Here is a 55,639-nt window from a genome sequence, read left to right on the forward strand (position 1 = left end):
GCGCTGCGTGATCTGGTCAAGCTCCCGCACGGCCTGCGCCACCTCGCCCAGGGTCATGCTCTGCTCGTCGCTGGCCGTGGCGATGGCGGCCAGGCCGTCGGCCACCTCGCGCACGCCCTGGACCACCGTGCGCAGGCGTTCCTTGACGCCATCCGTGCGCGCCACGCCCGTGTCCACCTGGCGGCCGGCGTGCTCGATCAGGGTGCGGATCTCGCCCGCCGACGTGGCGCAGCGCTGCGCCAGCGTGCGCACCTCGTTGGCCACGACAGCGAAGCCCCGCCCGCTCTCGCCCGCCCGTGCCGCCTCCACGGCGGCATTGAGGGCGAGGATGTTCGTCTGGAAGGCGATGCCGTCGATCACGCCAACAATCTCGCCCATGCGCCGCGAGCCCGCCGCGATGTCGCCGATGGCCCCCACGGCGGCCTCCATGGCCGCGGCGCCCGCATCCGCCTCGGCGCGCACGCGGCGCGTGAGCGCGTCCACCGCCTTGGCACGCTGCGCCGTGGCCTGCACCGATTCGCTGAGCGCGCCGATGCTGGCGCTGCCCTGCTCCAGGCTGGCGGCCTGGGCCTCGGTGCGCTGCGCCAGGTCCTGCATGCTCGCCGTCAGGGAGTTGCCGGCCTGGGCCACGTGCACGGCCTGGTTGCGCACCGTGCCCACCAGGCCCGAGAAGTTCTCGTTCATGGACTCCAGGTACTGCCCCGCCTGCGCCAGTTCACCCCGGCCGGGCACCACCACGGCCTGGGACAGGTCGCCCCGTGCGTTGTTGCGGGCGATGCGGGCCAGCGCCCCGGCCTGCAGCAGCAGTTCGCGGGCGAATCCGGCGAACAGGTACAGCAGCGCGCACCACAGTGCGCCGCCCAGCCCCAGCCACGGCTGCGCGCCGCCCCAGGCGGCCGCGATGGCCAGGGGGCCCGGCGCCAGCATCAGGCCCGCCAGCAGGGCCAGCCGGACGCGCAGGCCCAGGGGACGCAGCAGCCAGGCTGCGGGGAAGAAAGCTAGATCGAGGATTCGCATGGGCCGCCTGCACCAGGTTGATGGCGGGCTGGCTCCCGCGCGCACTGCATCACGCAGCCACGGCGGCAGCCATGCCAGACCTGTCACGAGGGCGCGGACCGTGGAGCGTGTTCCAGGACCCGCGAACAGGCCCTGGGGCGCAAGCCTAATGGACGGCTCCGCGAATGGGAACCACGGCCCGAGGATGTTTTTTCAAGCGGGCGCGGAAGAATCGTCAGCGCGGGGTTTTCCCCAACCCGCAGCAGCCCGTGCTACGGTAAGGCTACCCGCCCGTGACCGGCGGGAAGAACGCCACCTCCGCCCCGTCGGCCAGGGCGGCGGATTCGTCGCTGAGCACCTGGTTCAACGCCATGCGCACGGCCCGGCCATGCGCCAGGCTGGTGGCATACGCCCCCCCGCGCGCGATGAGCTCGTCGCGCAACGCGCCCAGCGTTGCGGCAGCGGTGTCCACGGCCTCGCTGCCCTGCCCCACGGCCTCGCGGATGGAGGCGAAATAGCGCACGGTGATCTTCATGTTCACATGAGCTCCGAGAAGGCGATGAAGCGCACGGTGTCGCCGTGCGCAATGGTCTGGCCGGCCGGGTGGTCCACCAGGCCGTCGCCCCAGACGGCGGAGGTGAGCACGCCCGAGCCCTGGTGCGGGTACAGGTCCAGCCCGCCCGCCGCGTTGCGGCGCACGCGCAGGAATTCACGGCGTTTTTCGGGCTTGGGCCAGTTGAAATGGGCGCTGGCAGCTACGGTTTCAGGAGCAACATCCTGCACCCCTTGCAGGCGCAGCAGGAAGGGCCGCACCAGCACCAGGAAGGTGATGAGGCTGGACACCGGGTTGCCCGGCAGGCCGATGAAGTGCGCGCCACCCACCTTGCCGCAGGCAAACGGCTTGCCGGGCTTGATGCCGATCTGCCACAGGTCGAGGTGGCCCAGCTGCTGAACGGCAGGCTTGACGTGGTCTTCCTCGCCCACGGACACGCCGCCGCTGGTCAGCACCACGTCGTGGTCAGTGCTGGCGCCGCGCAGGGCCTCGGTGGTGGCTTCGCGCTGGTCGGGCAGGTTGCCGCAATCGGTGACCTCGCAGCCCAGGCGCCGCAGCAGGGCACGCAGGAAGAAGCGATTGCTGTTGTAGATGGCGCCGGGCGGCAACTGTTCAGGTGCCACTTCGCCGGGCATGACCAGCTCGTCGCCCGTGGAAAACAGCGCCACGCGCGGGCGGCGCGCCACGGGGAGGCGCGCCAGGCCGATGCTGGCGGCCAGGCCGAGCGCGGCGGGGGCCAGGCGCGTGCCGGCGCGCAGCACCACGGCGCCCCGGGCGATGTCCTCGCCCGCACGGCGGATGTTCTGGCCGCTGCGCGGCAGGGTCTGCACGCGCACCGTGCCATCGTCCTGCGCCAGGCAGTCCTCCTGCATGACCACGGCGTCGGCGCCGGGCGGCACGGGCGCGCCGGTGAAGATGCGCGCGGCCGTGCCGGCCTGCAGGGGCGCGCCCGTGCCTCCGGCGGCGATGCGCTGCGAGACCGGCAGCAGCGCGCCGGGGGCGGCCACGTCGGCGTAGCGCAGGGCGTAGCCGTCCATGGCGCTGTTGTCGAAGGCGGGCACCTGCAGGGCCGAGACGAGGTCCTGCGCGAGCACGCGGCCGTCAGCCTCGAAGGTGGCCACGTCTTCGCGCGCCAGCGGGGCGGCCTGGGCCAGCAGCGCGGCCAGTGCGTCGTCGAGCGCCATCAGCGGCGGGCGGCTCATGGCGCGGCTCCGTGCAGATCCCAGTCGTATTCGAAGCGCTCGCCTTGCGCAAGCAGCCACTGCGCCACCTGGGCGGGCTGGTTCAGGTCAAGCACGGGCAGGCCCGTGGGCACGGGCAGGCCGTCCGGCGTGTCGGTGGCCACGGCGGCGACGAAATCGTCCTCGGGGTAACGCACCGGGCGATCGGGCTGGCCCGGCGCAGGCGCGCGCCAGACCTCGATCTTGAGCAGGTCGCTTTCCTTGAAGCCTTCCACCAGCACCCAGTCCACGCCGCCGTACAGCTCGGCCAGCATCTGGTGCACGGTGAGCTGCGCGGGCTGCTCGAACTCGCGCACCAGGGCCAGGCGCCGGTCGGAGGCGATCACCACCTCGAAGGCGCCGGCCTCGCGGTGGCGGTGCGAGTCCTTGCCGGGGTGGTCGATGTCGAAGCGGTGGTGGGCGTGCTTGACCACCGACACCCGCAAGCCCTGCTGGCGCAGCAGGGGGATGACCTGCTCGATCAGCGTCGTCTTGCCGGAGTTGGAATACCCGGCAAAGCATGCAACCTTCATCCGTCGGTCCTTCAATTGCTATTATTTCAATAGCTTATAGCGCTTATTGGGCGGACTTTAGAGCCGTTTTTTATGCGCAATGCCGTTCGATATAGGCCTGGACCTGCCGCACGTCGGCGGGCATGACCTGCACGCGCTTGGGCAGGTCTTCGATCCCGGCGAACTTGGCCGGGCGCTCGGGCGCGTGGCCCAGGGCCTCTTGAATGGTCTCGGCGAACTTGATGGGCAGGGCCGTCTCCAGCACGATCATGGGCACGCCGGCATCGCCCCGGTGCTCGCGCGCCACCTTCACGCCGTCGGCGGTGTGGGTGTCGATGGTGACGCCGTGGCGCTGGTAGTTGTCCTTGATGGTGGCCAGGCGGTCGGCGTGCGTGCTCTTGCCGCTCTCGAAGCCGTACTTGGCGGCCGCATCGGCGAAGCGCGGGTCCTGGCTCAGGTCGAACCGGCCTTGCGTGGACAGCGCGTCACCGAACAGCGCCTTGGTCTTGGCGGCGTCGCGGCCCAGCAGGTCGAACACGAAGCGCTCGAAGTTGCTGGCCTTGCTGATGTCCATGGAGGGGCTGGAGGTCTCGTGCGTGTCGGCGCTGCCGCGCACGCGGTACACGCCGGTACGGAAGAATTCGTCGAGCACGTCGTTCTCGTTGGTGGCCACCACCAGCTTGTCGATCGGCAGGCCCATCATGCGCGCCACATGGCCCGCGCAGATGTTGCCGAAGTTGCCGCTGGGCACGGTGAAGCTGACCTTCTGGTCGTTCGTTTCCGTGGCCTGCACGTAGCCGGCGAAGTAGTACACCACCTGCGCCAGCAGGCGCGCCCAGTTGATGGAGTTGACGGTGCCGATCTTGTACTTGCGCTTGAACTCCAAGTCGTTGGACACGGCCTTGACGATGTCCTGGCAGTCGTCGAACACGCCCTCGATGGCGATGTTGTGGATGTTCTCGTCCTGCAGCGAGAACATCTGCGCCTGCTGGAACGCGCTCATGCGGCCGTGCGGGCTGGTCATGAAGACGCGCACGCCCTCTTTGCCACGCATGGCGTATTCGGCCGCGCTGCCGGTGTCGCCGCTGGTGGCGCCCAGGATGTTGAGCTGCTCGCCCCGGCGCTTCAGTTCGTATTCGAACAGGTTGCCCAGCAACTGCATGGCCATGTCCTTGAAGGCCAGCGTGGGGCCGTTGGACAGGGCTTCGAGCCACAGGCCGTCTTCCAGGTGGCGCAGCGGCACGATCTCGCCGGTGCCGAACACCTCGGCCGTGTACGTCTTTTCGCACAGCGCCTTCAGGTCGGCGGCGGGAATGTCGTCGATGTAGAGCGACAGGATCTGGAATGCCAGCTCGGCGTAGCCCTGCTCGTGGTAGGCCTTGCGCAACTGGGTCAGCTGGGCATCGTCAATCCGCGGGTAGTGCTCGGGCAGGTACAGCCCGCCGTCGGGCGCCAGGCCTTCGAGCAGGATGTCGCAGAAATGCTTGCGGTCCGGGTGACCGCGCGTGGAGAGGTACAGCATGGCGTTCGTCCTGCTCGGGCGTTTAGTTCAGCTCTTCCTTGCGGATGCGGGTAATGGGCGCCAGCACCGTGGGCAAGGCCTGCATCTGCGCGATAGCGTCGTTCATGGTGCCTTCGCGGGTGTCGTGCGTGAGGATGATGAGGTCGGTCTGGGTGGAACCCTCGCCGCCCACCTCGTCGGCCTCGCGCTGCAGCACCGCGTCGATGCTGATGCCGGCGCCGGCCAGGATGCCGGTCACCTTGGCCAGCACGCCGGCCTGGTCGGCCACGCGCAGGCGCAGGTAGTAGCTGGTGACCACTTCGCTCATGGGCAGCACGGGCAGCGCATCCATGGCGTCGGTCAGGGTGTGCGGCTGGAAGGCCAGGTGGGGCACGCGGTGCTCGGGGTCGGCCGTGTGCAGGCGGGCGATGTCCACCAGGTCGGCGATCACGGCGCTGGCCGTGGGCTCGGAGCCCGCGCCCTTGCCGTAGTACAGCGTGGTGCCCACGGCGTCGCCTTGCACCACCACGGCGTTCATGGCGCCCTCGACGTTGGCGATCAGGCGCTTGGAGGGCACCAGGCTGGGGTGCACGCGCAGCTCCACGCCCTTGTCGGCGCGCTTGGTGATGCCCAGCAGCTTAATGCGGTAGCCCAGCTGCTCGGCGTACTTGATGTCCTGTGCGCTGAGCTGGGTGATGCCCTCGACATACGCCTTATCGAACTGCACCGGGATGCCGAAGGCGATGGCCGACATGATGGTGGCCTTGTGCGCGGCGTCCACGCCTTCAATGTCGAAGGTGGGGTCGGCCTCGGCGTAGCCCAGGCGCTGGGCCTCCTTGAGCACCACGTCGAAGTCCAAGCCCTTGCTGCGCATCTCGGACAGGATGAAGTTGGTGGTGCCGTTGATGATGCCGGCGATCCACTGGATGCGGTTGGCGGTGAGGCCTTCGCGCAGCGCCTTGATGATCGGGATGCCCCCGGCCACGGCGGCCTCAAAGGCCACCATCACGCCCTTGGCGGACGCGGCGGCGAAGATCTCGGTGCCATGCACGGCCAGCAGCGCCTTGTTGGCCGTGACCACGTGCTTGCCCGCCGCGATGGCTTCGAGCACCAGGGCCTTGGCGATGCCGTAGCCGCCAATGAGTTCGATCACGATGTCGATGTCGGGGTTGGCGATGACGGCCCGGGCGTCGCTGACCACCTGCACGCCGTCACCCACCACGGCCTTGGCGCGCTCCACGTCCAGGTCGGCCACCATGGCGATCTCAATGCCACGGCCCGCGCGGCGGCGGATCTCTTCCTGGTTGCGTTGCAGCACGTTGAACACGCCGCTGCCGACGGTGCCGATGCCCAGAAGGCCTACTTGGATGGGTTTCATCAGAAAACTCTCAGTAAAAAATGCCTTAAACGCCCGTCCATCAAGCGCCTGCAGCTACAAAAACAATAGTCTCAAACTTTCGCGTGGCGCTGCCGGTACTGGGCCAGGAAGGCCGCCAGCCGGCCGATGGCCTCGCGCAGGTCGTCCTCGTGCGGCAGGAAGACGATGCGGAAATGCTGGTTGTCGGGGTAGTTGAAGCCCGATCCCTGCACCAGCATCACGCGCGTGGCGCGCAGCACCTCCATGAAGAACTGGCGGTCGTCCTCGATGGGGTACATCTCTGGATCGAGGCGCGGGAACATGTACAGCGCGGCCTGGGGCTTGACGCAGGTGACGCCGGGGATCTTCGTGATCAGCTCGTAGGCCAGGTCGCGCTGGCGGCGCAGGCGGCCGCCTTCCTTGATGAGGTCGTTGATGCTCTGGTAGCCGCCCAGCGCCGTCTGGATGGCCCACTGCCCCGGCACGTTGGAGCCGAGCTTGAGGTTGGCCAGCATGTTCAGCCCCTCGATGTAGTCGCGCGCGGCCCGCTTGTCGCCCGAGACCACCATCCAGCCCGCGCGGAAGCCGCAGGAGCGGTAGGCCTTGGAGAGCGAGTTGAAGGTCAGCGTGAGCACGTCGGTGGACAGGCTGGCCATGGCCGTGTGCCTTGCGCCCTCGTACAGCACCTTGTCATACACCTCGTCCACCAGCAGCACCAGGTCGTGCTCGCGCGCCAGTTGCACGATGCCGCGCAGCAGCGCGTCGGAATACAGCGCGCCCGTGGGGTTGTTGGGGTTGATGACCACGATGCCGCGCGTGCGCGGCGTGATCTTGGAGCGCATGTCCTCCAGGCTGGGCATCCAGCCGTTGGACTCGTCGCACACGTAGTGCACCGGCACGCCGCCCGAGAGGCTGGTGGCCGCCGTCCACAGCGGGTAATCGGGCGCTGGCAGCAGCAGTTCGTCGCCGTCGTTGAGCAGCGCGTTCGTCGCCATGACGATCAGTTCGCTGGCGCCGTTGCCCAGGTAGATGTCGTCGAGCGTCACGCCCGCGATGCCCTGCTGCTGCGTGTAGTGCATGACGGCCTTGCGCGCCGCGAAGATGCCCTTGCTGTCGGAGTAGCCGGCCGATTCGGGCAGATTGCGCGCCATGTCCTGCACCACTTCTTCCGGTGGATCGAAGCCGAACGGCGCCATGTTGCCGATGTTGAGCTTGATGATCTTCTGGCCCTCGTCCTCCATTTGCCGAGCGGCATCCACGATGGGGCCGCGAACATCGTAGAGAACGTTGTTGAGCTTGGTGGACTTGAGGATGGTTTTCATGCGCGGTCGTGGTGCAGTGGCAAAGGCCCGCCGCCGGCAGGGCCTGCGGCGAAACCTATAATTTGACCACAGTTCCCCACCCTCCACCGGTCGCCCTGGCGCCTCTGCCCCCTCCCCCCATCCACCATGAAATTCCAGCCCGACCGCTTCGACGCCCAGAGCATCACCGGATACGGCCCGGGCTGGATCGGCGTGGGCCCGGAGAAGGTCCATACCAGCCTGCTGCTGGGCTCGCGTGGCCTGTGCATGCCCTGGGACTGCTCGCGCTTCGAGGACTTGGCGCCCGGGCATTTCGCCCAGCTGGCACAGCACGATGCCGAGCTGGTGCTCCTGGGCAGCGGCAACCGCCTGCGCTTCGTCCCGCCGGCCTGGCTGCAGCCCTTGATGGCGCGGCGCATCGGCATCGAGACCATGGACACCGCAGCCGCCTGCCGCACCTACAACATCCTCGCTGGCGAGGGGCGCAATGTCATCGCGGCGCTGATCCTCGAATCCCCGCCTTCCTGACCCGGCGGGGGTGTTTCAGGGTAAAATCGCGTGTTGCGGCCGGTGGCGCCCAAGAAGAAGAACATTCACGTACCACCGGCTTTTCAACGACCTCACCCTGAGAGATAGAAGACATATGGCGATCGTTGTCAACAAGCCCCTCCCCGAATTCGAAGCCAATGCGACCAGCGGGGTCAAGGTTTCCAACACCTCCCACAACGGCCAGGTCCTGATCCTGTACTTCTATCCCAAAGACAACACCCCCGGCTGCACCACCGAGGCGATGCAGTTCCGCGACAAGTACAAGGATTTCGTCAAGGCGGGCGCCGCCGTGTTTGGCGTCTCGCGCGACAACATGAAGTCGCACGACGAATTCAAGGAGAAGCTTGAACTCCCGTTCGAGCTGATCGCCGACACCGAGGAAAAGATGTGCCACATGTTCGGCGTGGTCAAGAACAAGATCATGTACGGCAAGAAGGTCAAGGGCATCGAGCGCAGCACCTTCCTCATCGGCCCCGACGGCGTGCTGGTCCAGGAATGGCGCGGCCTCAAGGTGCCCGGCCATGTGGACGAAGTGCTCAAGGCCGTCAAATCGCTCAAGACGACGCTGAAGAAAGCCGCCTGATCCGGGTGCGTGCGCGGCCGGCGGTGCATGTCACCTTCGGCATGCATAATGGCCCAATGCCGGTGCAACTCGCAACGCTCCCCATCCTCCGTAAAGCCGCCTTGGCCTCCAGGCGGCTTTTTGCTTTCTGAACACTCCGAACGAGGCCCTCCGCACCATGCCCCTGCCCCCCGCACCCACCCGGCGCGCCGCCCAGCTCCCTCCTGAAGCCTTCCTGCTCCAAGCGACCCCTGCCGCGGACGCCGAAGCCGCCCCCCGCCGCGCCAGCGCGCGCAAGGCCGCCGCCCCCGTGGCCACGCCCGCCGCCGAGACTGCTCCGGCCCGTGCACGCACCGCCAAGCCCCTCAACGGCGACACCGCGCCCGCCACCCGCAACCGCCGCGCCGCCAAGCCGGCGGCTCCCGCCGCCGAGCTGCCACCCGTGGCCGCGCGCACGCCCGACATGCCGCAGGCCACCGCGCCAGCCCCTGCCGCCGCACCCGCGCCGCGCGCCCGCAAGGCCCGGAGCACCGGCCCGGCCAAGCTGTTCGTGCTCGACACCAATGTGCTGCTGCACGACCCGAGTTGCCTGTTCCGTTTCGAGGAACACGACATCTACCTGCCGATGATCGTGCTGGAGGAACTCGATGCCCACAAGAAGGGCATGACCGAGGTGGCGCGCAACGGCCGCCAGGTCAGCCGCGCGCTCGACGCGCTGGCCGCCGCCCAGGGCGCCGACATGGGCAAGGGCCTCAAGCTCGACTCCACCGGCCAGCGCGGCGCCACCGGCAGCCTGTTCTTCCAGACCGCCGCCGTTGACTACCAGTTGCCCACCAGCCTGCCCCAGGGCAAGGCCGACAACCAGATCCTCGGCGTGGTCGAGGCGCTGCGCAAGCAGCATGCGCCGCGCGAGGTGGTGCTGGTGTCCAAGGACATCAACATGCGCGTCAAGGCGCGCGCCCTGGGCCTGCCCACCGAGGACTACCAGAACGACAAGGCCCTGGAGGACGGCGACCTGCTCTACTCCGGCGTGCTGCAGCTGCCGCCCGACTTCTGGAGCCGCAACGGCAAGTCGGTCGAGAGCTGGCAGAGCGGCGCCCACACCTTCTACCGCATCAGCGGCCCGATCGTGCCGCAGTTGATGATCAACCAATTCGTCTACTTCGAGGCCCCGGGCGAGCCCAGCCTGTACGCGCGCGTGAGCGAGATCCGCGACAAGACCGCCGTGCTCAAGACGCTGAAGGACTACGGCCACGCCAAGAACGCCGTCTGGGGCGTGACCACGCGCAACCGCGAGCAGAACTTCGCCGTGAACCTGCTGATGGACCCCGAGGTCGATTTCGTCACCCTCGCCGGCACGGCCGGCACCGGCAAGACCCTGATGGCGCTGGCCGCCGGCCTGACGCAGGTGCTGGACGACCGCCGCTACACCGAGATCATCATGACCCGCGCCACGGTGAGCGTGGGCGAGGACATCGGCTTCCTGCCCGGCACCGAGGAGGAGAAGATGGGCCCGTGGATGGGCGCGCTGGACGACAACCTCGAATTCCTCGCCAAGGGCGACGGCGGCAATGCCGGCGAATGGGGCCGCGCGGCCACCAACGAGCTGATCCGCAGCCGCATCAAGATCAAGAGCATGAACTTCATGCGCGGCCGCACGTTCATGAACAAGTACGTCATCATCGACGAGGCGCAGAACCTGACGCCCAAGCAGATGAAGACACTGATCACGCGCGCGGGCCCGGGCACCAAGATCATCTGCATGGGCAACCTGGCGCAGATCGACACGCCCTACCTCACCGAGGGCTCGTCGGGCCTGACCTTCGCCGTGGACCGCTTCAAGGGCTGGCCGCACAGCGGCCACATCACGCTGGCGCGCGGCGAACGCTCGCGCCTGGCGGATTTCGCCAGCGAAGTACTTTAACGCTACAAAAACAATAGCTTCCAGCGCTTGCTTTGCGGGCGCTGGAAGCTATTTTTATTAGAAATCGTCGCTGGAACCCATGGCCAGGTTCTCGAAGCGCGTCTGGTTCTTCTGGAAGAACAGCTTCACCGTGCCCGTGGGGCCGTTCCGCTGCTTGCCGATGATGACCTCGGCGACGTTGGGCTCCTTGGAGTCCTTGTTGTAGTAGTCGTCGCGGTAGATGAACATGATGATGTCGGCATCCTGCTCGATGGCGCCCGATTCGCGCAGGTCGGACATCATGGGGCGCTTGTCGGTGCGCTGCTCCACCGAGCGGTTGAGCTGCGAGAGCGCGATCACCGGGCACTGCAGTTCCTTGGCCAGCATCTTCAGGCCGCGCGAGATCTCGCCCAGCTCGGTGGCGCGGTTCTCGCCCTGCGAGCCGCTGGAGCCGCTCATGAGCTGCAGGTAGTCGACCACGATCAGGCCCAGCTTGCCGCACTGGCGCGCCAGGCGCCGCGCGTTGGCGCGCAGCTCGCTCGGCGTGAGGCCCGGGGTTTCGTCGATGTGCAGCGAGACATTGCGCAGGCGCTCGATGGCCTCGGTCAGGCGCGGCCACTCGTCGTCGGTGAGCTTGCCGGTGCGCAGGTTGCCCTGGTTCACGCGGCCGATCGAGCCCACGATACGCACCGCGAGCTGGGCGGCGCCCATTTCCATCGAGAAGATGGCCACGGGCAAGCCTTCATTGAGCGCCACGTGCTCGGCGATGTTCACCGCGAACGAGGTCTTGCCCATGGAGGGGCGCGCCGCCAGCACCACCATGTCGCCGGCCTGCAAGCCCGAGGTCATGCGGTCGAGGTCGGCGAAGCCCGTGGGCACGCCGGTCACGTCCATGGGGTTGTCGGCCATCTCCTGCACGCGGTCGAGCAGGTCGACCACCAGGGTTTCCATCGACTGGAAGCCCTGCTTCATGCGCGAGCCTTCCTCGCCGATGTTGAAGATCTTCTGCTCGGCCTCGTCGAGGATCTTGTCCACCGGCCGTCCCTGGGGGTTGAAGGCGTTGGTGGCGATCTCGTCGCTGGCCGTGACCAGCTTGCGCAGGATGGCGCGCTCGCGCACGATCTCGGCGTAGCGGCGGATGTTGCTGGCGCTGGGCACGTACTGCGCCAGCGAGTTGAGGTAGGCCAGCCCGCCCACCTCCTCGGACTTGCCCAGGCTCTGCAGTTGCTCGTAGACCGTGATCACGTCGGCCGGCTTGCTGGCGTTGACCAGCGTGGCGATGGCCGCGAAGATCAACTGGTGCTGGTGGCGGTAGAAATCGCTCTCGACCAGCAGGTCGCCCACGCGGTCCCAGGCGTGGTTGTCCAGCAGCAGGCCGCCCAGCACGCTCGACTCGGCCTCGATGGAATGCGGCGGCACGCGCAGCTGCGCGATCTGGCTGTCGTAGGGTGCGAACCCGTCGTCCACGGGCATCGGTGCATCAAACATGGGGTTCCTCGGGCAAGCTTTCGATCCTAGCAATGGGGGCGCGCGCCGTCACCGCACAACCCTGTGCGCAGCCTGTGGACAAACCTTTGGACAAGGCGTGCACGACCGGTGCATGGCCCCTGCAAGACGCCTCCACCGGAGGCCGTGACAGGGCGCGGAAAAACAAAAACCGCCCGAAGGCGGTTCCTGGTGCGCGGGGTGCAACGGTCAGGCGGTTTCGCCGTAGACCGACACGTTGACTTCCACCACCACGTCGGTGTGCAGGGCCACGCTCACGGTGCTGTCGCCGACCATCTTGATCGGGCCGTTGGGCAGGCGGATCTGCGACTTCAGAACCTTGTAGCCTTGCTTGTTCAGCTCTTCGGCGATGTCGTGGTTGGTGACGGAACCGAACAGGCGGCCGTCCACGCCGGACTTCTGCGTCAGCTTGACGGTGCTACCGCCGAGCTTCTCGCCTTCGGCCTGGGCAGCGGCCAGCTTCTCGGCGGCGGCCTTTTCCAGTTCGGCGCGCTTGGCTTCGAACTCAGCCTTGGCGGCTGCCGTGGCGCGGCGGGCGCGGCCGGACGGGATCAGGAAGTTGCGGGCGTAGCCGTCCTTGACCTTGACGATTTCGCCGAGGTTACCGAGGTTCACAACCTTGTCGAGCAGGATGATTTGCATGGGTCGTGCTCCTTAGATCTTGTGCTGGTCGCTGTAGGGCACCAGGGCCAGGAAGCGAGCGCGCTTGATGGCGGTGTTCAGCTGACGCTGGTAGATGGCGCGCGTGCCGGTCAGGCGCGCGGGGATGATCTTGCCGTTTTCGGCGATGAAATCGCGCAGGGTGTCCACGTCCTTGTAGTCGATTTCCTCGACGCCGGTGACGGTGAAGCGGCAGAAGCGCTTGCGCTTGAACAGCAGCGATTGGGTGTTGCGCTTGGGGCGCTTGTCTTTGTTGAATTTCTTGAATGCGGCCATTTCGGACCTCTCGAAAATTAATCTTGTTGAATATCCTGGACGTGGAGCACAGGGTGCTTGCCGTTGCGCGGCGTGGCCAGAAAACCGGTGAAGCGCCAGAGGCTGCCGATGGACTGGCGGGCCAGCCGCTCTGCCATGGCGCCGAAAGCCACCGCTTTCAGGACCGCGTTCACATCGCGCATCTGGCCGGCTTCCATCTGCCGCGAACCGTGCTCAAGGCGCAGTTCGATCGCTGGGACACCGGCCGGCGTGAACCGCAGGGCCGTGGCCTCGGCGATACAGGCCGTCAACGCAACGTGGTTCTCCACTCCCCTTGGTGTGCTCAGCGCTCGTTGGCAGCGGCGTATTCGGCCTGGCTGACCTTGCGGGCTTCTTCGCGCTCGACGGTCTTCATCATCGAAGAGGGACCGGTCTCGGCCTTCTTCTTCTGGACCGTCAGGTGGCGCAGAACGGCGTCGTTGAACTTGAAGGCGTGCTCCAGTTCAGCCATCACGGCCTGGTCGGCTTCGATGTTCACGCACAGGTAGTGGGCCTTGGCCAGCTTGTTGATCAGGTACGCCAGTTGACGGCGGCCCCAGTCTTCCACGCGGTGCACCTTGCCACCGCCAGCGGTGATCATGCCCTTGTAGCGCTCGAGCATGGCGGGAACCTGCTCGCTTTGATCCGGGTGGATCAACAAAATGATTTCGTAATGACGCATGCATACTCCTTTTGGGTTAAAGCCACCTGCTGCGCCTGTAGCAGTGTGACAAGGCAAAGCCGGAAATTATAGCCCCTCCAGCCGCTTCTGTACACTCGCCCCCATCGCAGCAAGCTGCCATGCAGGGTTCTGGGCGCCGGCCATTCAGGGTGATCGGGCCTTGAAAACGCTGGCAATGGCCCTACATCCGGCAGGCTTCCCGTTTCCACCACCGACACAGAACCATAGAAATGTCCGAAAACACGCCCTCCGCCCACGAGTACGGCCCCCCCCCCGCCCCCGAAGAAATGGAGGCCGCCATGGCCGCCCACGCCTCCGACGAGATGGAGCGCCTGCGGCAGGAGCTGGCGGAACTCAAGACCAAGAGCGCCGATCTGGCGGACCAGTTCCTGCGCGCCAAGGCCGAGGCGGAGAATGCCCGGCGCCGCGCCGAGGACGAGGTGGCCAAGGCGCGCAAGTTCGGCATCGAGAGCTTCGCCGAAAGCATGCTGCCCGTGGCGGACAGCCTGGACGCGGCCCTGGCCATCCAGAACGCCACGGCCCAGCAGTTGCGCGAAGGCTCCGACGCCACGCTGCGCCAGCTCCAGTCGGCCCTGGAGCGCAACAAGGTGCTGGCCATCAACCCAGCCACCGGCGAGAAGTTCGACCCCCACCAGCACCAGGCCATCAGCGTGGTGCCAGCGGCCCAGGAGGCCAACACCGTGGTCGCCGTCCTGCAAAAAGGCTATGCCATCGCCGACCGCGTCCTGCGCCCGGCCCTGGTGACCGTCACCGCACCCAAATAAAAAAACCGTTACCCGGCTTGAACCTGGCCGGGTTATCCACAAGTTACAGCTATCCAAATTCAACCAGCATCGCGGAGAACAACATGGGAAAAATCATCGGTATCGACCTGGGCACGACCAACAGCTGCGTGTCCATCATGGAAGGCAACACCACGCGCGTGATCGAGAACAGCGAGGGTGCCCGCACCACGCCCTCCATCGTGGCCTACCAGGAGGACGGTGAAATCCTCGTCGGCGCCTCGGCCAAGCGCCAGGCGGTGACCAACCCCAAGAACACGCTGTACGCCGTCAAGCGCCTGATCGGCCGCAAGTTCACCGAGAAGGAAGTGCAGAAGGACATCGACCTGATGCCCTACAAGATCGTGGCGGCCGACAACGGCGACGCCTGGATCGAAGTGCGCGGCAACAAGATCTCGGCCCAGCAGGTGTCGGCCGACATCCTGCGCAAGATGAAGAAGACCGCCGAGGACTACCTGGGCGAGCCCGTGACCGAGGCCGTGATCACCGTGCCCGCGTACTTCAACGACGCCCAGCGCCAGGCCACCAAGGACGCTGGCCGCATCGCCGGCCTGGACGTCAAGCGCATCATCAACGAACCCACCGCCGCGGCCCTGGCCTTCGGCCTGGACAAACAGGAAAAGGGCGACCGCAAGATCGCCGTGTATGACCTGGGCGGCGGCACGTTCGACGTGTCCATCATCGAGATCGCCGACGTGGACGGCGAAAAGCAGTTCGAAGTGCTGTCGACCAACGGCGACACCTTCCTGGGCGGCGAGGACTTCGACCAGCGCGTCATCGACTACATCATCAGCGAGTTCAAGAAGGAACAGGGCGTCGACCTGTCCAAGGACGTGCTGGCCCTGCAGCGCCTGAAGGAAGCCGCCGAAAAGGCCAAGATCGAGCTGTCGAACTCGGCCGCGACCGACATCAACCTGCCCTACGTCACGGCCGACGCCTCGGGTCCCAAGCACCTGAACATCAAGCTCACCCGCGCCAAGCTGGAAAGCCTCGTGGACGAGCTGATCGAGCGCACCATCGCTCCCTGCCGCATGGCCATCAAGGACGCCGGCGTGAGCGTGGGCGACATCCATGACGTGATCCTGGTCGGCGGCATGACCCGCATGCCCAAGGTACAGGAGAAGGTCAAGGAATTCTTCGGCAAGGAACCCCGCAAGGACGTGAACCCCGACGAGGCCGTGGCCGTCGGTGCCGCCATCCAGGGCCAGGTGCTCTCGGGCGACCGCAAGGACGTGCTGCTGCTGGACGTGACGCCGCTCTCCCTGGGCATCGAAACCCTGGGCGGCGTGATGACCAAGATGATCACGAAGAACACGACCATCCCGACCAAGTTCGCCCAGACCTTCTCCACCGCCGACGACAACCAGCCGGCCGTGACCATCAAGGTCTTCCAGGGCGAGCGCGAGATGGCCAGCGGCAACAAGCTGCTGGGCGAGTTCAACCTCGAAGGCATCCCGCCGGCCGCCCGTGGCGTGCCGCAGATCGAGGTGTCGTTCGACATCGACGCCAACGGCATCCTGCACGTGGGCGCCAAGGACAAGGGCACCGGCAAGGAAAACAAGATCACCATCAAGGCCAACTCGGGCCTGTCGGAGGCCGAGATCCAGCAGATGGTCAAGGACGCCGAGATCAACGCCGCCGACGACAAGAAGAAGCTTGAACTGGTGCAGGCCCGCAACCAGGGCGAGGCCGCCGTGCACAGCGTGAACAAGAGCTTGGCCGAGCATGGCGACAAGCTCGATGCCGGCGAGAAGGAAGCGATCACCACGGCCGTCAAGGCCCTGGAAGAAGCCCTCAAGGGCGAGGACAAGGCCGCCATCGACGAGAAGACCACGGCCCTGATGGCCGCCAGCCAGAAGCTGGGCGAGAAGATGTACGCCGACGCGCAGGCCGCCCAGGCGGCGGCAAGCGCCGATGCGGGCGCCGCCGACGCGGGCGCGGGCGCCTCCTCGGCCGGCAAGCCGGCGGACGATGACAACGTGGTGGACGCCGAAGTCAAGGAAGTCAAGAAGGGCTAAGCAGCGGTTGCCGACCCGAGCCGCCGCGCGGAGCCCCGTCCAGGGAGCCCGCGCGGCGTTCCGCTTCCAACCAGGCTCATCAATCCATGTCCAAAAGAGACTATTACGAAGTCCTCGGCGTTCCCAAGAACGCCTCCGAGGACGAAATCAAGAAGGCCTATCGCAAGCTGGCGATGAAGCACCACCCTGACCGCAACCAGGGTGATGCCGCCAAGGCGGCCGAGGACAAGTTCAAGGAGGCCAAGGAAGCCTACGAGATGCTGTCCGACGCGCAGAAGCGCGCCGCCTACGACCAGTACGGCCACGCTGGCGTGGACCCGAACATGCGCGGCCCCGGCGGGCCTGGCGCGGAAGGCTTCGGCGGCTTCGCCGAGGCCTTCGGCGACATCTTCGGCGACATGTTCGGCCAGGGCGGCGGCCGGGGTGGCCGGGGTGGCGCGGGCCGCGTCTACCGTGGCAGCGACCTGAGCTACGCCATGGACGTGACGCTCGAAGAAGCCGCGCGCGGCAAGGACGCCCAGATCCGCATTCCCTCGTGGGAATCCTGCGACACCTGCCACGGCAGCGGCGCCAAGCCCGGCACCAGCGCCCGGACCTGCGGCACCTGCAGCGGCACGGGCACGGTGCAGATGCGCCAGGGCTTCTTCAGCGTGCAGCAGACTTGCCCGCACTGCCGCGGCACGGGCAAGATCATTCCCGAGCCCTGCATGACCTGCCAGGGCCAGGGCAAGCTCAAGAAGCAGAAGACGCTGGAGGTCAAGATCCCGGCGGGCATCGACGACGGCATGCGCATCCGCAGCACCGGCAATGGCGAGCCCGGCACCAATGGCGGCCCCCCCGGCGACCTGTACATCGAGATCCGCCTGCGCAAGCACGACATCTTCGAGCGCGACGGCGACGACCTGCACTGCCAGGTGCCCGTGAGCTTCATCACGGCGGCGCTGGGCGGCGAGATCGAGGTGCCCACGCTTGCCGGCAAGGCGGCCATCGACATCCCCGAAGGCACCCAGGCCGGCAAGCAGTTCCGCCTGCGCGGCAAGGGCATAAAGGGGGTGCGTTCGAGCTATCCGGGCGACCTGTACTGCCACATCGTCGTGGAAACGCCCGTCAAGCTCACCGAGTACCAGCGCAAGCTCTTGCGCGAGCTGGAGGAGTCGCTCAAGAAAGGCGGTTCACGCCACTCTCCCAGCACCGAAAGCTGGACCGACCGGCTGAAGAACTTCTTCAGCTGATCTCCGCGCACTACCATGGAGGCTTCTTTCGAACAAGGAAGACCTCCATGGCAGTCAGCATCACTTTCCTGGGCGGCGCGGGCACCGTCACCGGCTCCAAGTACCTGGTCCGTCACAACGGGCACAGCATGCTCGTGGACTGCGGCCTGTTCCAGGGCTACAAGCAGCTGCGTCTGCGCAACTGGCAGCCATTGCCCGTCACGCCCCACCAGATCGATGCCGTGGTACTGACCCACGCGCACCTGGACCACAGCGGCTACCTGCCCCTGCTGGCACGCGACGGCTACACCAAGGCCATCCACTGCACCCCGGGCACGCGCGACCTGTGCGCCATCCTGCTGCCCGACAGCGGGCACCTGCAGGAGGAAGACGCCGCCTTCCTCAACCGCCACCAGCTCTCCCAGCACGCACCGGCCCTGCCGCTCTACACGCGGCTCGATGCACAGCACTGCCTCAAGCAGTTCCGCACGCACCACACCCACAAGCCGTTCGAGCCCATTCCCGGCTGGCGCGTCACCTTCAGCCAGGCAGGCCACATCCTGGGCGCCGCCAGCGTGCTGCTGGAAGTGGGCGGCCGGCGCATCCTGTTCTCGGGCGACCTGGGCCGCACGGACGACCTGCTCATGAACCCGCCCGAGGCGCCGCCCCAGGCCGACACCGTGCTCGTCGAGGCCACCTACGGCGACCGCCAGCACCCGCAGGAAGACATCGTGCAGGAACTCGGCCCGGCCCTGCAGCGCCTGGCCCGGCGTGGCGGCGTGGCCGTGGTGCCCGTGTTCGCCGTGGGCCGCGCGCAGACGGTGCTGCACGCCATCCAGCTGCTCAAGCAGCAGGGCAGTATCCCGGCCTCGCTGCCGGTGTTTCTCGACAGCCCCATGGCCGTGAGCACCACGGGGCTGTTCGAGCAGCACCCTGGCGAGCACCGCCTAGACGCCCGCCAGACCCATGCCCTGTCGCACGGCGCCACCATGGTGCAAACCCCCGAGGAGTCGAAGGCCCTGGCACGCCGCCACGGCCCCATGGTGATCCTCTCGGCCAGCGGCATGGCCACGGGCGGGCGCGTGCTGCACCACCTGGCGCTGCATGCGGGCGACCACCGCAACATGGTCATCATCACCGGCCACCAGGCGCCGGGCACACGCGGCGCGCGCATTGCCAGCGGCGAGAAGCACATCCGCATCCACGGCCAGGACGTCGAGATGCGCGCCGAGGTCGTGCAGCTCACGTCCGCCTCGGCCCACGCCGACGCCATCCAGACCCTGGCCTGGCTGCGCAGCATGGAGCACGCCCCCGAACAGGTGTTCGTGGTGCATGGCGAGATGGAGGCCGCCGACATCCTGCGCCAGCGCATCGAGCACGAACTGCGCTGGCGCGCCACGGTGCCCGAGCACGGCGGCACCCACCAGGCCTGAACCAGGGGCTGCCCGCCATCGCCGCGCGGGCCGGAAACGCGTTCAGGCAGGCAAGCCATCGCATAACGCGATGACAAAATCATTTTCCATGGGAGAAAATGCAAAGAATTCTCCATTCGAGAACCCTACCGCCCCATGAAAAGCTCAGAGCGCAGCTTCGCGCGCCGCATTGACCTCACCTCGCTGCAACTCTTCGTGGCGGTGTGCGAGCTCGGCAGCATCGGGCGCGCGGCGCAGCAGGAGTTCATCGCCGCCTCGGCCGTCAGCAAGCGGCTGTCGGATCTGGAAACCGCCGTCGACACCGCCCTGCTCTACCGCCACAGCCGGGGCGTGACACTCACCCCCGCAGGCGAAAGCCTGCTGCACCATGCCCGCACCGTGCTGTTCGGCCTGGAGCGCATGCAGGGCGAACTGAGCGAATACGCCGAGGGCGTGCGCGGCCATGTGCGCGTGCACGCCAACATCTCGGCCATCGTGCAGTTCCTGCCGGAAGACCTGGGCGCCTTCGCGCGCGCGCACAGCCAGGTCAAGATCGATCTGCAGGAGCACCTGAGCCCCGACGTGCTGCACGCGGTGCAGGAAGGCGCGGCCGATCTGGGCATCTGCAACACCGGCGGCAACGGCGCCCTTGCCCTGCAAAGCCGCCCCTACCGCAGCGATCGCCTGATGCTTATTGTGCCAACAGGGCACGCCCTGTCTACGCGATCAGCTATCAATTTTGAAGAAATTCTGGACTGGGACATCGTCGGCCTGCATGCCAACAGCAGCATCAGCCTGGCCATGCGCGCCGCCGCCGCCAGCGCGGGACGGCCATTGCGCCAGCGCATCCAGGTCACGGGCCTGGACGCCATGTGCCGCATGATCGACAACGGCCTGGGCGTGGGCCTGCTGCCCGACCGCGCCTTCGCGCTGATGCATGGCGTGGGCCGCCTGGCGGCCGTGCCGCTGCAGGACGCCTGGGCCCACCGCGAGCTGCGCCTGGTGGCGCGCGACTTCGAAGCCCTGCCCGTCACCGCCCGCCTGCTGGCGGAACACCTTGCAACGCCCGCACTGGCGGCGCCTCACTAAAATCTGTTTCACCCCACCCGAAAGAAGACCACCCCATGGGACGCACCCTGTACGACAAGATCTGGGACGAGCACGTCGTCCACACCGAGGAAGACGGCACCGCCATCCTCTACATCGACCGCCACCTCGTCCATGAAGTGACCAGTCCGCAGGCCTTCGAGGGCCTGCGCCAGGCCGGCCGCAAGGTCTGGCGCGTGAGCTCCATCGTCGCCACGGCCGACCACAACACGCCCACCACGGGCTGGGAGTTGGGCTACGACGGCATCGCCGACCCCATCAGCAAGGAACAGATCACCACGCTGGACGCCAACATCGCCGAAGTGGGCGCGGCGGCCTTCTTCCCGTTCATGCACAAGCGCCAGGGCATCGTGCACGTGATCGGCCCCGAGAACGGCGCCACCCTGCCGGGCATGACCGTGGTCTGCGGCGACAGCCACACCAGCACGCACGGCGCCTTCGGCGCGCTGGCGCACGGCATCGGCACCTCCGAGGTCGAGCATGTGATGGCCACGCAAACCCTGCTGGCCAAGAAGGCCAAGAACATGCTGGTGCAGGTGGACGGCCAGGTGGCCCGGGGCATCACCGCCAAGGACATCGTGCTGGCCATCATCGGCAAGATCGGCACGGCCGGCGGCACGGGCTACACCATCGAGTTCGCGGGCAGCGCCATCCGCGCCTTGTCCATGGAAGGCCGCATGACGGTGTGCAACATGGCCATCGAAGCCGGCGCGCGCGCCGGCCTGGTGGCCGTGGACGAAAAGACCATTGAATACGTCAAGGGCCGCCCGCTCTCGCCCACGGGCGTGGAATGGGACCAGGCCGTGGCCTACTGGAAGACGCTGCATTCCGACGCCGACGCGCAATTCGACACCGTCGTCAAACTCGACGCCGCCGAGATCGTGCCGCAGGTCACCTGGGGCACCTCGCCCGAGATGGTGCTGGGCGTGGACGCCCGCGTGCCCGACCCCGACAAGGAAAAGGACGCCAGCAAGCGCGGCGCCATCGAGCGCGCGCTCACCTACATGGGCCTGCAGCCCGGCAAGCCGATCAACGACATCACCATCGACAAGGTGTTCATCGGCTCGTGCACCAACAGCCGCATCGAGGACATGCGCGAGGCCGCCGCCGTGGTGAAGAACCTGGGCCGCAAGGTGGCCAGCAACGTGAAGCTGGCCCTGGTGGTGCCCGGATCGGGCCTGGTCAAGGAGCAGGCCGAGCGCGAAGGCCTGGACCAGATCTTCAAGGCCGCGGGCTTTGAATGGCGCGAGCCCGGCTGCAGCATGTGCCTGGCCATGAACGCCGACCGCCTGGAGCCCGGCGAGCGCTGCGCCTCCACCAGCAACCGCAACTTCGAAGGCCGCCAGGGCGCCGGCGGCCGCACCCACCTCGTCAGCCCCGCCATGGCCGCCGCCGCCGCGGTGCACGGCCATTTCGTCGACATCCGCCAATTTGCCTGAAGGAGCTTTGTCATGAAAAACACCGCCACCCTCATCGCTTTGACCCTCGCCTTCGTGCTGGCCGGCTGCAACACCGTCAAGGGCGTGGGTCAGGACATCGGCAAGGCCGGCTCGGCCATCGAGCGCGCCGCAAAGTAAAGCACCCCGACATGCAGAAATTCACCCTCCACCAAGGCCTCGTGGCTCCCATGGACCGCGAGAACGTCGACACCGACGCCATCATCCCCAAGCAGTTCCTCAAGTCGATCAAGAAAACCGGCTTCGGCGTGAACCTGTTCGACGAATGGCGCTACCTGGACCACGGCGAGCCCGGCCAGGACCCGGCCAGCCGCAAGCCCAACCCCGACTTCGTGCTGAACCAGCCGCGCTACGCGGGTGCCTCCATCCTGCTGGCGCGCAAGAACTTCGGCTGCGGATCGAGCCGCGAGCATGCGCCCTGGGCGCTGGACCAGTACGGCTTTCGCGCCGTCATCGCGCCGAGCTTCGCCGACATCTTTTTCAACAACTGCTTCAAGAACGGCCTGCTGCCCATCGTGCTGCCCGAGGCCACCGTCTCGCAGCTGTTCGACGAAGTGGCGGCCTTCCCCGGCTACCAGCTCACCATCGACCTGGAGCGCCAGGTGGTCGTGCGCCCGCAGGGCGAGGAGATCCCGTTCGACGTGATCGCCTTCCGCAAATACTGCCTGCTCAACGGCTTCGACGACATCGGCCTGACCCTGCGCCAGAAGGACAAGATCGCCGCCTTCGAGGCGCAACGCCTGGCCACCAAGCCCTGGCTGGCCCACACCATGGCCTGAGCCTGCTGGCCGCGGCTTATCGAAAAAGTGAGCTGCCAGCGCTTACCAGCTCTCATTATTAGGCAAATAAGTGCCTGAAAATGAGAGTGGGCAAGCGCCAGCAGCTATCAAAATTGAAAGAAAACATTCCCATGAAAATCGCAGTCCTGCCCGGTGATGGCATCGGCACCGAAATCGTCGCCGAGGCCGTCAAGGTGCTCAAGGCGCTGGATCTGAAGTTCGAGATGGAATCCGCCCTGGTCGGCGGCGCCGCCTACGAGGCCCATGGCCACCCGCTGCCCGAATCCACGCTCAACCTCGCCAAGGCGGCCGACGCCGTGCTGTTCGGCGCCGTGGGCGACTGGAAGTACGACAAGCTCGACCGGCCGCTGCGCCCCGAGCAGGCCATCCTCGGCCTGCGCAAGAACCTGGGCCTGTTCGCCAACTTCCGCCCGGCCATCTGCTACGAGCAGCTCGTGGGCGCGTCCAGCCTCAAGCCCGAACTGATCGCCGGCCTCGACATCCTCATCATCCGCGAGCTGACCGGCGACATCTACTTCGGCCAGCCGCGCGGCCGCCGCGTGGCCACCGATGGCCACTTCCCCGGCGCCGAGGAAGCGTATGACACCATGCGCTACTCCAAGCCCGAAATCGAGCGCATCGCCCATGTCGCCTTCCAGGCCGCGCGCAAGCGCAACAAGAAGGTCACCAGCGTGGACAAGGCCAACGTGCTGGAAACCTTCCAGTTCTGGAAGGACGTGGTCACCGAGGTGCACCAGCAGTACCCCGACGTGGAACTGCAGCACATGTACGTGGACAACGCCGCCATGCAGCTCGTCAAGGCCCCCAAGGCCTTCGACGTGGTGGTCACCGGCAACATGTTCGGCGACATCCTGTCCGACGAGGCCTCCATGCTCACCGGCTCCATCGGCATGCTGCCCTCGGCCAGCCTGAACAGCCAGAACCAGGGCCTGTACGAACCCAGCCACGGCAGCGCCCCCGACATCGCGGGCAAGGGCATCGCCAATCCGCTGGCCACCATCCTCTCGGCCGCGATGATGCTGCGCTTCAGCCTGAACCAGGAAGCCGCCGCCCAGCGCATCGAGGCGGCCGTGCAAAAGGTGCTGGCCCAGGGCCTGCGCACACCCGACATCTGGAGCGAAGGCACCACCAAGGTGGGCACGGCGCAGATGGGCGATGCGGTGGTGCAGGCGCTGGGCTGATCCCCCCGCAAGCACCCCGAAGGGCGGCCCCGTGCCGCCCTTTTGCATGCGCGGGACCGGCCCACCGCCGCCGTAAGCTGGCGACAAGCCTCCATCCGCTACAATGTTTAGCTATGTTTGCCGCCCGCCCGTTCACCCTGAACACCGCTACTGCCGCCCTGGCAGGCGTGGCCGCGCGCGCAATCACCACCAAAACCACGACCATTAAGGGCTAATCCAGCCTGGTTCGTCGTGCGCCCTCCCTGGCCAGACGAGCCAGGCGAGCAGTCCGGTCTGGCACTGTTTCTTAACTTGAAAGGCGTTTGAAATGAGCAAGTTGGTAGGTTTGGTCGGCTGGCGCGGCATGGTCGGCTCGGTCCTGATGGACCGCATGGTGCAGGAAAAGGACTTCGATCTGATCGAGCCCCTGTTCTTCTCCACCTCGAACGCGGGTGGCAAGGCCCCCGCCCAGGCCAAGAACGAAACCACGCTGCAGGACGCGTTCAACATCGAACAGCTCAAGCGCTGCGAAATCATCATCACCGCCCAGGGCGGTGACTACACCAATGAGGTCTACCCCAAGCTGCGCGCCGCCGGCTGGAACGGCCACTGGATTGACGCCGCATCCTCGCTGCGCATGGAAAAGAACGCCGTCATCGTGCTCGATCCGGTGAACATGCCGGTCATCAAGAACGCGCTGGCCAACGGCGGCAAGGACTGGATCGGTGGCAACTGCACCGTGTCCTGCATGCTGATGGGCGTGGGTGCGCTCTACAAGGCGGGTCTGGTCGAGTGGATGAGCACCCAGACCTACCAGGCCGCGTCGGGCGGTGGCGCACAGCACATGCGCGAACTGCTGACGCAGTACGGCACGCTCAACGCCGAGGTGAAGGCCCTGCTCGACGACCCCAAGAGCGCCATCCTGGAAATCGACCGGCTGGTCGCGGCCAAGCAGCGCAGCCTCACCGCCGCCGAGACCGCCAACTTCGGCGTGCCACTGGGCGGCAGCCTGATCCCCTGGATCGACAAGGACCTGGGCAACGGCATGTCCAAGGAAGAATGGAAGGGCATGGCCGAGACCAACAAGATCCTGGGCCAGGGCGAGGGCTTCGGCACGGCCGCCGTGCCGGTGGACGGCTTCTGCGTGCGCGTGGGCGCCATGCGCTGCCACAGCCAGGCCCTGACCTTCAAGCTGAAGAAGGACGTGCCCGTGGCCGACATCGAGGCCATGATCGCCGCCGACAACCAGTGGGTGAAGGTGGTGCCCAACACGCGCGAGGCCACCATCAAGGACCTGACCCCCGTGGCAGTGACCGGCACCATGACCATTCCCGTGGGCCGCATCCGCAAGCTGGCCATGGGCCCCGAGTACGTCGGCGCGTTCACCATCGGCGACCAGCTGCTGTGGGGCGCCGCCGAGCCGCTGCGCCGCATGCTGCGCATCCTGCTGGACGCCTGATAGAACCCGCGCGCGGCGCCCCCTCGGGCGCCGCGCGCTCCCTTCCTGGGGGAAAAGCCAGGAAAAACAAGTTGTTACGCTCGTTGTCGCCGGACAACACCGTCCGCAGCCGGACAGGCGGTTCGGGGCCCGCACCGGAGCTTCGCCTCTACGTTAGCTTGTCAGTGCAAAACATTGCTGCTATGGTGCTTTTACCCATTCTCTAACGCTGGAGCGCAGCGGGCATCCGACCATGACAAAAAGCAGTCCGCTCCACCGAGCTTCAAATCCTTCTCAGTTGATGGCAACCATGCATCGTTGGAAATTCTCTGCACTGGCGGCGGCAGCCGTGGTGGCTGTCGGCCTGCACGCGCCCGACGCCCTGGCACTCGCACTGGGCCCCATCACGGTGCAATCGGCCCTGGGCGAACCGCTGCGCGCTGAAATCGATCTGCCGCAGATCACCCCCGCCGAAGCCGAATCCCTACGCGCCACGCCCGCCGCCGCGGAAACCTTCCGCGCCCAAGGCATGGAATTCACGCCCATCGTCAACCGGCTCCAGTTCCAGCTCCATCGCCGTCCGGATGGCCGCACCGTGCTGCGCGTCACCAGCGACCGCCCCGTCAACGAACCCTTCGTCGATCTGGTGGTCGATGCCAACTGGAGCGCCGGCCGCATCACCCGCAGCTACACCATGCTGTTCGACCCGCCGGCCATGCGCAAGCCGGCACCGGCCACCGCCACGGTAGAGCCCCAGATCCCCGCAGCATCCCCCGCGCCCAAGGCGGCCGCCGCCGCTGCCACGCCACGCGCCCCCATGGTGCCGCGCACCGCTCCGGCCACGCCGGCCGCCACAGGCCCCGGCGAGACCGTGGTCGTCAAATCCGGTGAAACGGCCGGCCGCATCGCCAATGCGCACCGGCCGGCCGATGTCTCGCTCGACCAGATGCTCGTGGCCCTGCTGCGCGCCAACCCCGACGCCTTCATCCAAGGCAATGTCAACCGCATCAAGGCGGGCGCCGTGCTCCAGCTGCCCAGCGCCGCCGAAGCCAGCGCTACGCCGGCCGCCGAGGCACGCCAGATCCTGTCCACGCAAAGCCGCGACTTCAATGAGTTCCGCCGCAAGCTGGCGGGCGCGGCCCCGGCCGCCGAGGTGGCCGCATCGGGCCGCGCCGCATCGGGCCAAGTGCAGACCCGCGTGGAAGACCAGCGCGCCGCCAGCACGGCCCCTGACAAGCTCACGCTGTCCAAGGGTGCCGTCAAGGGCCAGAAAACGACCGAAGAGCAGCTGGCCAAGCGCAAGCAGACCCAGGATGCCTCGGCCCGCGTCGAGGAACTGTCCAAGAACATCAGCGAGCTGAACAAGATCGCCGCGGCCTCCGGCGCGGCCCCGGCGGCTGCGGCCAGCGCCCCCACTGCGCCTGGCGTGACCGTGCCCGTCGCGGCAGCACCCGCGCCGGCCCCCGAGGCATCGGCGGCCGCCCCGGCGCCCGCTCCCGAACCAGCAGCCTCCAAGGTGGAACCTGCCGCCGCGCCCGCCAGCGAAGCCGCTTCCGCCACGGCGGCGGCCGACGCCGCCTCGGCACCCGCCAAGCCCAAGAAGCCCATCGTGCTGCCGCCTCCCGCCCCCGTGGAAGAGCCCAGCCTCCTGTCCGGCCTGATGGAAGACCCCATGATTCCGCTGGCTGGCGGCGGCCTGCTGGCCCTGCTGCTGGGCTATGGCGCCTGGCGCGTGGTGCAGCGCCGCCGTGGTGGCGCCAGCCTGGACAGCTCCTTCCTGGAAAGCCGCCTGCAGCCCGACTCCTTCTTTGGCGCCAGCGGCGGCCAGCGCGTGGACACGGCGGGTTCCGACTCCACCACGGGCGGCTCCTCCATGGCCTACTCGCCCAGCCAGCTCGATGCCGGCGGCGACGTGGACCCCGTGGCCGAGGCCGACGTGTACCTGGCCTACGGCCGTGACCTGCAGGCCGAGGAAATCCTCAAGGAAGCCGTGCGCCACAACCCGGCCCGCGTCTCCGTCCACGCCAAGCTGGGCGAAATCTACGCCAAGCGCCAGGACCGCAAGGCCCTGGAGTCCGTGGCCAGTGAAATCCACAACCTGACCCAGGGCGAGGGCCCGGACTGGAACCGCATCGCCGAACTTGGCCGCGACCTGGACCCGGAAAACCCGCTGTACCAGCCCGGCGGCCGCCCCGCCGCCGCAGGCACCATGGCCACGGCGGCCGCTGCCGCCGCCATGGCCGCGGCAGACGCTCCACTCACCGAACCCACCCTGTCCATCGACAGCACGCTGCCGCCGGACCTCGATCTGGACCTGGATCTCGATCTGGACCTGCCCGACGATGCCCTCACGGAGGCTCCCGTGGCCCCTGGCGGCTTCGCCGCCGCAGCCGCCGCGGCCCAGGCAGCGCCCATGCCCTCCGTCCCGGAACCCGTGGAAGCTGCGGACATGCCGGCCCCCGACATGGACGCCCTCGACACGCTGGCAACGCAGCCCATGCCGCAACCGCCGGCCCCCCCCGTGGAAATGGCGGCCACATCAGCGCCCTCCCTCGGCGACTTCGACATGCCACCGCTGGACTTGCCGAACCTGGACACTCCGCCCAGCGCCACGGGCAGCGCCAGTGCCGACAAGCCCTATGTGCCGTCCGACTCCGGCCTGATGGAATTCGACCTCGGCAGCATTTCGCTCGACCTTGATACCCCGGCGGCAGCCCCCGCCGCCAGCAGTGCCACCGCCACCACCGAGGCCGCCCCACTGGACGACCCGCTGGCCACCAAGCTCGCGCTGGCGCAAGAGTTCAACACCATCGGCGACGCCGATGGCGCCCGCACCCTGGTCGAGGAAGTGATCGCGGAATCCACCGGCGAACTCAAGGCACGCGCGCAGCGTATGCTGGCCGACCTGGGCTGAGGAGTTGGGCCCGCGCATGCGGATGGCGCTGGGCGTCAGCTACAGCGGCCAAAACTACCTGGGCTGGCAAAGCCAGCCCTCGGGCAACACGGTGCAGGACCGGCTGGAGGCGGCGCTCGCGCGGTTCGCCACCCAGCCCGTCAGCACGCTGTGCGCCGGCCGCACCGACGCTGGCGTGCACGGCCTGATGCAGGTGGTGCATTTCGACGCCCCGGTGGAGCGCAGCCCGTTCTCCTGGGTGCGCGGCACCAACGCCTTCCTGCCACCCGACATCGCCGTGCAATGGGCCCGGCCCGTGCCCGACGCTTTTCACGCCCGTGCCTGCGCCACCGCGCGGCGCTACGCCTATGTGCTGCTGCAGTCGCCGGTGCGCCCCAGCGTGGAAGCCGGGCGCGTGGGCTGGGTGTTCCGCCCGCTCGACGGCGCCGCCATGCGCGAGGCCGCCGCGCACCTGCTGGGCGAGCACGATTTCACCTCGTTCCGCGCCTCGGCCTGCCAGGCGCTTTCGCCGGTCAAGACCCTGCACCGCATCGACATCACCCGCAAGGGCCCGGACCAGCCCGAGCCCGGCGAGGACTGGAGCCCGTGCTACTGGCGCTTCGAGTTCGAGGGCAACGCCTTCCTGCACCACATGATCCGCAACATCATGGGCTGCCTGGTGGCCATCGGCCAGGGCGCCAAGCCAGCCTCCTGGATGGCCGAGGTGCTGGCGGCGCGCTCGCGCGACGCGGCCGCACCCACCTTCTCGCCCGACGGGCTGTACTTCCTCGGGCCGCTCTACGACGCCGCCTGGGGCCTGCCCAGCCGCACGGCTGCGTATGATGCGCTGCCATGAGCAGCCCGCACACCCCGCCCCTTTCCGCACAGCCCCCCGCCACCCGGACCCGCATCAAGGTCTGCGGTCTCACGCGCGAGCAGGACGTGGACGCCGCTGTCGCCGCCGGCGTGGACGCCGTGGGCTTCGTGCTCTACGCCCCCAGCCCGCGCGCCGTGACGCCGCAGCACGCCGCGCAGCTGGCGTCGCGCCTGCCGCCCTTCGTCACACCGGTGCTGCTGTTCGTCAACGAAACCGCTCCCAATGTGATAGCTGCCAGCACAATGGTGGCGGGCGCAATCCTCCAATTTCATGGAGATGAAACCGCCGAGGAATGCTGGGAGGCCAGCGGCCGTGGCGCACGCCCCTACCTGCGCGCCGCGCGCATTCCCCTGGGGGAGCAAGGTATCGGGTTCGACCTCGTAGAATATGCCCATGTTCACTCCCGCGCCCGGGCCATCCTGCTCGACGCCCATGTCGAAGGCTATGGCGGTGGCGGCAAGGCATTCCATTGGTCACTCCTTCCTCCAAGCGTCACCTCTCACCTCGTTTTAAGTGGTGGACTCACGCCTGCAAACGTGACCGATGGCATCGTGCAGGTGCGCCCGCGAGGCCTCTCGCTGGCGGTTGATGTCAGTTCCGGCGTCGAGCTTGACGGCCCCGATGGCAAGCCCATCAAGGGCGTCAAGGACGCCGACAAGATCCAGCGCTTCGTGGCCGCCGTGCGCGCGGCCGACGAGCACCTTGCAAGGCAATCCCATGTTCCAGTACGACCAACCTGATTCCTCGGGCCACTTCGGCCCCTATGGCGGCAGTTTCGCCAGCGAAACCCTGACCTTCGCGCTGCGCGAACTGCAGGAAGCCTACGCTCGCTACCAGAACGACCCGGAGTTCATCGCCGAGTTCAACTACGAGCTGGCGCACTTCGTCGGCCGTCCCTCGCCCGTGTACCACGCCGCGCGCACCAGCCGCGAAATGGGCGGTGCACAGATCTACCTCAAGCGCGAAGACCTGAACCACACCGGCGCGCACAAGATCAACAACGTGATCGGCCAGGCCATGCTGGCGCGCCGCATGGGCAAGAAGCGCATCATCGCCGAGACCGGCGCGGGCCAGCACGGGGTGGCCACGGCCACCATCTGCGCGCGCTACGGGCTGGAGTGCGTAGTCTACATGGGCTCGGAGGACGTCAAGCGCCAGAGCCCCAACGTGTTCCGCATGAAGCTGCTCGGTGCCACCGTGGTGCCGGTCGAATCGGGCAGCAAGACGCTCAAGGACGCACTCAACGAAGCCATGCGCGACTGGGTGGCCAACGTGGACGACACCTTCTACATCATCGGCACCGTGGCGGGCCCCCACCCCTACCCCATGATGGTGCGCGACTTCCAGAGCGTGATCGGCAAGGAATGCCTCACGCAGATGCCCGCCATGCTGGCCGAACAGAAGATCGCAGCAGAGCAGCCCGACGCCGTGGTCGCCTGCGTGGGTGGCGGCAGCAACGCCATGGGCATCTTCTACCCCTACATTCCGTTCGAGAAGACGCGCCTGATCGGCGTCGAAGCCGCCGGCGAGGGCCTGGACAGCGGCAAGCACTCGGCCAGCCTGCAACGCGGCTCCAGCGGCGTGCTGCACGGCAACCGCACCTATATCCTGCAGGACGAGAACGGCCAGATCACCGAGACGCACAGCATCAGCGCCGGCCTAGACTACCCCGGCGTCGGCCCCGAGCACGCCTGGCTGCAGGAAATCAATCGCGCGCAGTATGTCGGCATCACCGACAGCGAGGCGCTCGACGCCTTCCACTACCTGTGTCGCACCGAGGGCATCATCCCCGCGCTCGAATCGAGCCACGCCTTCGCCTATGCCATGAAGCTGGCCAAGGAGATGCGCCCGGACCAGTCCATCCTGGTCAACCTCTCGGGCCGGGGCGACAAGGACATCGGCACCGTGGCCGACCTCTCGGGCGAGGATTTTTACGACCGCCCCTCCATGCGCGGCCACGCCGTGAAGGGAGGGCCCGCAGCATGAACACCACACCGAACCGCATCGCCGCCACCTTCGCCGCCCTGCAGGCCAAGGGTCGCAAGGCGCTGATCCCCTACGTCACGGCCGGCTTTCCGTTCGCCGACATCACGCCCGCGCTCATGCACGGCATGGTCGAGGCCGGCGCCGACATCATCGAGCTGGGCGTGCCCTTCTCCGACCCCATGGCCGACGGCCCGGTCATCCAGAAAGCAGGCGAAAAGGCCCTGGCGCTGGGCACCGGCCTCAAGCAGGTGCTGGGCCATGTGCGCGAATTCCGCGGCCGCAACAAAGAAACGCCCGTCGTGCTGATGGGCTACGCCAACCCCGTGGAGCGCTACGACCAGATCCATGGAAAAGACGCCTTCGTGCGCGACGCAGCCGAGGCGGGCGTCGATGGCGTGCTCATCGTGGACTACCCGCCCGAGGAATGCACTGAGTTTGCCGCCAAGCTGCGCGCGCACGGCATGGACCTGATCTTCCTGCTGGCCCCCACCAGCACGGAGCAGCGCATGCAGGAAGTGGCGCGCGTGGCCAGCGGCTATGTGTACTACGTATCGCTCAAGGGCGTGACCGGCTCGGGCGCGCTCGACACCACCGCCGTCGAGGCCATGCTGCCGCGCATCCGCCAGCATGTGCACATCCCCGTGGGCGTGGGCTTCGGCATCCGCGACGCGGCCACGGCCCAGGCCATCGGCAAGGTGGCCGACGCAGTGGTCATCGGCAGCCGCATCATCCAGTTGCTGGAGGACCAGCCCCACGAAAAGATCGTGCCTGTGGCGATGGACTTCCTGCGCGGGGTCCGCAAGGCGCTCGACGCATAAAATGGAGGGCAACCCCCTGAGCGGCTTTGCCGCTTCCCCCTTCTCTCGCGCTGCGCGCGGGAAGGGGGACGCTCCCAGCGCGGCGGGGCGGCCATTGCGCGGGAGCCCTGATCTGGGCCACGCTAGTTTCACAGGCCGCGCCGCTGGCCCACTCATACAAAGGAAGACGAATGTCCTGGCTTGAAAAACTCCTGCCCTCCAAGATCCAGCAAACCGATCCCACGGTGCGCCGCCAGATGCCCGAGGGCCTGTGGGTCAAGTGCCCCAGCTGCGAGACCGTGCTCTACAAGGCCGACCTGGAGCAGAACCAGAATGTCTGCCCGCACTGCAGCCACCACCACCGCATCGGCGCGCGCGCGCGGCTTGACGCCTTTCTCGACCCGGAAGGCCGCTACGAGATCGGCCAGGAGGTCATCCCGGTCGACGCCCTCAAATTCAAGGACAGCCGCAAGTACCCCGAGCGCCTGAAAGAAGCCCTGGAGAGCACGGGCGAGACCGACGCGCTCATCGTCATGGGCGGCGCCGTCAAGAGCATCAATGTGGTGGCGGCCTGCTTCGAGTTCGACTTCATGGGCGGCTCCATGGGCAGCGTGGTCGGCGAGCGTTTCGTGCGCGGCGTCGAGACCGCCATCGAGCAAAAGGTGCCCTTTATCTGCTTCACCGCCACCGGTGGCGCACGCATGCAGGAAGGCCTGCTCTCGCTGATGCAGATGGCCAAGACCAACGCCGCGCTCACGCGCCTGGCCAAGAAGGGCCTGCCCTACATCAGCGTGCTGACCGACCCGACCATGGGCGGCGTGAGCGCGGGCTTCGCCTTCGTGGGCGACATCGTGATCGCCGAGCCCAAGGCGCTGATCGGCTTCGCCGGCCCGCGCGTGATTGAATCGACCGTGCGCGTGACCCTGCCCGAGGGCTTCCAGCGCGCCGAGTTCCTGATGCAAAAGGGTGCCGTGGACCTGATCTGCGACCGCCGCGAACTGCGCACCACCGTGGCCCAGAGCCTGGCCATGCTGCAGCGCCTGCCGGCCGACGCCGTGATGTAAGCACCGGGCGGCAGCGCACGAAAAACTACAAATTTAATAGCTAGTAGCGCTTACCCAGTAAGCGTCTGCGGCATATTTCGTGGTGATTTCAGCGCAGCGCGCTGGCCTGCAGGTTGCCCAACACCATCAGGGCCACCTGCAGCAGCACCAGCACCACCAGCGGCGACAGGTCGATGCCACCGGCCAGCGGCAGGATGCGCCGCACCGGGCGCAGTACGGGCTCGCACAGGCGCGCGATCACGTCCGACACGGGGGAATGCGCCTGCATCCAGGACATCACCGCATAGACGATGAGCAGGCCGATCAGCCCGGTGACCGCCACGCGCGCCAGGCCGAACAGCGCCAGCACCGGCAACCAGACCCAGCCGCCACCCATGCCGATCAACAGCCACAGAATGCCGTACTGCGCCAGTTCCACCAGCAGCGCCGCCAACAGGCTGGCGCCGTCCCAGCGCCCCAGCGGCGGTACGACGCGGCGCAGCGGCAGCACCATCCAGTCGCTCAAAGCGAACACGAGACGCCCGACAGGGTTGCCAAAAGGCACGCGCTGCCACTGCATGTAGATTCGCAACAGGCAGGCGCCGCACAGCAGCCCGGCCACCACATCCAGCAAAAAAGAAACAATCTGATAGAGCATCAACGGGATACGTCCTCAGCCGAACAACGGCATGGGATGATAGCCCCTCCCTCGCCCCGCCATGTCGCAGACCCTCACCCTGACCAGCCTGCCGCTGTTCCCGCTCGCCTCGATGCTGTTTCCGGGCGGCGTGCTGGCGCTGCGCGTGTTCGAGGTGCGCTACCTCGACATGGTGCGCAAATGCCGGCAGGCGGGCGCGCCCTTTGGCGTTGTCAGCCTGCGCAGCGGCGAAGAAGTGCGCCGCGCCGGAGCTCCGCTGGAGCAATTGCACGACGTGGGCACGCTGGCGGCCATCGAGCACCTGGAGAGCCCACAGCCCGGCCTCGTCACGCTGGAATGCCGGGGCGGCCAGCGCTTTCGCATCCTGCACAGCCATCTGCTGCCGCATGGCCTGTGGATCGCCGATGTCGAGCTGCTGGCCGAAGACCAGCACGTGCCCATCCCGCAGCACCTGTCGGCCACGTCGCGTTCGCTGTCGCAGGTGCTGGCCTCGCTGCGCGAACGCACCCCCAGCAGCCCGGCCGCCATCACCCCCACGGCGGCCCAGCTCGACGACTGCGGCTGGGTGGCCAACCGCTGGTGCGAACTGCTGCCCGTGCCGCTGGAACTCAAGCAGCGGCTGATGCAGCTCGACACCCCGCTCGTGCGCCTGGAGCTCGTGGGCGACGTATTGGAACGCACAGGCATCGCGCCACTGTGAGGACCCGCCCGAAGCCATGCTGAACCGCATCCTGGAATGGCCCCGCTCCGCCAAGCGCCTGTTCGTCGTGGCGCTGGACGCCGGCATGGGCCTGCTCGCCATGTGGCTGGCCTTCACCCTGCGGCTGGAGTCCCTGCACCGGCCCGAGGGCCTGCAGTGGCTGGTGTACGCGCTGGGCCCGCTGCTGGCCTTCCCCATCTTCATGAACCTGGGGCTCTACCGCGCCATCTTCCGCTACACCGGCATCCGCGCACTGATCACCACGGGCAAGGCCGTGACGCTTTACGGCGCGCTGCTGCTGGCCATCCTGCTCGTGGCCCAATGGGAAGGCGTGCCGCGCAGCGTGGGCATCCTGCAACCGCTGATGTTCCTGCTATTGGTGGGCTCCAGCCGCGCCCTGGGCTGGCTGTGGCTGGCGGGCAGCCCGGGCAAGGAGCCCCGGCGCCTGCTGATCTATGGCGCCGGCAGCGCCGGTGCACAGACCGCCGCCGGTCTGGTGGGCATGCACCAATACCAGCTGCGGGGCTTTGTCGATGACGACGCGGCCAAGATAGGCCGCAGCATCAACGGCGTGCTGGTGTATGCCCCGCAGGCCCTGCCCGGCGTGGTACAGCGCCTGGGCGTGACCGACGTGCTGCTCGCCGTGCCCAGCACCACGCGCCAGCGCCGCCGCCAGATCATCGAGAGCCTGAGCGACCTTCCCGTGCGCATCCGCACCTTGCCCGGCCTCTCGGACCTGGCCAGCGGGCGGGTCACGGTGGCCGATTTCCAGGAGCTGGACATCGAGGACCTGATCGGCCGCGAACCCGTCGCGCCCCAGCCCAGCCTGCTCGGACGCGATCTTGCGGGGCATGTGGTCCTGGTCACGGGGGCAGGTGGCAGTATCGGCAGCGAGTTGTGCCGCCAGATCGTGCACGAGAGCCCGGCGCGGTTGCTGCTCGTGGACCACAGCGAATACGCGCTCTATGCCATCCACCATGAACTGCAGGCTCTGCGCGATCAGGGCGCGCATGCGTGCGAATTGGTGCCGCTGCTCGCCAACGTGGCCGATCCGCTGCGCATGGCCGACATCTGCCATATGCACCGCCCCTGCTCGATCTACCATGCGGCTGCCTACAAGCATGTCCCCATGGTCGAGGCCAACGCGGGAGAAGGCGTGCTCAACAACGTGTTCGGCACGCTCAACATGGTGCGCATGGCGCTGGAGCATGGCGCACGGCATTTCGTGCTCGTCTCCACCGACAAGGCCGTGCGCCCCACCAACGTCATGGGCGCGAGCAAGCGCGTGGCCGAGCTGCTGCTGCAAGCCATCGCGGCGAGCAGCCAGCCACCGTTCGGCACGGCACCCACCGTGGCGCCGTGGCACAGCCCCACGCGCTTTTCCATGGTGCGCTTCGGCAATGTGCTCGGTTCGAGTGGCAGCGTGATTCCGCTGTTCCGGCGCCAGATCGCCGCGGGCGGCCCGGTCACGGTCACGCACCCGGGCGTCACGCGTTATTTCATGACCATTCCCGAGGCGGCCCAGCTCGTGCTGCAGGCCGGTGCCATGGCCGAGGGCGGCGACCTGTTCCTGCTCGACATGGGCGAGCCCATCCGCATCGTGGACCTGGCGCGCCGCATGGTGGCGCTGTCGGGCCTGACCGTGCGCGACGAACAACACCCGGGCGGCGACATCGCCATCGAGTTCACCGGCCTGCGCCCCGGCGAGAAGCTCTACGAGGAGCTGCTCATCGGTGACCACCCCCTGCCCACCGCGCACCCGCGCATCCTGCGCGCGCGCGAGGAGCACGCACCCTGGGAGGGCATGCAACACACGCTGGAAGCCCTGCGCGCGGCCGCCTTGGCCAACGACACGCCCACCATCAAGCAGCTCCTGCGCCAACTGGTGCCCGGCTACCAACCCGCCGGCCCGGCCAGCCCATGAGTTCGGGACTGCTGCGCGCCACGCTCACGTTGCTGACCGGCGGCGTGCTAGCCCACGCCTTGCCCCTGCTGCTGGGGCCAGCGCTCACGCGGCTGTACGCGCCCGGCGATTTTGGCCAGTACGCGCTGCTCTGGGCCATCGCCACCAACCTGGCCGTGGTGGCCTGCGCGCGCTACGAATTCGCCCTGCCCCTCGAAAGATCACCCCGGCGCGCGGCACTGCTGATGGCCTTGTGCGCACGCCTGCTGCTGGCCGCCACGGCCATTTCCACTCTTCTGGCCCTCGCTCTGTTTCTTGGTCAGGGCATGGCCCTGGCCTGGCTGCTGCCAGCGGGCGTTCTGGCCATCAGCGCCACCCAGTGGCTCACGCTGTGGGCCACGCGGGCGCAACGCTTCGGCCTGCTGTCGGCGGCGCGCCTGGCGCAGCAGGGCGGCGGCGCCGTGTTGCAGGTGCTGCTGGGCCTGTTCAAGGCGGGGCCCGTGGGCCTGCTGCTGGGCCCCATCGTGGCGGGCCTGGGCGCCGCCTGGCTGCTGGCCCGTCCCGCCCCGCAGGGCGGCTGGCGGCGCATGGTGCGCCAGCGGCTGCCGCGCCTCAAAGCCATGGCCGCGCACCACCGCGACTTTCCGCTCTACAACACGCCGCACGCCTTCATGGGCGCGCTGCAGGACACGCTGGCCCTGCTGCTCGTGGCCGCCTGGGCCGGCGACGCGGCCGCCGGCTTCTGGGCGCTGGCCCTGCGCTACCTCAAGGCCCCCGCCACGCTGCTGGGGGGCGCGCTGTCGCAGGCGCTCTACCCACAGCTGCTGCAGGCGCGCAGCGCGGCCGAGGCGCGGGCCCTGGTGCGCCGCGCCATGCTGGCGCTGGCCCTGCTGGCGGCGCCGCTGGCGGCCGTGCTGCTGCTCTGGGGGCCGGAGTTGTTTACCTGGGTCTTTGGCGCGCAGTGGGGCGACACGGGGACGCTGGCGCGCGGCCTGGGCCTGTACATCGGCCTGCACTTCATCGCCTCGCCGCTCTCGGTGGTCACGCTGGCCTGGCGAGCCCAGCCCTGGGCATTGCGGCTCTCCCTCGTGGGGCAGGCCGTGTTCTTCACCGGGCTGGTCGCCGGGCTCCACTGGGGCGGTCTCGCGGGCGCGGCCTGGGGCGTCTCGGCGTCCATGGCCGCGTACTTCCTCTACTATTTCCGGGCCCTCGCGTTCTGGAGCGACATCCCCCATGAGAGCCTTGCTTAACCGCTGGCGCCGCTGGCTCTGGCGGCAGCTTTTCTACCGCATGGTGTTCGGCGAACAGGGCCATGCCGGCCAGGTGCTGCCGCACACCCGCATCGCCCCCAGCACCTGCATCGAAGGCGAAGCCGGGCTGGAGCTGGCCGACCACGTGTTCATCGGCCAGTTCAACTTCCTCGACGCCACCGCCGGGTTGCGCATCGGCGAGGGCGTGCAAATCACCAACTTTGTCAGCATCGTCACGCACAGCTCGCACCGCAGCCTCCGGCTGCTCGGCCGCGCCTATGCCAGCCACCAGGGCGAGGTGCCCGGCTATGTACGCGCACCCATCGCCATCGGCGCCTACAGCTTCATCGGTCCGCACAGTGTGGTCGAGGCGGGCAGCCGCATCGGCAAGGGCGTGGTGGTGTGTTCCCACTCGCGCGTGCGCGGCGAGGTGCCGGATTTCGCCATCGTCGCCGGCACGCCCGCCGCCGTCATCGGGGACGTGCGCACGGGCGATGCCCGCCTGCTGGCGCAGCACCCCGAACTGGCAGCACACTACGCCGCCTGGGCGGGTGAGTTGCCCCTGAAAAAGGCTGGGCATGGCTGACGCCCCCCACCTGTGCCTGCTGGGCGACGCCAACAGCCCGCACACCCGGCGCTGGGCACTGGAGATGCGCGCGCGCGGCTGGCGCGTCTCCCTCGTCACGGCGCGGCCCGAGCCGCTCGACGGCGTGGAGCAGCGCATCCTGCCGCCGGTGCGGCGCCAGGCCGACTGGCTGCTGCGCGCGGGCGCGGCGCGCCGCCACGTGCACGAGCTGGCGCCCGACATCGTGCACGCGCACTATGTCACCTCCTACGGCTACCTGGCCGCGCGCTGCGGCCGCCACCCGCTGATGATGACGGCCTGGGGCAGCGACCTGCTCGTCACGCCGCACACCCGCCCGTGGATGCGCTGGCTCACCGGCTGGATCCTGCGCCGCGCCGACCTCATCACCGGCGACTCGGCCAGTCTCGTCGAAGCCGCACGGCAGTACCACCCACGTGCCCCGGTGCACGAGATCCACTGGGGCGTGGACCGCGCACGCTTCGCCCCCGCGCCCTGGGAGCACAAGGACGGCCTGCACATCGTGAGCCTGCGCGCCTGGGAGCCCAACTACCAGATCGGCACGTTGATCGATGCCTTCGCGCTGCTGCGCCAGCAGTGGCCCGGCATGCCGCTGCAACTGCACCTGCTGGGCGGCGGCTCGCTCGAACCGGCATTGCGCGCGCAGGTGCAGGCGCTGGGACTGGAGCCCAGCGTGGTGTTCCATGGCCGCCTGGACGATGCAGGCATGGCCGCCGTGCTGGCGCGCTGCAAGATCTCAGTCACGGTGCCCGCGAGCGACGCCACCTCCGTGGCCATGCTGGAGAGCATGGCCTGCGGTCTGGCCGTGGTGGCCAGCAATCTGCCCGCCAACCGGCAGTGGATAGACCCCGAGCTGCTGGTGCCCGCGGGCGATGCGCCCGCGCTGGCCCAGGTGCTGCAGCGGCTTGCCAGCGACGATGCATGGGCACGCCAGGCCGGCGAGCGCAACGCCGAGCGCATCGCGCTGGACGGCGACCGCAAGGCGCAGATGGACCATATCGACCGGCTGTATCGGGAGCTTCTATGAAACTCCCCCCTGAGGCCCTGCGGGCCTTCCCCCCTCTCTCCAATCGCTGCGCGATTGGGGAGGGAGGACGCTCCCAGCGCGGCGGGACGGCCCTTGCGCAGGAGCCCTGGCCTGGCTCGGGCCGGTTGCTTGCGTCGCAGGCAGGGCGACGCACCATGGAGCAACTGTCATGACAACTCCCACGCCGCGCCTGCTCAGCGTGATCGCCCCCTGCCGCAACGAAGCGGCCTTCATCGACGCCTTCTGCGACTCCGTGCTGCGCCAGCAGCTCCCCGAGGGCTGGCGCATGGAAGTGCTGATCGCCGACGGCCTGAGCGACGACGGCACGCGCGAGCGCCTGCAGGAGCGCTGCGCGCGCGACGCGCGGCTGCTGCTGGTGGACAACCCCGGCTGCATCGTCTCCACCGGGCTCAATACCTGCATCGCGCGCGCCCAGGGCGAGGTGATTGCCCGGCTCGACATTCACACCCAGTTCGCCCCGGACTACCTGGCGCGCTGCATCGACACCCTGGAGCGCAGCGGCGCCGACAACGTGGGCGGCCCCTGGATCGCGCAAGGCAACGGCCCCATGGGCGAAGCCATCGCGGCGGCCTTCCAGTGCCGCTGGGTGGTCGGCGGCGCGCGCTCGCGCGACCCGGTCTACGAAGGCGCGGTCGATACCGTGTACCTGGGCTGCTGGCGGCGCGAGGCGTTCGCGCGTTTTGGCCTGTTCGACGAGGCACTGGTGCGCAACCAGGACGACGAACACAACCTGCGCCTGCGCCTTGGCGGCGGCCGCATCTGGCAGAGCGGCACGATCCGTTCGGTCTACCACCCGCGCGGCTCGCTGCGCCACCTCTACGCCCAGCAGCAGCAGTACGGCTACTGGCGGCCCTTCGTGGTGCGCAAGCACGGCCAGCCGGGTTCGCTGCGCCAGCTCGTGCCCGCACTATTCGTTGCCGCGCTCTGCGTAAGCGCCCTGCTCTTGCCTTGGTCGGCCTGGCCCGCCGCCGCGCTGCTGACGCTCTACGGCGGCTACCTGGCGCTGGCGAGCGTGGCGGCGGCACGCGCCGCCGGGTCCTGGCGCCTGCTGCCGCGCCTGCCCGCGGTGATCGCGGCCTTCCACCTCGGCTATGGCTGGGGCACCTGGCAGGGCCTGTGGGATGTGCTGCGCAAGCGCCAGCCCGCGCAGCGCTTCGCGAGAATCACGCGATGAACACATCCGAAACCCAGGCCGTACAAGCACGCTACGCCCGGCGCGACAACAGCGCCGATGCACAGCGCTACAGCCTGTACGCCAACGCGGCCGCGCTGCAAGCGCAACAGGAACGCCTGCGCGCCATGGCGCGCCTGTGGTGCGCGCATGGCTGGACCGACCTGTCGGGCCGCACGCTGCTCGAAGTGGGCTGCGGCAGCGGCGGCAACCTGCTGGACCTGCTGCGCCTGGGCGCCACGCCCACGCAGTTGACCGGCATCGAGTTGTTGCCCGAGCGTGCCGCCGCCGCGCGCGCCGTGCTGCCCGGCGGAGTGACCGTCCTCGAAGGCGACGCCTGCGCAGCCCCCATCGCGGACGCCAGCCAGCAGGCCGTGCTGGCCTTCACCGTGTTCAGCTCGCTACTCGACCCCGCCTATCGGCAGCAGTTCGCGCGCACCCTGTGGCGCTGGGTGGCGCCGGGCGGCGGCGTGCTGGTGTATGACTTCGTCGTCAACAACCCGCACAATCCGGATGTGCGCAAGCTGCCGCTGTCCGAACTGCGCGCCCTGTTCCCCTGCGCGCGGCTGCAGTCGCGACGCCTCACGCTGGCGCCACCGGTCGCGCGGCGGCTGCCCACCGGGCTCATCGCCCCGGCCTCGCTGCTGCTGCACCCCTTGCGCACGCACCGCCTCACCTGGGCGGTCAAACCCCTGACACCGCCATGAAAATCACTGTCATAGGAACCGGTTACGTCGGCCTGGTCACGGGCGCCTGCCTCGCGGAGATGGGCAACCAGGTGGTCTGCCTGGACCGCGACCCCGAGCGCATCGCCGCGCTGCAAAATGGCCAGTTGCCCATCCACGAGCCCGGCCTGCTCGACCTCGTCCTGCGCAACGCGCGCGGCGGCCGGCTGGCCTTCACCGCCGACGTGGACCGCGCCGTGGCGCACGGCCGCGTGCAATTCATCGCCGTGGGCACCCCTGCGGGCGAGGATGGAGCGGCCGATCTGCAACAGGTACTGGCAGCGGCGCGCGCCATCGCCGAGCGCATGCAGGAACCCCGGCTCATCGTGAACAAGAGCACCGTGCCCGTGGGCACGGCGGACCGGGTGCGCGCAGCAGTCACGCAGGTGCTGCAGGCGCGCGGCCTGCCGGATCTGGCGTTCTCGGTGGCGTCCAACCCCGAGTTCCTCAAGGAAGGCTCGGCCGTGCAGGACTTCATGCGTCCCGACCGCGTGATCGTGGGCGCTGGCGACGAGCCGTCCGCCCAGACCCTGCGCCAACTCTACACCCCGTTCATGCGCAACCGCGACCGCTTCATCCTGATGGATGTCCGCAGCGCGGAGTTCGCCAAGTACGCCGCCAACGCCATGCTGGCCACGCGCATCAGCTTCATGAACGAACTGGCCCTGCTGGCCGAGAAACTGGGGGCCGACATCGAGCAGGTGCGCACCGGCATCGGCACCGACCCGCGCATCGGCACGCATTTTCTCTATGCCGGCACGGGCTATGGCGGGTCCTGCTTTCCCAAGGACGTGAAGGCCCTGGTGCATACGGCGCGCGAGGCCGGACAGGAGCTGCGCATCCTGCAAGCCGTGGAGGCGGTGAACGAGCGCCAGAAGCAGGTGCTGGTGGACAAGATCGTCACGCGCTTCGGGCCCGACCTGCGCGGCCGCCGCTTCGCCCTGTGGGGCCTGGCCTTCAAGCCGGGCACGGACGACATGCGCGAGGCACCGAGCCTGACCATCATCGAGCGCCTGTTGGCCTTGGGCGCCGAGGTCGCGGCCTATGACCCGGTGGCGCTGGCGCAGGCGCGCATCGCACTAGGCGAGCGCGCGGGCCTGCGCTTGCTGGACCAGGCCGATGCCGTGCTCGAAGGCGCGGACGCCCTCGTCATCGTGACCGAGTGGAAAGAATTCCGCAGTCCCGACTTCGCCCATCTGGCCGCCACGCTGCGCCAGCCGGTGGTCTTCGATGGTCGCAACCTGTTCGAGCCCACAGAGATGCAAGCACTAGGCATCGATTACTACGCTATTGGGCGTGGTTCTAGCTAAATTTATTGTCAATTCATACGTTGCAAATTCAATGCTTCCTTCAGAAACACTCCCATTCCTTCCTTTTGCTCAACCAGACATTGGAGAGGCCGAAATCCAGGCTGTAGCCCAGACACTGCGTTCTGGCTGGCTCTCCACTGGACCTAAAGCACGGGAATTCGAACAGGCTTTTACCAACTATCTCGGCGGCAACGGACTGCAGAGCATTGCCGTCAACTCCGCCACGGCCGGCTTGCACCTGGCACTGGAAGCCCTGGGTATCGGCCCGGGCGACGAAGTGATCGTCCCCACGCTAACCTTCACCGCCACTGCGGAGGTGGTGCGCTACCTCGGCGCCGACCCGGTGCTGGTGGATGTGGACCCGGTGACGCTGAACATTGACCCCGAGGCCATCCGCGCCGCCATCACGCCGCTAACCAAGGCCATCATGCCGGTGCACTACGGGGGGCTGGCGTGCCGCATGGACGCCATCCTGGCCATCGCGCGCGAACACGGCCTGAAGGTGGTGGAAGACGCCGCGCACGCCCTGCCCACCACCTGGCAGGGGCAACTGGTGGGGCAGCTGGCATCGGATGTGACCGTGTTCAGCTTCTACGCCAACAAGACCATCACCACCGGCGAGGGCGGCATGGCCGTGACGCGCGACCCCAGGTTGGCCGAGCGCATGCGCGTGATGCGCCTGCACGGCATGAGCCGGGATGCCTTCGACCGCTTTACCTCCAAGACGCCGGCCTGGTATTACGAGGTGGTGGCGCCGGGCTTCAAGTACAACCTGACCGACACCGCCGCCGCCCTGGGCCTGGTGCAATTGCAGCGCTTGCCGCAGTTCCTGGAGCGCCGCCAGCATCTGGCGGCGCGCTACCACGCACAGCTGGCGGGCCTGCCCCTGGTGCTGCCGGCCAACGCTCCAGCGGGCGATGTGCACGCCTGGCACCTGTATGTGGTGCGCCTCGCGCCCGGAGCACGCGTGGGCCGTGACGAGGTCATCCAGGCCCTGTCAAACCGGGGCATCGGAACCAGCGTGCACTACATGCCCCTGCACCGTCACCCCTACTGGCGCGACCGCTACCAGCTCCGCGCTGAACAGTTTCCGCAGGCCGACGCGGCCTACCAGTCCATGCTGAGCCTGCCGCTGTTCACCGCGATGACGGACGCCGACCAGGACCGGGTGATCGCCGCGCTGCACGACATCCTCGCCTGATGGCCAAGCGCTTGTTCGACATCGCCTTCGCCGCCCTGGCCCTGCTGCTGCTGGGTCCGCTGCTGCTGGCCGTGGCGCTGTGGGTGCGGCTCGATTCGCCCGGGCCGGTGTTCTTCCGCCAGCAGCGCGTGGGACGCGGGGGCAGGCTGTTCTGCATCGTCAAGTTCCGCACCATGCGCCCGGAGGCCGAGGCCCTGGGCCCGCAGATCACCGTGGGCCAGGACGCGCGCATCACCCGCGCCGGGGCCTGGCTGCGCCGCAGCAAGCTCGACGAGTTGCCGCAGTTCCTCAATGTGCTGCGCGGCGACATGAGCGTGGTCGGCCCGCGCCCCGAGGTGCCGCGCTACGTGGCGCTCTACCCCGCCGAGGTGCGCGAGACCGTGCTGTCCGTGCGCCCTGGCATCACCGACCTGGCCTCGATCGAATTTCGCGACGAGAGCGCGCTGCTGGCCCGCAGCCCCGACCCCGAACGCACCTATGTCGAGCAGGTCCTGCCCGCCAAGCTGCGCCATGCGCAGCAGTACGTGTGCACGCACACGCTGTGGCTGGACCTGCGCATCATTGCCTGGACCGTGCTGGCCGTGCTGGGCCCGCACGCGGGGCAGCGCACCGATGGCGCCGATAACCCATAAAATCAACGGTTTGGCTGGCAACAGCCCCTTTTTTCCTGCCCCGTAGCCACGGCCCCTATGTCTGAACAGAACCACGCCCCCGCCCACCACGACGAAAACCAGCTCATCGCCGAGCGCCGCGAGAAACTGCGCGCCCTGCGCGAGGCTCAGGCCCAGGGCAAGGGCGTTGCATTCCCGAACAACTTCAAGCCCGCGCACCAAGCCGACGCACTGCAGGGTGCATACAGCGAGACCACCGCGGAAGCCCTGGAGGCCACGCCCGTGCAGGTGAGCGTGGCCGGCCGCATGATGCTCAAGCGCGTGATGGGCAAGGCCAGCTTCGCCACGCTGCAGGACGCCACCGGCCGCATCCAGCTCTACATCACGCGCGACGCGCTGGGTGAAGAGCTGTACGGCGCCTTCAAGCACTGGGACCTGGGCGACATCCTGGGCGCCACGGGCACGCTCATGAAGACCAAGACCGGCGAGCTGTCGGTCAAGGTCACCACCCTACGCCTGCTCACCAAGAGCCTGCGCCCCATGCCCGACAAGTTCCACGGCATCCACGACCAGGAGGTGAAGTACCGCCAGCGCTACGTGGACCTGATGACCGACGAGGCCGCGCGCAAGCGCTTCGTGGCGCGCAGCAAGGCCGTGAGCGGCATCCGCGACTTCATGGTGCAGCACGGCTTCCTGGAGGTCGAGACGCCCATGCTCCACCCCATTCCGGGCGGCGCCAACGCCAAGCCCTTCGTCACGCACCACAACGCGCTGGAACAGGAGATGTACCTGCGCATCGCGCCCGAGCTGTACCTCAAGCGCCTGCTGGTGGGCGGCTTCGAGCGCGTGTTCGAGATCAACCGCAACTTCCGCAACGAAGGCATCTCGGTGCGCCACAACCCCGAGTTCACCATGATGGAGTTCTACGCGGCCTACTGGAACTACCAGGACCTGATGGGTTTCACCGAGCAGCTCGTGCGTGACGCGGCCCTCAAGGCCGCGGGCACGCTGCAGCTCACCTACCAGGGCCGCGAGGTCGACCTCGCCCAGCCGTTCGCGCGATTGACCATCCGCGAGGCCATCTTCCAGTACACCGAGGCCGGCGCCCATGTGGACGATGCCGGCTGGCTCATCGGCGCGCTCAAGAAGCTGGGCATGAGCGAGGAGAAGGACAAGCTCTCCGCGCGCAGCCTGGCCAGCCTGCAGGTGCTGTACTTCGAGGAGACGGTGGAGGACAAGCTCTGGCAGCCCACCTTCATCATGGAGCACCCGACCGAAATCTCGCCCCTGGCCCGCGCCAACGACGCGCGCCCCGAGGTCACCGAGCGCTTCGAGCTCTACATCACAGGCCGCGAGTTCGGCAACGGTTTCTCCGAGCTGAACGACGCCGAGGACCAGGCAGCACGCTTCCATGCCCAGGTGGCCGCCAAGGACAGCGGCGACGACGAGGCCATGTATTTCGACCACGACTTCGTGCGCGCGCTCGAATACGGCATGCCGCCGGCGGGCGGCTGCGGCATCGGCATCGACCGCCTGATGATGCTGCTGACCGACAGCCCGAGCATCCGCGACGTGATCCTGTTCCCCGCCCTGCGCCGCGAAACCTGACCCGGCCGCCCAGGCCCCCTGCCATGACATCCGCCCAGCCCATCGAAACCTCCGCATCCCTGCTGCCGCCGATCGGCATGGGCCCCATGTCCGTGCTGGTGGTCGAGGACCAGGATTCGGTCCGCGCCGCGCTGGTGGGCGAGCTGCGCCATGCTGGCGTCAGCGATGTGCTGGAGGCTCCCAATGGCGATGTGGCACTGCACCTGTTCAAGCTGCGCCGCCCGGACCTGGTGCTGCTCGACATCCGCCTGCCGGGCAACGACGGCTACTGGGTCGCGCAGCAGATGCGCATGGCCGAGCCGGGTGACTGGACGCCCATCATCTTCCTCTCCGGCCTGGACAACGACCTCGACGTCTGGCGTGGCATCGAGGCCGGCGGCGACGACTACCTCGTCAAGCCCGTCAAGCCCATCGTGCTCGTGGCCAAGCTGCGCGCCATGCGCCGCCTGCTCGACATGCGACGGCGCCTCGTGGGCCTGACCGAGGAGCTGCACCTGGCCAACCAGCGCCTCAACGAGATGGTGGAGGTGGACGCCCTCACGGGCCTGGTGAACCGGCGCGGCTTCGACCGCATCCTGCACAGCGAGATCATCGCGGCGCGGCGCGACGGCACGCCGCTCACGCTCATGCTCTGCGACCTGGACCACTTCAAGCGCTACAACGACACCGCCGGCCATGTACGGGGCGACGGCTGCCTGAAGGAAGTGGCCCGGGTGCTGCACGAGGTCTGCGTGCGCCCGCGTGACGTGGCCTCGCGCTACGGCGGCGAGGAGTTCGCGCTGATCCTGCCCAGCACGCCGCGCTCGGGCGCCATGACCTTCGCGCGCGCCCTGGGCCAGTTGCTGCGCACGCGCGCCATCGCCCACCCGGATTCGCCACTGGGCGACGTGCTCACGCTCTCGGGCGGCATCACCACCTGCGTGCCCGACGAAAACACCAGCGCCGAAGGCATGATCATGCGTGCCGACCAGGCCCTCTATGCCGCCAAGGCACAGGGGCGCGACCGCTTCTTCAGCTTCGAGATGCAGCTGGACACGGTGGAGCAGCGCCCCGGCTGAGGCGCGCCGCCACTGCCGCCGCTACGGCAGCATCTCCAGCGCCTGCTGGTAGGCCGGCTGGAACATCAGATCGTCCCAGGCCAGCGGCAGGGTCTGCGGCAGCAGCGCCACGCGGCGCGATTCGCTGTCCTGGCTGGGCTGCCATTCGCCCTGCGCCTGCTGCGCGGCCAGGCCGTCGAGCAGCTCGTCCACCACATGGCCGTCGCCCAGGCTCTGGTTGCACAGCAACACCAGGTCGCACCCGGCCTGCAGCGCGGCCACGGCCGCCTCGGTGTAGCCGACGAGCCGCCCGTCGATGCGGCGCGCGCCCTCCATGCTCAGGTCGTCGCTGAAGATGGCCCCGTCGAAGCCCAGCCGCCCCCGCAGGATGTCCTGCAGCCACTTGCGCGAGAAGCCTGCCGGCCGGCTGTCCACCTTGGGGTAGATCACATGCGCGGGCATCACGCTGGTGAGCGTGCCGCGCAGCCAGGCATAGGGCGCGGCGTCGTCCTGCAGGAGGGCCTTGAGGCCGCGCCGGTCCACGGGGATTTCGGTGTGCGAATCGGCCTTGACGAAGCCGTGCCCCGGAAAGTGCTTGCCGCAGTGCGCCATGCCGGCCTGCAGCAGGCCGTGCGCCAGACTCTTGGCCAGCAGCGCGACCACGCGGGGGTCGGCGTGGAAGGCGCGGTCGCCGATCACGCCGCTGCCGCCCCAATCCAGGTCGAGCACGGGGGTGAAGGAGAAGTCCACGCCGCAGGCGCGCAACTCGCTGGCCAGCACGTAGCCCGCCGCCGTGGCGGCATTGGTGGCCGCCATGGCGCCGCTGCCCGGGCCGCCCTTGCCGTCCTGCATCCACATCGCGCCCAGGGCGCGCATGGGCGGCAGATGCGTGAAGCCGTCGCTGCGAAAGCGCTGCACGCGCCCGCCTTCATGGTCCACGCAGATCAGCAGGTCGTCGCGCACGGCCTTGATGGCGCTGGTGAGTTCGAGCAACTGCGCGCGGTTTTCCCAGTTGCGCGTGAACAGGATCACGCCGCCTGTCAGCGGGTGCGCGAGGCGGCGGCGGTCGTCGGCGCTGAGCTGGGTGCCGGCGATGTCGAGGATGAGGGGGGCGTGCTCGGTCATGGTTATCAGCAGTGATTTGCTACTGATTTTATAGCTGCTTGCGCTTATATATCAAGCGTCAGGGCCTTGTTTTTCCACCACACAAAAGCTCGCGGCATAGTCGGTTTCATCCGTCACGCTCAGGTGCGCCGTGAGCGCGCGCGCCTCGAACCATTCCTTGAGCGCGCCGTGCAGCACGATGACCGGCTGGCCGCTGGGCAGCTTGCCCACCTCGCAGGAGCGCCAGGTCATGGGCATGCGCATGCCCAGGCCGATGGCCTTGCTGAACGCCTCCTTGGCGGAAAAGCGCGTGGCCAGGTAGCGCACGCCGCGCTCGGGCCAGCGCGCGCTGCGCTCGCGCCAGGTAGCCAGCTCGGCCTCGCTGAGCACCTTCTCGGCGAAACGGTCGCCGTGGCGCTCCAGGCTGGCCTGGATGCGCCGCACGTCGCAGATGTCGGTGCCGATGCCGTAGATCATGGTTTTAAATGGAATTGGCCTGTAGCGCCCACCCATCAAGCGTCAGAAGCTATTGAATCAGGAGCATCCGGCATCGATGCAGGCCTGGTAGGCCCACACCGTGGCGGCGTAGCCCAGCTCCAGCGCGTCGGCGATGAGCGCGTGGCCGATGGAAACCTCCAGCAGCCCGGGCACGGTGCGCACGAAGGCCGCCAGGTTGTCGCGGTTGAGGTCGTGGCCGGCGTTCACCCCCAGGCCCGCATCGAGCGCGGCCTGGGCGGCGGCGCAGTAGCGTTCCAGCTCGGCGGCCTGGCGGTCGGTGCCCCAGGCGGCGGCGTAGGGCTCGGTGTAGAGCTCAACGCGGTCGGCGCCCACGGCCCGCGCCAGCGCCATCTGCGCCGGCACCGGGTCCATGAACAGGCTCACGCGCACACCGAGCTGCTGGCACTCGGCGATCAGCGGTCGCAGGCGCTCGGCATCCTGCGGGAAGCTCCAGCCGTGGTCGCTGGTGAACTGGTCTTCGCTGTCGGGCACGAAGGTGGCCTGGTGGGGGCGCACCTGGCGGATGAAATCCATCAGGTTCTGCGAGGGGTTGCCTTCGATGTTGTATTCGCGGCCAGGCCAGGCACGCATCAGCTCGGCCAGCTCGTGCACGTCGTGCGCGCGGATGTGGCGCTCGTCGGGGCGCGGATGCACCGTGATGCCCTGGGCGCCCGCCTGCAGGCACAGCAGCGCAGCGCGCGTGACGCTGGGAATGCCGAGATGCCGCGTGTTGCGCACGAGCGCGACCTTGTTGACATTGACCGACAGCGCGGTGCGGTGGGAAGCAGAATTCATAGCGATTGCATGTCCATCATGAACTGGCGCGTGCGCAGCAGCGGGCTGCCGCAATGGTATTGCAACAAGGCGCGCAGTTGCGGCTTGAGCTCGGCGGCCGCCGGCGCCACGGCGCGCAGCAGGTCGGTGAAAGCGGCGCCCTCCTGCAGCGCGGCGTGCAGGGCCTGCCACTGCGCCCCGGCCAGGCTGGCGCGGTCCTGGGGCGCGGCGGCCGCGCGCAGGCCGGCCTCGGCCACCAGGGTGTAGCGGGCTTGAGGCTCCAGGGCGCCGAGGGTGAGCGTCTGGGTGTCCAGCGCCGGCAGCAGGCCGATCTCGCGCAGCAGCAGCAGCTCGAAGCTGCGCAGCACGGGTTCGAGCGCCTCGCCATGCTCGCTGGCCAGCACGCGCACCACCGCGGTGTAGGTGTCGAACAGGACGGCATGCGCGTCATCGCGCGCCAGCAGGCGCAGCAGCAGCTCGTTGAGGTAGGTGCCCGACAGCAACGCGTCGCCCGTGGGCATGGTGTGTCCCCCCACCCATTCCGCGCCCTTGAGGGTGTGGATATCGCCCGCACCCTCGCCTTGCGTCCAGGTCAAATGCAGGGGCTGCAGCGGCAGCAGCACCGGCCGGAAATTGGAGCTGGGCTTCTTGGCGCCCTTGGCCACCAACGCGATGCGGCCGTGGTGGCGCGTGAACACCTCCAGGATGACGCTGGACTCGCTCCAGTCGTAGCGGTGCAGCACGAAGGCAGGTTCGTTGGAGAAGCGGCGGGCCGGCATGATGCTATGGATTCAATAGCTGCCAGCGGATGACCGATAAGCGCTGGCGGCTGATTTCGTTATCGGCCCATGCTACAGACTGCCGCCCACACCAGCAGACGCCGTGGAACTGGCTTCGCCAGGCCACTGGCGTCGTCCTCCCTCCCGCAGGAGAGGGGGGAAGGCGCGCAGCGCCTCAGGGGGGTGCTCCTCATTCATAGCCGAACGAGCGCACGCGCGCCTCGTCGTCGGCCCAGCCCGAACGCACCTTGACCCACAGCTCCAGGAACACCTTGGCGTCGAGGAGTTTTTCCAGCTCCTGGCGCGCCTCTGTGCCGATGCGCTTGAGGCGCTCGCCCTTGTCGCCGATGATCATGGCCTTGTGGCTGTCGCGCTCGACTACGATGGTGGCGGCAATGCGCACCAGGCGCTTGTGCTGCTTGCTCGCCTCTTCCTCGAACTTGTCGATGATGACGGTGGAGGTGTAGGGCAGCTCGTCGCCCGTGAAGCGGAACAGTTTCTCGCGCACAGTCTCGGAGGCCAGGAACTTCTCGCTGCGGTCGGTCAGCTCGTCCTCGCCGTACCACCAGGGGGCCTCGGGCAGGTATTTCTCGCAGATGCCGAAGAGGCGCTCGATGTCGCCCTTGTTCTTGGCCGACATGGGCACGAACTCGGCGAACGGGTGGCGCTCCTGCATGCCCTTGAGCCAGGGCGCAATCTCGGCGCGGCGGTGCACCATGTCGAGCTTGTTGGCAATGAGCAGCGTGGGAATGCCGGGCTTGAACAGCGACAGCACCTTGGCGTCGGCCAGCGTGAAACTGCCGGCCTCGACCACGAAGAGGATCAGGTCCACGTCGCCGATGGCGCCCATCACGGTCTTGTTGAGCGACTTGTTCAACGCCGTGGCATGGCGCGTCTGGAAGCCGGGCGTGTCGACGAAGACGAACTGCGTGGCGCCCAGCGTGCGGATGCCGGTGATGCGGTGGCGCGTGGTTTGCGCCTTGCGCGAGGTGATGCTGATCTTCTGACCGACCAGCGCGTTGAGCAGCGTGGACTTGCCCACGTTGGGCTTGCCCACGATGGCGATCACGCCACAGCGCTGGCCCGACGTATCGGCGGCAGGCGCGCCCGCAGGGCGGGCTGCCGCCAGCATGGCCTCCAGGTCGTTCTGGCCTTCAGCGCCCTTTTTTTCTGCGCTGTCAGCTACATTTTTAGTAGCATCTTCATTCATGTGTGTCTTGCTTTCAGTGTGGCCAGCATGGCGGTGGCGGCGGATTGCTCGCCCGCACGGCGCGAGCCGCCAGTACCACGCTCGGTCAGGGACAGCTCGGGGATGGCGCACTCGACGTCAAAGGTCTGCTTGTGCGCCGCGCCGGCGGTGCCCACCACGCGGTATTGAGGCAGTTGCATTTTGCGACCCTGCAACCACTCCTGCAATGCGGTCTTGGCGTCCTTGGCCGCCGCCTGCATCTGGGGGTTGATCTCGACGGCTTCATACAGCCGGTGCACCAGCGCTTCGGCGCCGGCATAGCCGGCGTCGAGATAGACGGCACCGATCAGGGCTTCCAGGGCATCGGCCAGGATAGAGGGGCGCTTGTGCCCGCCCGAGCGCAACTCGCCTTCCCCCAGGCGCAGCACTTCGGGCAGGCTCAGGCCGAGGGCCAGGCGGTGCAGAGTGTCCTCCTTGACCAGGTTGGCCCGCACGCGCGAGAGATCGCCTTCGGGCAAAGCGCTGAGCCGCTGGTACAGCAGGCTGGAGATGGCCAGGCTCAGAACGGAGTCACCAAGGAATTCCAGCCGCTCGTTGTGGTCGGCGCTGAAGCTGCGGTGCGTCACGGCGCGCTGCAGCAGCGCGGGATCGGAAAAACGGTGCTGCAGCCGCGACTGCAGCGAGACAAGAGCGGGCTGCACCTACTTGGTCGAATCTTCGAAGCGGTAGACCAGATAGGCCGGACCCGCGAGGGCGATCTCGCGCGAGTACTTGAACGACACGACTATCTTGTCACCTCGCTTGGTCACATCAAGATCCTTACCCTTGATCGAAGCAATATCGTCAATAGCTGCTGCCCGATCAAAAACTGCACGGACATCCGGCACGGTAGACCCCTCTTTCGCAGCCTTCGCTGCAGCCTTCTGGATAGCTTGATACTCCAAGAAGATCGGTATCGACTGGCCACCGATGGCGAACGCTGCCACGGCGAGCAGGCCGATGAAGATGACACCAATGAACGACAGGCCACGCTGGCGCGCCCGGCTGACTGTACGTTGAGCATGCATACCCTATCTCCCCTTGGTTGTTCGCCGTGTCTGCGACGGCTCAGTTGAAAGACCCGATGCGCTTGAGGCTGCCGAAGTTCATCCAGACGAAGAAGGCCTTGCCCACGATGTTGGCCTCGGGCACGAAGCCCCAGTAGCGCGAATCGAGCGAATTATCGCGGTTGTCGCCCATCATGAAGTAATGCCCCTCGGGGACCTTGCACACGACGCCTTCCACACTGTAGCGGCAGTTGTCGCGGTAGGCAAAGTTGCTGGCCCCCTGGACAAAGGCCGGAGCCTCTGGATTGTTCAGCAGCCGGTGGGGGCGATCCCCCAATTGCTCCTCGTACTGCTTGAAGTAGCGCATCGTGCTTTCATCGAAGAAGTCGGGCGCCGTGGATGTCTCCACGGGTTTGCCGTTCACGGTGAGGCGCTTGTTCAGGTAGGCCACCTCGTCTCCCGGCACGCCGACCACGCGCTTGATGTAGTCGAAGCTGGGCTGGGGCGGGTAGCGGAACACCATCACATCGCCGCGCTGGGGCGAGTTCATCTCGATGATCTTGGTGTTGATAACCGGCAGGCGCACGCCGTAGGTGAACTTGTTCACCAGGATCAGGTCGCCCACCAGCAGCGTCGGCACCATGGAACCCGAAGGGATCTTGAAGGGTTCGAACAGGAAGGAGCGCAGCAGGAAGACGGCGACGATCACCGGAAACAGGCCGGCCGTCCAATCCAGCCACCAGGGCTGCATGAGCAGGCGCTCTTTCGAATCCTGGACGTCGATGTCCACCTTGGCGATACCCATGCGGTCGAGTTCGGCGCGGCGCTGGGCGGCGGCATCCTCGACGGCCTGGGCCGCGCGCAGGCGCTGCGGCAGGAAGTAAAACCGCTCGGCCAGCCAGTAGGCCCCCGTCACGACCGTGGCCAGGAAGAGCAGCAGGGCGAAATTGCCTTCGATCGCGCCGAAATACCAGGCGCCCATGTAGCCCGCGAACGCGGCCAGCACCAGCGAAGTGAGGATCTGCATGGCCTGCATCAGTCCTCCACCTGCAAAATGGCCAGGAAGGCTTCCTGGGGCACCTCGACCGATCCGATCTGTTTCATGCGTTTCTTGCCTGCCTTCTGCTTCTCAAGAAGCTTGCGCTTGCGGGTGATGTCGCCGCCATAGCATTTTGCCAACACGTTCTTGCGCATCGCCTTGATGGTTTCGCGCGCGATGATGTTGGCTCCGATCGCGGCCTGGATGGCCACGTCGAACATCTGGCGGCTGATGATCTCGCGCATCTTGGCGACCACGGCGCGGCCACGGTACTGCGACTGGCTGCGGTGCACGATGATGGACAGCGCATCGACCTTCTCGCCGTTGAGCAGGATATCGACCTTCACCACGTCCGAGGCACGGTACTCCTTGAACTCGTAGTCCATCGACGCATAGCCGCGCGACACCGACTTGAGCTTGTCGAAAAAGTCCAGCACGATCTCGCCCAGCGGCATCTCGTAGGTCAGCATGACCTGGCGTCCGTGGTAGGCCATGTTCATCTGCACGCCGCGCTTCTGGTTGGCCAGCGTCATCACTGGTCCCACATACTCCTGGGGCATGTACAGATGCACGGTGACGATGGGTTCGCGGATCTCCTGCAGCTTGCCCTGATCGGGCATCTTGGCCGGGTTCTCCACCATGATCACCTCGCCATCGGGCTTGACCACCTGGTAGACCACGCTGGGCGCCGTGGTGATGAGATCCTGGTCGAATTCGCGCTCCAGGCGCTCCTGCACGATCTCCATGTGCAGCAGGCCCAGGAAGCCGCAGCGGAAACCAAAGCCCAGCGCCTGGCTGACCTCGGGCTCGTAGTGCAGCGAGGCATCGTTGAGCTTGAGCTTCTCCAACGCGTCGCGGAGCTGGTCGTATTCGCTCGCCTCGGTCGGGTACAGGCCGGCAAACACCTGGGGCTGGATTTCCTTGAAACCCGGCAGCGCCTCGGTGGCGGGGCCGGCATTGTTCGGCAGCTTCTTCTCCAGCGTGATGGTGTCGCCCACCTTGGCGGCCTGCAGCTCCTTGATGCCGCAGATCACATAGCCCACCTCGCCGGCGCGCAGCGCATCGCGCGGTTCGTTGGCGGGGGTAAAAACGCCCAGGCTGCCGGCCTCGTAGGCCGCGCCCGTGGCCATCATCTTGATGCGCTCGTTCTTGAGCAGGCGGCCATCGACCACGCGCACCAGCATCACCACGCCGACGTAGCTGTCGAACCAGCTATCGATGATCATGGCGCGCAGCGGCCCTTCGGGATTGCCCTTGGGCGCCGGCACCTTGGCCACGATGGCCTCCAGGATTTCCTCGATGCCCATGCCTGTCTTGGCCGAGCAGGGAATGGCGTCGCCCGCGTCGATGCCGATCACATCCTCGATCTCTGCCTTGGCGTTCTCCGGGTCGGACTGCGGCAGGTCCATCTTGTTGAGCACCGGCAGCACTTCCACGCCAAGATCGAGCGCGGTGTAGCAGTTGGCCACGGTCTGCGCCTCCACGCCCTGCGAGGCATCCACCACCAGCAGCGCGCCTTCGCATGCGGACAGCGAACGGCTCACCTCGTAGGAGAAGTCCACATGGCCGGGCGTGTCGATCAGGTTGAGGTTGTAGACCTGTCCATCCTTGGCCTTGTACTGCAACGCGGCGGTCTGCGCCTTGATGGTGATGCCGCGCTCTTTCTCGATGTCCATCGAGTCGAGCACCTGGGCCTCCATCTCACGCTCGGCCAACCCGCCGCAGCGCTGGATCAAGCGGTCCGCCAGCGTGGACTTGCCATGGTCAATGTGCGCGATGATGGAAAAATTTCTGATGTGGTTCATCAACGAAAACCGTCAAGTGTTTGAATTACCAGGGGGCACACAAGAAAAAAGGGCGCGTCGACTGATGACGCGCCCTGAACCAACAATCTTTGGCAACTGCGATTGGTTGGAGCTTCATTGTAGGCAAAAAGCCGGCAAGAAAAAGGCCGTTTCGCAGCCTTCGCGGGTCGTTGCAGGGCGGCAACAAGTATTTTATCCACAACTTATCAACATACTCGATGCCAAACAAAGGACAACATGTGCGTGACCTGTGGATCACCTGTGCAGCCCCGGGAAGACATCCCGCATCGTGGACTTTTGGCCTTTCAATATGCCAATAGTCGCGCATGGATACTGTCTATTCTACCCAATCCGATCGATAACCCTTTTCAGGACGGCACCAGACACGGGGAGGATTTTTCATGACCCTGCCGCTGCCATGGCATCGGCGTACCGGCCTGACCCCACCCGCAGGTGGGTCATCAGGCCGGTGCCGGCGTCAGCGCGCCGGCCGGATCAGTGCGTACTGCGCCCACTCGCCACGGCGGAACAGAACATTGACCGGCTTGCTCTTGTCGGCACGGGCCAGGGCGGCCTCGAACTCCTTGACGCCCGGCACCTCCACGTTGGCGATGGCCAGTATCACATCCCCCTCGCGCAGACCCGCCCGCGCGGCCGCCTCGGTGGCGGACTCGATGCGCACGCCGCCCCGCAGCTTGAGTTCCTTCTTCTGCGCATCGGTCAGGTCCGACACGGTCAAGCCCAGTTGCTGTGCCGCCGTCGACGTCTTGGGCTTGGCGTCCCGATCCGTCGCCTTGGCCTGGGGCTTGTCGGGCTCGATCTCGGCGATCACGATGGGCAGATCGCGCGCGCTGCCCCGGCGGAACACGGTCACCGTGCTCTTGCTGCCCGGCTTGGTATTGCCCACCAGGCGCGGCAGGTCGGCGATCTTGTCGATGGCCTTGCCATCGAAACGCGTGATGATGTCGCCGGCCTCGATGC

Annotated in this window: 54 protein-coding genes and 1 pseudogene (1 of these 55 only partly in view); 32 read left to right on the plus strand and 23 right to left on the minus strand. The window is 67.5% G+C overall.

The features are described 5' to 3' along the window. Positions 1 to 18 precede the first annotated feature (18 nt). From D8S75_RS12665 to D8S75_RS12695, 7 genes and pseudogenes are all read right to left on the minus strand, one after another. A pseudogene (locus D8S75_RS12665) lies at positions 19 to 1,017 on the minus strand (methyl-accepting chemotaxis protein); the annotation flags it as partial. Positions 1,018 to 1,279: 262 nt separating this feature from the next. Further along, a complete protein-coding gene (moaD, locus tag D8S75_RS12670) occupies positions 1,280 to 1,531 on the minus strand; it encodes a molybdopterin converting factor subunit 1 (protein WP_119966712.1) in 252 nt (83 codons plus the stop codon). A gap of 2 nt (positions 1,532 to 1,533) precedes the next feature. Next, positions 1,534 to 2,751, minus strand: a complete 1,218-nt coding sequence (locus D8S75_RS12675; protein ID WP_119966713.1) for a molybdopterin molybdotransferase MoeA — start codon at positions 2,749 to 2,751, stop codon at positions 1,534 to 1,536. Then, complete coding sequence (mobB, locus tag D8S75_RS12680) at positions 2,748 to 3,302, minus strand: molybdopterin-guanine dinucleotide biosynthesis protein B (RefSeq protein WP_119966714.1); 555 nt, start codon at positions 3,300 to 3,302, stop codon at positions 2,748 to 2,750. The genes D8S75_RS12675 and mobB overlap by 4 nt, the downstream gene beginning before the upstream one ends. A 70-nt stretch (positions 3,303 to 3,372) precedes the next feature. Next, positions 3,373 to 4,803, minus strand: a complete 1,431-nt coding sequence (gene thrC, locus D8S75_RS12685) for a threonine synthase (RefSeq protein WP_119966715.1) — start codon at positions 4,801 to 4,803, stop codon at positions 3,373 to 3,375. 22 nt (positions 4,804 to 4,825) lie between these two features. After that, entirely contained in the window at positions 4,826 to 6,160 is a 1,335-nt protein-coding gene (locus D8S75_RS12690) for a homoserine dehydrogenase (RefSeq protein WP_119966716.1), read from the minus strand. A 71-nt stretch (positions 6,161 to 6,231) separates the two neighbouring features. Next, entirely contained in the window at positions 6,232 to 7,461 is a 1,230-nt protein-coding gene (locus tag D8S75_RS12695) for a pyridoxal phosphate-dependent aminotransferase (RefSeq protein WP_119966717.1), read from the minus strand. A gap of 126 nt (positions 7,462 to 7,587) precedes the next feature. Here D8S75_RS12695 and D8S75_RS12700 point away from each other — a divergent pair, with 126 nt between their 5' ends. The 3 genes from D8S75_RS12700 to D8S75_RS12710 all read left to right on the plus strand — a co-directional run bounded on the left by D8S75_RS12700 (position 7,588) and on the right by D8S75_RS12710 (position 10,475). Continuing rightward, entirely contained in the window at positions 7,588 to 7,968 is a 381-nt protein-coding gene (locus tag D8S75_RS12700) for an Mth938-like domain-containing protein (RefSeq protein WP_119966718.1), read from the plus strand. 115 nt (positions 7,969 to 8,083) lie between these two features. Further along, a complete protein-coding gene (locus D8S75_RS12705) occupies positions 8,084 to 8,572 on the plus strand; it encodes a peroxiredoxin (protein ID WP_119966719.1) in 489 nt (162 codons plus the stop codon). A 157-nt stretch (positions 8,573 to 8,729) separates the two neighbouring features. Next, positions 8,730 to 10,475, plus strand: a complete 1,746-nt coding sequence (locus tag D8S75_RS12710; RefSeq protein ID WP_119966720.1) for a PhoH family protein — start codon at positions 8,730 to 8,732, stop codon at positions 10,473 to 10,475. A gap of 57 nt (positions 10,476 to 10,532) precedes the next feature. On the opposite strand, the gene dnaB is transcribed toward D8S75_RS12710, so the two are convergent. From dnaB to rpsF, 5 genes are all read right to left on the minus strand, one after another. Continuing rightward, the gene (dnaB, locus tag D8S75_RS12715) at positions 10,533 to 11,942 is read right to left on the minus strand and encodes a replicative DNA helicase (RefSeq protein ID WP_119966721.1); all 1,410 of its coding nucleotides are present in this window, start codon (positions 11,940 to 11,942) and stop codon (positions 10,533 to 10,535) included. Positions 11,943 to 12,149: 207 nt separating this feature from the next. Beyond that, complete coding sequence (gene rplI / locus D8S75_RS12720; protein WP_119966722.1) at positions 12,150 to 12,602, minus strand: 50S ribosomal protein L9; 453 nt, start codon at positions 12,600 to 12,602, stop codon at positions 12,150 to 12,152. A gap of 12 nt (positions 12,603 to 12,614) precedes the next feature. Beyond that, a complete protein-coding gene (gene rpsR / locus D8S75_RS12725) occupies positions 12,615 to 12,896 on the minus strand; it encodes a 30S ribosomal protein S18 (protein ID WP_119966723.1) in 282 nt (93 codons plus the stop codon). Positions 12,897 to 12,913: 17 nt separating this feature from the next. Then, complete coding sequence (priB, locus tag D8S75_RS12730) at positions 12,914 to 13,204, minus strand: primosomal replication protein N (RefSeq protein WP_119966724.1); 291 nt, start codon at positions 13,202 to 13,204, stop codon at positions 12,914 to 12,916. A gap of 14 nt (positions 13,205 to 13,218) precedes the next feature. Next, positions 13,219 to 13,596, minus strand: coding sequence for a 30S ribosomal protein S6 (gene rpsF, locus D8S75_RS12735; protein WP_119966725.1), 378 nt, complete (start codon positions 13,594 to 13,596; stop codon positions 13,219 to 13,221). 230 nt (positions 13,597 to 13,826) lie between these two features. Here rpsF and grpE point away from each other — a divergent pair, with 230 nt between their 5' ends. The 16 genes from grpE to accD all read left to right on the plus strand — a co-directional run bounded on the left by grpE (position 13,827) and on the right by accD (position 32,619). After that, positions 13,827 to 14,381 (plus strand): nucleotide exchange factor GrpE, encoded by a 555-nt coding sequence (grpE, locus tag D8S75_RS12740; protein ID WP_119966726.1) that lies wholly within the window; start codon positions 13,827 to 13,829, stop codon positions 14,379 to 14,381. Positions 14,382 to 14,464: 83 nt separating this feature from the next. Further along, positions 14,465 to 16,417: a molecular chaperone DnaK gene (gene dnaK / locus D8S75_RS12745; RefSeq protein WP_119966727.1), complete on the plus strand. Its 1,953-nt coding sequence runs from the start codon at positions 14,465 to 14,467 to the stop codon at positions 16,415 to 16,417. Between the two features lie 86 nt (positions 16,418 to 16,503). Then, positions 16,504 to 17,649: a molecular chaperone DnaJ gene (gene dnaJ, locus D8S75_RS12750; RefSeq protein ID WP_119966728.1), complete on the plus strand. Its 1,146-nt coding sequence runs from the start codon at positions 16,504 to 16,506 to the stop codon at positions 17,647 to 17,649. Positions 17,650 to 17,696: 47 nt separating this feature from the next. Beyond that, a complete protein-coding gene (locus D8S75_RS12755) occupies positions 17,697 to 19,061 on the plus strand; it encodes an MBL fold metallo-hydrolase (protein ID WP_119966729.1) in 1,365 nt (454 codons plus the stop codon). A gap of 135 nt (positions 19,062 to 19,196) precedes the next feature. Further along, positions 19,197 to 20,129 carry a LysR family transcriptional regulator gene (locus D8S75_RS12760; protein ID WP_119966730.1) on the plus strand — a complete coding sequence of 311 codons (933 nt, stop codon included), beginning with the start codon at positions 19,197 to 19,199 and terminating at the stop codon, positions 20,127 to 20,129. A gap of 35 nt (positions 20,130 to 20,164) precedes the next feature. Beyond that, on the plus strand, positions 20,165 to 21,586 hold the full coding sequence (gene leuC, locus D8S75_RS12765) for a 3-isopropylmalate dehydratase large subunit (protein WP_119966731.1): 1,422 nt from the start codon (positions 20,165 to 20,167) through the stop codon (positions 21,584 to 21,586). 12 nt (positions 21,587 to 21,598) lie between these two features. Further along, complete coding sequence (locus D8S75_RS12770; protein ID WP_119966732.1) at positions 21,599 to 21,724, plus strand: entericidin A/B family lipoprotein; 126 nt, start codon at positions 21,599 to 21,601, stop codon at positions 21,722 to 21,724. A gap of 11 nt (positions 21,725 to 21,735) precedes the next feature. After that, positions 21,736 to 22,383, plus strand: a complete 648-nt coding sequence (gene leuD, locus D8S75_RS12775) for a 3-isopropylmalate dehydratase small subunit (RefSeq protein WP_119966733.1) — start codon at positions 21,736 to 21,738, stop codon at positions 22,381 to 22,383. 131 nt (positions 22,384 to 22,514) lie between these two features. Next, positions 22,515 to 23,585 (plus strand): 3-isopropylmalate dehydrogenase, encoded by a 1,071-nt coding sequence (gene leuB, locus D8S75_RS12780; RefSeq protein WP_119966734.1) that lies wholly within the window; start codon positions 22,515 to 22,517, stop codon positions 23,583 to 23,585. Between the two features lie 307 nt (positions 23,586 to 23,892). Further along, complete coding sequence (gene asd / locus D8S75_RS12785; RefSeq protein ID WP_119966735.1) at positions 23,893 to 25,023, plus strand: aspartate-semialdehyde dehydrogenase; 1,131 nt, start codon at positions 23,893 to 23,895, stop codon at positions 25,021 to 25,023. 289 nt (positions 25,024 to 25,312) lie between these two features. Further along, entirely contained in the window at positions 25,313 to 27,916 is a 2,604-nt protein-coding gene (locus D8S75_RS12790; protein WP_198673202.1) for a motility hub landmark protein FimV, read from the plus strand. Between the two features lie 16 nt (positions 27,917 to 27,932). Further along, positions 27,933 to 28,751: a tRNA pseudouridine(38-40) synthase TruA gene (gene truA / locus D8S75_RS12795; protein ID WP_119966737.1), complete on the plus strand. Its 819-nt coding sequence runs from the start codon at positions 27,933 to 27,935 to the stop codon at positions 28,749 to 28,751. Beyond that, positions 28,748 to 29,512: a phosphoribosylanthranilate isomerase gene (locus tag D8S75_RS12800; protein WP_119966738.1), complete on the plus strand. Its 765-nt coding sequence runs from the start codon at positions 28,748 to 28,750 to the stop codon at positions 29,510 to 29,512. Before truA ends, D8S75_RS12800 begins: the two co-directional genes overlap by 4 nt. After that, the gene (gene trpB, locus D8S75_RS12805; protein ID WP_119966739.1) at positions 29,490 to 30,758 is read left to right on the plus strand and encodes a tryptophan synthase subunit beta; all 1,269 of its coding nucleotides are present in this window, start codon (positions 29,490 to 29,492) and stop codon (positions 30,756 to 30,758) included. The genes D8S75_RS12800 and trpB overlap by 23 nt, the downstream gene beginning before the upstream one ends. Beyond that, positions 30,755 to 31,576, plus strand: a complete 822-nt coding sequence (gene trpA / locus D8S75_RS12810; RefSeq protein ID WP_119966740.1) for a tryptophan synthase subunit alpha — start codon at positions 30,755 to 30,757, stop codon at positions 31,574 to 31,576. The genes trpB and trpA overlap by 4 nt, the downstream gene beginning before the upstream one ends. Positions 31,577 to 31,746: 170 nt before the next feature. After that, positions 31,747 to 32,619, plus strand: coding sequence for an acetyl-CoA carboxylase, carboxyltransferase subunit beta (gene accD / locus D8S75_RS12815; RefSeq protein ID WP_119966741.1), 873 nt, complete (start codon positions 31,747 to 31,749; stop codon positions 32,617 to 32,619). Positions 32,620 to 32,707: 88 nt separating this feature from the next. On the opposite strand, the gene D8S75_RS12820 is transcribed toward accD, so the two are convergent. Further along, complete coding sequence (locus D8S75_RS12820) at positions 32,708 to 33,256, minus strand: YggT family protein (RefSeq protein ID WP_119966742.1); 549 nt, start codon at positions 33,254 to 33,256, stop codon at positions 32,708 to 32,710. Positions 33,257 to 33,317: 61 nt separating this feature from the next. Here D8S75_RS12820 and D8S75_RS12825 point away from each other — a divergent pair, with 61 nt between their 5' ends. From D8S75_RS12825 to D8S75_RS12880, 12 genes are all read left to right on the plus strand, one after another. Continuing rightward, positions 33,318 to 33,956 (plus strand): LON peptidase substrate-binding domain-containing protein, encoded by a 639-nt coding sequence (locus D8S75_RS12825; RefSeq protein ID WP_119966743.1) that lies wholly within the window; start codon positions 33,318 to 33,320, stop codon positions 33,954 to 33,956. A 16-nt stretch (positions 33,957 to 33,972) separates the two neighbouring features. After that, a complete protein-coding gene (locus D8S75_RS12830) occupies positions 33,973 to 35,880 on the plus strand; it encodes a polysaccharide biosynthesis protein (protein ID WP_119966744.1) in 1,908 nt (635 codons plus the stop codon). Then, complete coding sequence (locus tag D8S75_RS12835) at positions 35,877 to 37,109, plus strand: lipopolysaccharide biosynthesis protein (protein ID WP_119966745.1); 1,233 nt, start codon at positions 35,877 to 35,879, stop codon at positions 37,107 to 37,109. The genes D8S75_RS12830 and D8S75_RS12835 overlap by 4 nt, the downstream gene beginning before the upstream one ends. Then, positions 37,093 to 37,695, plus strand: a complete 603-nt coding sequence (locus tag D8S75_RS12840; protein ID WP_119966746.1) for an acyltransferase — start codon at positions 37,093 to 37,095, stop codon at positions 37,693 to 37,695. The genes D8S75_RS12835 and D8S75_RS12840 overlap by 17 nt, the downstream gene beginning before the upstream one ends. Continuing rightward, on the plus strand, positions 37,688 to 38,740 hold the full coding sequence (locus D8S75_RS12845; RefSeq protein ID WP_119966747.1) for a glycosyltransferase: 1,053 nt from the start codon (positions 37,688 to 37,690) through the stop codon (positions 38,738 to 38,740). The genes D8S75_RS12840 and D8S75_RS12845 overlap by 8 nt, the downstream gene beginning before the upstream one ends. A gap of 169 nt (positions 38,741 to 38,909) precedes the next feature. After that, on the plus strand, positions 38,910 to 39,935 hold the full coding sequence (locus tag D8S75_RS12850; RefSeq protein WP_119966748.1) for a glycosyltransferase family 2 protein: 1,026 nt from the start codon (positions 38,910 to 38,912) through the stop codon (positions 39,933 to 39,935). Further along, positions 39,932 to 40,639 (plus strand): class I SAM-dependent methyltransferase, encoded by a 708-nt coding sequence (locus D8S75_RS12855; protein ID WP_119966749.1) that lies wholly within the window; start codon positions 39,932 to 39,934, stop codon positions 40,637 to 40,639. The genes D8S75_RS12850 and D8S75_RS12855 overlap by 4 nt, the downstream gene beginning before the upstream one ends. After that, the gene (locus D8S75_RS12860; RefSeq protein ID WP_119966750.1) at positions 40,636 to 41,967 is read left to right on the plus strand and encodes a UDP-glucose dehydrogenase family protein; all 1,332 of its coding nucleotides are present in this window, start codon (positions 40,636 to 40,638) and stop codon (positions 41,965 to 41,967) included. Before D8S75_RS12855 ends, D8S75_RS12860 begins: the two co-directional genes overlap by 4 nt. A 31-nt stretch (positions 41,968 to 41,998) precedes the next feature. After that, positions 41,999 to 43,168, plus strand: a complete 1,170-nt coding sequence (locus D8S75_RS12865) for a DegT/DnrJ/EryC1/StrS family aminotransferase (RefSeq protein WP_119966751.1) — start codon at positions 41,999 to 42,001, stop codon at positions 43,166 to 43,168. Further along, positions 43,168 to 43,800, plus strand: coding sequence for a sugar transferase (locus tag D8S75_RS12870; RefSeq protein ID WP_119966752.1), 633 nt, complete (start codon positions 43,168 to 43,170; stop codon positions 43,798 to 43,800). The genes D8S75_RS12865 and D8S75_RS12870 overlap by 1 nt, the downstream gene beginning before the upstream one ends. A 57-nt stretch (positions 43,801 to 43,857) precedes the next feature. Then, positions 43,858 to 45,387 carry a lysine--tRNA ligase gene (lysS, locus tag D8S75_RS12875; RefSeq protein ID WP_119966753.1) on the plus strand — a complete coding sequence of 510 codons (1,530 nt, stop codon included), beginning with the start codon at positions 43,858 to 43,860 and terminating at the stop codon, positions 45,385 to 45,387. A gap of 23 nt (positions 45,388 to 45,410) precedes the next feature. Next, positions 45,411 to 46,445, plus strand: a complete 1,035-nt coding sequence (locus tag D8S75_RS12880) for a GGDEF domain-containing response regulator (RefSeq protein ID WP_119966754.1) — start codon at positions 45,411 to 45,413, stop codon at positions 46,443 to 46,445. Between the two features lie 21 nt (positions 46,446 to 46,466). On the opposite strand, the gene nagZ is transcribed toward D8S75_RS12880, so the two are convergent. From nagZ to lepA, 9 genes are all read right to left on the minus strand, one after another. Beyond that, positions 46,467 to 47,549 carry a beta-N-acetylhexosaminidase gene (gene nagZ / locus D8S75_RS12885; RefSeq protein ID WP_119966755.1) on the minus strand — a complete coding sequence of 361 codons (1,083 nt, stop codon included), beginning with the start codon at positions 47,547 to 47,549 and terminating at the stop codon, positions 46,467 to 46,469. Positions 47,550 to 47,600: 51 nt separating this feature from the next. Next, the gene (gene acpS, locus D8S75_RS12890) at positions 47,601 to 48,005 is read right to left on the minus strand and encodes a holo-ACP synthase (RefSeq protein ID WP_119966756.1); all 405 of its coding nucleotides are present in this window, start codon (positions 48,003 to 48,005) and stop codon (positions 47,601 to 47,603) included. A 57-nt stretch (positions 48,006 to 48,062) separates the two neighbouring features. Then, positions 48,063 to 48,821 carry a pyridoxine 5'-phosphate synthase gene (locus tag D8S75_RS12895; protein WP_119966757.1) on the minus strand — a complete coding sequence of 253 codons (759 nt, stop codon included), beginning with the start codon at positions 48,819 to 48,821 and terminating at the stop codon, positions 48,063 to 48,065. Further along, positions 48,818 to 49,579, minus strand: coding sequence for a DNA repair protein RecO (gene recO, locus D8S75_RS12900; protein WP_119966758.1), 762 nt, complete (start codon positions 49,577 to 49,579; stop codon positions 48,818 to 48,820). Before recO ends, D8S75_RS12895 begins: the two co-directional genes overlap by 4 nt. A 190-nt stretch (positions 49,580 to 49,769) precedes the next feature. Further along, entirely contained in the window at positions 49,770 to 50,789 is a 1,020-nt protein-coding gene (era, locus tag D8S75_RS12905) for a GTPase Era (protein ID WP_119966759.1), read from the minus strand. Continuing rightward, a complete protein-coding gene (gene rnc, locus D8S75_RS12910) occupies positions 50,786 to 51,469 on the minus strand; it encodes a ribonuclease III (protein ID WP_119966760.1) in 684 nt (227 codons plus the stop codon). The genes era and rnc overlap by 4 nt, the downstream gene beginning before the upstream one ends. Continuing rightward, positions 51,470 to 51,835, minus strand: coding sequence for a DUF4845 domain-containing protein (locus D8S75_RS12915; RefSeq protein ID WP_119966761.1), 366 nt, complete (start codon positions 51,833 to 51,835; stop codon positions 51,470 to 51,472). It lies immediately after the preceding gene. 40 nt (positions 51,836 to 51,875) lie between these two features. Continuing rightward, positions 51,876 to 52,850, minus strand: coding sequence for a signal peptidase I (gene lepB, locus D8S75_RS12920; RefSeq protein ID WP_119966762.1), 975 nt, complete (start codon positions 52,848 to 52,850; stop codon positions 51,876 to 51,878). After that, on the minus strand, positions 52,850 to 54,658 hold the full coding sequence (lepA, locus tag D8S75_RS12925) for a translation elongation factor 4 (protein WP_119966763.1): 1,809 nt from the start codon (positions 54,656 to 54,658) through the stop codon (positions 52,850 to 52,852). The genes lepB and lepA overlap by 1 nt, the downstream gene beginning before the upstream one ends. Between lepA and D8S75_RS17490 the strand changes: the two genes are divergently transcribed. Then, the gene (locus tag D8S75_RS17490; RefSeq protein ID WP_157982650.1) at positions 54,648 to 54,905 is read left to right on the plus strand and encodes a hypothetical protein; all 258 of its coding nucleotides are present in this window, start codon (positions 54,648 to 54,650) and stop codon (positions 54,903 to 54,905) included. The two genes, lepA and D8S75_RS17490, sit on opposite strands and share 11 nt — an antisense overlap. Positions 54,906 to 55,136: 231 nt before the next feature. On the opposite strand, the gene D8S75_RS12930 is transcribed toward D8S75_RS17490, so the two are convergent. Then, positions 55,137 to 55,639, minus strand: partial view of a DegQ family serine endoprotease gene (locus tag D8S75_RS12930; protein WP_119966764.1) — the end only. Its footprint extends 970 nt past the window's final position; 503 of the gene's 1,473 nt are visible here — the last part of the coding sequence; its start codon lies off the right edge, out of view; its stop codon occupies positions 55,137 to 55,139.

The organism is Simplicispira lacusdiani (assembly GCF_003604195.1).
GTDB classification, from domain to species: domain Bacteria; phylum Pseudomonadota; class Gammaproteobacteria; order Burkholderiales; family Burkholderiaceae_C; genus Simplicispira; species Simplicispira lacusdiani.

Excerpts from the sequence above, each read along its gene's own strand:
- moaD (WP_119966712.1), bottom strand. The coding sequence starts at position 1,531 with ATGAAGATCACCGTGCGCTATTTCGCCTCCATCCGCGAGGCCGTGGGG.
- D8S75_RS12675 (WP_119966713.1), bottom strand. The coding sequence starts at position 2,751 with ATGAGCCGCCCGCCGCTGATGGCGCTCGACGACGCACTGGCCGCGCTG.
- mobB (WP_119966714.1), bottom strand. The coding sequence starts at position 3,302 with ATGAAGGTTGCATGCTTTGCCGGGTATTCCAACTCCGGCAAGACGACG.
- thrC (WP_119966715.1), bottom strand. The coding sequence starts at position 4,803 with ATGCTGTACCTCTCCACGCGCGGTCACCCGGACCGCAAGCATTTCTGC.
- D8S75_RS12690 (WP_119966716.1), bottom strand. The coding sequence starts at position 6,160 with ATGAAACCCATCCAAGTAGGCCTTCTGGGCATCGGCACCGTCGGCAGC.
- D8S75_RS12695 (WP_119966717.1), bottom strand. The coding sequence starts at position 7,461 with ATGAAAACCATCCTCAAGTCCACCAAGCTCAACAACGTTCTCTACGAT.
- D8S75_RS12700 (WP_119966718.1), top strand. The coding sequence starts at position 7,588 with ATGAAATTCCAGCCCGACCGCTTCGACGCCCAGAGCATCACCGGATAC.
- D8S75_RS12705 (WP_119966719.1), top strand. The coding sequence starts at position 8,084 with ATGGCGATCGTTGTCAACAAGCCCCTCCCCGAATTCGAAGCCAATGCG.
- D8S75_RS12710 (WP_119966720.1), top strand. The coding sequence starts at position 8,730 with ATGCCCCTGCCCCCCGCACCCACCCGGCGCGCCGCCCAGCTCCCTCCT.
- dnaB (WP_119966721.1), bottom strand. The coding sequence starts at position 11,942 with ATGTTTGATGCACCGATGCCCGTGGACGACGGGTTCGCACCCTACGAC.
- rplI (WP_119966722.1), bottom strand. The coding sequence starts at position 12,602 with ATGCAAATCATCCTGCTCGACAAGGTTGTGAACCTCGGTAACCTCGGC.
- rpsR (WP_119966723.1), bottom strand. The coding sequence starts at position 12,896 with ATGGCCGCATTCAAGAAATTCAACAAAGACAAGCGCCCCAAGCGCAAC.
- rpsF (WP_119966725.1), bottom strand. The coding sequence starts at position 13,596 with ATGCGTCATTACGAAATCATTTTGTTGATCCACCCGGATCAAAGCGAG.
- grpE (WP_119966726.1), top strand. The coding sequence starts at position 13,827 with ATGTCCGAAAACACGCCCTCCGCCCACGAGTACGGCCCCCCCCCCGCC.
- dnaK (WP_119966727.1), top strand. The coding sequence starts at position 14,465 with ATGGGAAAAATCATCGGTATCGACCTGGGCACGACCAACAGCTGCGTG.
- dnaJ (WP_119966728.1), top strand. The coding sequence starts at position 16,504 with ATGTCCAAAAGAGACTATTACGAAGTCCTCGGCGTTCCCAAGAACGCC.
- D8S75_RS12755 (WP_119966729.1), top strand. The coding sequence starts at position 17,697 with ATGGCAGTCAGCATCACTTTCCTGGGCGGCGCGGGCACCGTCACCGGC.
- D8S75_RS12760 (WP_119966730.1), top strand. The coding sequence starts at position 19,197 with ATGAAAAGCTCAGAGCGCAGCTTCGCGCGCCGCATTGACCTCACCTCG.
- leuC (WP_119966731.1), top strand. The coding sequence starts at position 20,165 with ATGGGACGCACCCTGTACGACAAGATCTGGGACGAGCACGTCGTCCAC.
- D8S75_RS12770 (WP_119966732.1), top strand. The coding sequence starts at position 21,599 with ATGAAAAACACCGCCACCCTCATCGCTTTGACCCTCGCCTTCGTGCTG.
- leuD (WP_119966733.1), top strand. The coding sequence starts at position 21,736 with ATGCAGAAATTCACCCTCCACCAAGGCCTCGTGGCTCCCATGGACCGC.
- leuB (WP_119966734.1), top strand. The coding sequence starts at position 22,515 with ATGAAAATCGCAGTCCTGCCCGGTGATGGCATCGGCACCGAAATCGTC.
- asd (WP_119966735.1), top strand. The coding sequence starts at position 23,893 with ATGAGCAAGTTGGTAGGTTTGGTCGGCTGGCGCGGCATGGTCGGCTCG.
- D8S75_RS12790 (WP_198673202.1), top strand. The coding sequence starts at position 25,313 with ATGCATCGTTGGAAATTCTCTGCACTGGCGGCGGCAGCCGTGGTGGCT.
- truA (WP_119966737.1), top strand. The coding sequence starts at position 27,933 with ATGCGGATGGCGCTGGGCGTCAGCTACAGCGGCCAAAACTACCTGGGC.
- D8S75_RS12800 (WP_119966738.1), top strand. The coding sequence starts at position 28,748 with ATGAGCAGCCCGCACACCCCGCCCCTTTCCGCACAGCCCCCCGCCACC.
- trpB (WP_119966739.1), top strand. The coding sequence starts at position 29,490 with ATGTTCCAGTACGACCAACCTGATTCCTCGGGCCACTTCGGCCCCTAT.
- trpA (WP_119966740.1), top strand. The coding sequence starts at position 30,755 with ATGAACACCACACCGAACCGCATCGCCGCCACCTTCGCCGCCCTGCAG.
- accD (WP_119966741.1), top strand. The coding sequence starts at position 31,747 with ATGTCCTGGCTTGAAAAACTCCTGCCCTCCAAGATCCAGCAAACCGAT.
- D8S75_RS12820 (WP_119966742.1), bottom strand. The coding sequence starts at position 33,256 with ATGCTCTATCAGATTGTTTCTTTTTTGCTGGATGTGGTGGCCGGGCTG.
- D8S75_RS12825 (WP_119966743.1), top strand. The coding sequence starts at position 33,318 with ATGTCGCAGACCCTCACCCTGACCAGCCTGCCGCTGTTCCCGCTCGCC.
- D8S75_RS12830 (WP_119966744.1), top strand. The coding sequence starts at position 33,973 with ATGCTGAACCGCATCCTGGAATGGCCCCGCTCCGCCAAGCGCCTGTTC.
- D8S75_RS12835 (WP_119966745.1), top strand. The coding sequence starts at position 35,877 with ATGAGTTCGGGACTGCTGCGCGCCACGCTCACGTTGCTGACCGGCGGC.
- D8S75_RS12840 (WP_119966746.1), top strand. The coding sequence starts at position 37,093 with ATGAGAGCCTTGCTTAACCGCTGGCGCCGCTGGCTCTGGCGGCAGCTT.
- D8S75_RS12845 (WP_119966747.1), top strand. The coding sequence starts at position 37,688 with ATGGCTGACGCCCCCCACCTGTGCCTGCTGGGCGACGCCAACAGCCCG.
- D8S75_RS12850 (WP_119966748.1), top strand. The coding sequence starts at position 38,910 with ATGACAACTCCCACGCCGCGCCTGCTCAGCGTGATCGCCCCCTGCCGC.
- D8S75_RS12855 (WP_119966749.1), top strand. The coding sequence starts at position 39,932 with ATGAACACATCCGAAACCCAGGCCGTACAAGCACGCTACGCCCGGCGC.
- D8S75_RS12860 (WP_119966750.1), top strand. The coding sequence starts at position 40,636 with ATGAAAATCACTGTCATAGGAACCGGTTACGTCGGCCTGGTCACGGGC.
- D8S75_RS12865 (WP_119966751.1), top strand. The coding sequence starts at position 41,999 with ATGCTTCCTTCAGAAACACTCCCATTCCTTCCTTTTGCTCAACCAGAC.
- D8S75_RS12870 (WP_119966752.1), top strand. The coding sequence starts at position 43,168 with ATGGCCAAGCGCTTGTTCGACATCGCCTTCGCCGCCCTGGCCCTGCTG.
- lysS (WP_119966753.1), top strand. The coding sequence starts at position 43,858 with ATGTCTGAACAGAACCACGCCCCCGCCCACCACGACGAAAACCAGCTC.
- D8S75_RS12880 (WP_119966754.1), top strand. The coding sequence starts at position 45,411 with ATGACATCCGCCCAGCCCATCGAAACCTCCGCATCCCTGCTGCCGCCG.
- nagZ (WP_119966755.1), bottom strand. The coding sequence starts at position 47,549 with ATGACCGAGCACGCCCCCCTCATCCTCGACATCGCCGGCACCCAGCTC.
- acpS (WP_119966756.1), bottom strand. The coding sequence starts at position 48,005 with ATGATCTACGGCATCGGCACCGACATCTGCGACGTGCGGCGCATCCAG.
- D8S75_RS12895 (WP_119966757.1), bottom strand. The coding sequence starts at position 48,821 with ATGAATTCTGCTTCCCACCGCACCGCGCTGTCGGTCAATGTCAACAAG.
- recO (WP_119966758.1), bottom strand. The coding sequence starts at position 49,579 with ATGCCGGCCCGCCGCTTCTCCAACGAACCTGCCTTCGTGCTGCACCGC.
- era (WP_119966759.1), bottom strand. The coding sequence starts at position 50,789 with ATGAATGAAGATGCTACTAAAAATGTAGCTGACAGCGCAGAAAAAAAG.
- D8S75_RS12915 (WP_119966761.1), bottom strand. The coding sequence starts at position 51,835 with ATGCATGCTCAACGTACAGTCAGCCGGGCGCGCCAGCGTGGCCTGTCG.
- lepB (WP_119966762.1), bottom strand. The coding sequence starts at position 52,850 with ATGCAGGCCATGCAGATCCTCACTTCGCTGGTGCTGGCCGCGTTCGCG.
- D8S75_RS17490 (WP_157982650.1), top strand. The coding sequence starts at position 54,648 with ATGTGGTTCATCAACGAAAACCGTCAAGTGTTTGAATTACCAGGGGGC.
- lepA (WP_119966763.1), bottom strand. The coding sequence starts at position 54,658 with ATGAACCACATCAGAAATTTTTCCATCATCGCGCACATTGACCATGGC.